Below are 55117 nucleotides of genomic sequence, written 5' to 3'. Positions count from 1 at the left end.
AAGTGCGCCGACTGCATGGTCCACTGCGGCTTCGAGGCCACGGCCGTGAGGGACGCCGTCAAGGCGCCCTGGAAGATGCTGACGCTGGGCCTGAAGGGCATCCGCACCGAAGGCAAGATGGCGCCCGACATCTCCCTGGCGAACCAGCGCCCGGCCGACTTCATGTTCTCGCGCCACGTGCAGAACAAGATGGAGGAGATCGACGCCTTCGAGAAGAAGACCGGCAAGTCCTTCAGCAAGGTCGCCAACGACCGCGTGAAGCCGATGGAAGCCGCCGAATAGGGCGATCCTCGCCCGCCGCGACGGATGGCGCGAAGCCCCCCGGAAGCCGATGCTTCCGGGGGGCTTCGCCGTTTTCGCGGCCGCCTGCCGCCGCGAGCCGGCCGTCCCCGACGGCGGGTCGTTCGGAGGTGGTCCGCTTTCTGCTAAGCTTCGCGGACGCGTCCGGCCCAGGTGCCGGCACGGGGGAGATCACGGGATGGACTACAAGGTCGGCTGCAGCCTATCGTATCGCGTGAAGACACCGACGCCCTTCGTGTTCAACATCGAGGCGGCGCGAACCGGCGGGCAGACGGTCAAGGCGGAAACCCTCGACCTGTCGCCGAACGTCGAGGTCGAGCGCTGGACCATGCCGGAATCCGGCAACCGCTACCTCCGCGTCACGGTCCAGCCCGGCCCCTTCAAGCTCGACTACACGGCTGAGGTCGCCATCGCGCCCGCCCTGCAGGCGCCGGAAAGCGTCACCGAGATCCTGGCGGCCGACCTGCCGCTGTCGGTGCTGCCCCACCTGTGGCCGAGCCGCTATTGCCAGTCCGACCAGCTGAACCGCCTGGCGCAGCGCACCTTCGGGGGCGAGATGCCCGGGTATGCCCGCGTCAACGCCGTGTGCAACTGGATCAACGACAACGTCGACTACATGGGCGGCATCTCGGACGCCATGACGTCGGCCTTCGACACCGCCACGCAGCGGGCAGGGGTGTGCCGCGATTTCGCGCATCTCGCCATCGCGCTGTGCCGCAGCCTCGGCATCCCGACCCGCTACGTCAGCGCCTACGCGCACCGCCTCCAGCCCCCCGACTTCCATGCCGTCATCGAGGCCTTCCTGCAGGGCCCCCAGGGGCCGGGCTGGTACCTCTTCGATCCCACGCGCAAGTCCGCGCCCGACGGCATCGTGCGGATCGGCATCGGCCGCGACGCCGCCGAAGTGGCCTTCGCGAGTCCGTTCGGCGACATCGAATACGACAAGCCCGAGGTGTGGATCGAGGCGCAAGGCGGCAGCGCGCCAGGGGTCACCACCCAGGCGGTGCGGGCCGAGCCATGACCGACACCGAATCGGCGCTCGACGCCGTGGCGGCGCGCCACGGCTTCACCCGTGGGGCCGTATCGGCCCTGTGGGACGCGATGCGGCGGGGCGGCGGCGCCATGGCGCAGTTCTCCCACCCCGAACTCGGCGGCATGGGGCAGTGGTCGGGCGGCGGCATGCTGCAGATCGGCGCCATGTTCGACCATGCCCTCAAGGCCCGCGTGGCCGCCGCCTGCGCCGACCTCGCCGAGCACGCTTCCCGGTCGCGGGACCGCGGTCCCGCCATTTCCGCTCCGGCCGGCGAGCGGCAGGGCGGCGGGCCGGCGGCGCGGTCGGACGACCCGACCGCAGGGTGGCCGACCGCCTTCGGGCGACCCTCCGCGTCGGGGTCGCAGGGCGCGACGCGCTACGCGTATTTCGCCGAAGCGCGGCGCCTCGCGGTCGACCGCGACGGCCGCGTCACCGTCTACGATACGGGGCGCCACCGCATCTTCGGCGTGTCGCAGAGCCAGAGCCGCGGGGAGCGCCTCGCCTTCACGGCCGACGACGGTACGGTGCACCTCGACGGCCTCGCGGTCGTCGAGGACCTCGGGGGTTAACCCAACTTTAACTGCCCCGGAGGGCGCGGCAAGGCGGGGTGATAGGGCTGGACGCGGGCGCGGCGATGGACGCCGCGATCCCCGCCACCCCGGATCGCCCGCATGCGCGCCCTCCTCGAACGGTCCCGCTCCGCCCGCACCGCCGTCGCCGTCCTGGCGCTCGGTGCCGTGTTCGGCCTCGCCCGCGCCGCCACGGCCGGGGACGACCTCGGCCTGCGGCGCGACACGCTCTGGCCCGAACCGCAGCCCGCCATCCGGCTCGTCGACGTGCCGGCCGCTTCCCCGGTCCGCCACCGCCACGCGCGCCGCATCTGGGCCGCATCGCCGTCGAGGCCGCTGCGGATCGCCGTCGGCCGCCATCGCCACCGGATCGCGGTCGCCGACGTGCCGCGCGCCCGGGCGCGCGGCACGGTCGCCCGCCACCCCGTCCTGGTGGAGCGGCAGGCCGTGTTCCCCCGGCTGATCGTCCTGCCGAAGCCGGCGCGGCCCGCCCTGGTGACGATCTACCAGGACCGCACGCTGCGCGACGGCGACGCCGTGATGATGGCGGACGGCATCCACGTGTTCCGCGGCATGGGGGCGTGGCCTCACCGGCCCCACGACTTCGTCCGTTTGACCTTCGCGGCGGCGCTCGACTGGCACCTCCGCCACACCCTCGACGTGCTCGACAGGAACCCGCCGACGCGCTGGTCCTCGATGGGGGCCGCGGCCGGCTGACCATCGCGGGCCGACGATGACGGCGGCCCCGCCCTCACAGCAGCTTGCGGATGGCCGATTTCTGCAGCTTGCCCGTGGCGGTGTGGGGCAGTTCGGGCAGGAGGCGCAGCTCCGTCGGCACCATCCAACGGGCCACCCGGCCCTCGAACAGCTCGGCCATCTCGGCCTCGTCGAAGCTCCCGTCCTCCGACGGGACGACGAAGAGCACGGGGCGCTCGCCCCAGCGCGGGTCCGCCCGCGCCACCACGGCGGCTTCGCGCACCCCGGGATGCTCGACCGCGATGTTCTCGAGCTCGATCGAGCTGATCCATTCGCCGCCCGACTTGATCACGTCCTTCGAGCGGTCGACGATCTCGACGAAGCCGTCCGGGTCCACCGTCACGACGTCGCCGGTCGCGAACCAGCCCTCGTCGGCGAAGGCCCCGTCGTTGTCCGAGCCGTGATAGCGCGACGCCACGCAGGGGCCCCGCACCAGCATGGCGCCGAACGCCACCCCGTCCCGCGCCACGTCGTCGCCGGACGGCCCCACGGCGCGCAGCTCCACGCCGAACAGCGGCCGCCCCTGCTTGCGCCCGAGCGCCAGCCGCGCTTCGGGCGACAGCGCCGCTTGGCTGCGCTTGGGGCGGTTGACCACCGCGACCGGGCTGGTTTCCGTCATGCCCCAGGCATGGATGACGTCGACGCCGAGCGCGGCGAAGCGCTCGATCATCACCGGCGGGCAGGCCGAGCCGCCGATCCCCACGCGTTCGAGCGGCGCCAGCGTTTCGCCCCGCGCTTCCACCCAGTCGAGCAGCCCCATCCACACCGTCGGCACGCCGGCCGTCATGGTGACGCCCTCGCCCCGCACCAGCCCGTGCAGGCTCGCGCCGTCCAGGCGCGGGCCCGGCATGACGAGCTTCGCCCCCGCCATGGCGGCGGCGTAGGGCAGGCCCCAGGCGTTGACGTGGAACATGGGCACGACCGGCATGACGGCATCCGCCGCCTTGAAGCCGAAGCAGTCCGGCACCGACACCGTGAGGGCGTGCAGCACGGTCGACCGATGGGAATACAGCACGCCCTTGGGCGGCCCCGTGGTGCCGGACGTGTAGCACAGCCCCGCGGCGTCCCGCTCGTTGAGGTCCGGCCAGGCGTAGACGTCGGGCTCGCCCGCGATCAGCGTCTCGTAGGCGAGGAGGCCGGGCAGCCGCTCCGAGCGCGGCAGGCCGTCCTCCGTGGACAGGACCACGATGGCCCTCACGGACGTCAGCCGGTCCGCGAGCGTTTCGACCAGCGGCACGAGCCCGGGGTCGACGAACAGGACGGCGTCGCCCGCGTGGGCCACGATGTCGACGATCTGTTCGGGGAACAGCCGTGGGTTGACGGTGTGGCACACGCGGCCGGAGCCGGACGCGGCGAAATAGATCTCGAGGTGCCGCTGGCTGTTCCACGCCAGCGTGCCCACCCGGTCCCCGGCGGCGAGGCCCAGGCGGTCCAGCGCCCGGGCGAGCTTCCGGCTCCGGGCGGCCAATTCCGCGTAGGTGGAACGGTGCAGGGCGCCGTCGGCCGCGCGCGACACGATCTCGGCGTCGCCGTGGCTCGTTTCCGCGTGCCGCAGGATCGAGGACACGAGCAGCGGGACGTCCATCATCAAGCCGCGCATCGGCCCTCCCCCCGGGCCGAGCCCGTCCGGCGGACCTTGGCGGCCCGTCCTCGGGGGAGATTGAAGCATGGTGCGGCGCGCCTGCCTACTCCCGGCGCGCCTGGACGTCAGCGGGCGTGGAACGCTTGGCGGATGCGCTCGCGCTGCAGGTCGAACTCGCTCGCCACGCCGGCCGGCACCACCGGTGCCGCTTCCGCGGGGAGGCGGATCGTGCGGTCGAGGTAGATGATGCGGTTCTGCAGGCGGAGCGAGCGCGCCGTCAGCTCCTGCAGCAGCGGCGGCAGCTGCGCGAAAAGGCCGGGGCCCGAGGCGACGTCCTGGGCGCACAGCCGCACCTTGTGCTTCTCGGCTTCGGCCTGCGAGGGCTCCATGTCGCCTTCGTTGACGGCGCGCTGCACCAGGAGCCAGGACGCCACCTGCATCAGCCGCGTGGTCAGCCTCATGCTTTCCGCCGCGTAAGCGATGGCGACCGGGCGCGGCAGGTTCTTCGCTTCCTCGCGGCCGGGCCCGTCGAGATAGGCGGCGACCTCCTCGACGAGGTCCATGCCGTCGCGGAACAGCGCCTTGAAGCGCGGCGAGCCGGCGAGCCGATGGGCGAAGCTGATGGTGTTGCCGCCGTCGACGCTGCTGTGAACGCTTGCCATGCCGGGTCCTCGATTCGGTGATCCCCGCGGGTGCCGGCGAACCTCGCCGTTTCACCCACGGGCCCGCGGACGCTGCCCACGTCCGCCGCCTTCTTCGCATCGCAGGTCTAACAGCGATCATTCGAGCCGGGCCTTTAACCTGTCATCAAGGTTAACATCGGGGCCGAGATGAAAAAAAGAGCCACCCGAAGGCGGCTCTGAGAGTTTTTACAGGGAGGCGTCAAACAAAGCGGACCGAAACGGAAACCCTTCAGTTCAGGGCCGGCAGAGCCGGACGACCGCAGTGGTAAACCGGAAACCTTAAGGCCGGATTGACGGGCAGCGGCGCGGGCCCGCGGCCCGGCGCGCCCCGAACCCGCGACCCCTGTCCGGAACTCGGTGCAGTTTCGCCCGCGCGGCATGGCAATTGCTGACGCTGGCCCACAGTCCGAACCGGAACTTCCCCTGCACACTGCAGATCCGGGCTGGACTCGGGTGGAACATTCGCATCAAATCCGCCGCGGCCTCGACGGCCGGCACGGCCGGGACACACGGCAAGGAGATTGCACACGTGAAGACTTTCGGATTGACGGGCTACGTGCTGGCGGCGGGTCTCGCCTTCTCCGGAGCCGCGCATGCGGCCGACTTCAAGCTCGGCGTCGCCGGGCCGATCACGGGGCCCAACGCCGCGTTCGGCGCCCAGCTCCAGCAGGGGACCCAGCAGGCCGTCGACGACCTGAACGCCAAGGGCGGCATCCTCGGCAACAAGATCACCCTCGAAGTCGGCGACGACCAGTCCGATCCGAAGCAGGGCGTCTCCGTCGCCAACAAGTTCGTCGGTGACGGCGTCAAATACGTCGTCGGCGACTTCAACTCCGGCGTCTCGATCCCGTCCTCGGCCGTTTACAACGAGAACGGCATCCTGCAGATCACCCCGGCCTCGACGAACGTGAAGTTCACCGAGCAGGGCTTCTGGAACACCTTCCGCACCTGCGGCCGCGACGACCAGCAGGGCGAAGTGGCGGCTAAGTACATCGCCGATCACTTCAAGGGCAAGAAGATCGCGATCCTCCACGACAAGACCACCTACGGCAAGGGCCTCGCCGACGCCACGATGGCCGACCTCGCCAAGGTCGGCATCAAGCCGGCGCTGTACGAGGGCGTGAACGCCGGCGAGAAGGACTATTCGGCCGTCGTGTCGAAGGTGAAGGCGGCCGGCGCCGACGTCGTCTACTGGGGCGGTCTGCATCCCGAGGGCGGTCTGATCCGCCGCCAGATGACCGACCAGGGCATCAAGGCCCCGATGATGTCGGGCGACGGCATCACCGACAACGAGTTCGCCTCGATCGCCGGCCCCGGCGCGGAAGGCACGCTGATGACCTTCGGCCCCGAGCCCCGCAAGAACGCCGCCGCCGCCACGGCCGTGAAGGAGCTGACCGCCAAGGGCTTCGATCCCCAGGCCTACACGCTCTACTCCTACGCCGCCGTGCAGGTGATGGCGCAGGCCGCCGAGGCGGCCAAGTCGGTCGACCCGCACAAGATGGCGGACAAGATGCACTCGGGCATGGTGTTCCACACGGTCGAGGGCGACCTGTCCTTCGACAAGAACGGCGACCTGTCCAAGGCTGGCTACGTCATGTACACCTGGAAGAAGATGCCGGACGGCAAGATCACCTACGTCGAGAACGACTGATCCTGCTTTCACCGACCGATCGAAGGAGGCTCGCCGCGAGGCGGGCCTTTTTCGTGCGGACGGCTCGGCGGCGGCCGGCGCCGACAGGCCTGGTTCCCGCTTGCGATGATCGCTTTTCGCGTCAACGGGCGTGTTCCCGCTATCGGACGATTCCACCGGGGCGCGATCTGCTCTAGCCTCGCCCGATGGCAGACGATCGAGACACGATGGCGCCGGAGCAGGCCGAACAGCTCCAGGAAACCCTGCAGACCGCCATCTCGGCCCCGCCCGAGCCGGTGATGATCCACGACATCATCCGTCAGGACGGCGAGCGGGAACTCGGGCGCAGCATCGAGGCGCTGGCCTGGTCGGGGCTCGGCGCCGGCCTGTCGATGGGCTTCTCGTTCCTGATGCTGGCCACCATCCGGGCCTACCTGCCCGATTCGCCCTGGCGCATCCTGGTTTCCGGTTTCGGTTACACGACCGGCTTCATGATCGTGGTGCTCGGCCGCCAGCAGCTGTTCACCGAGAGCACCCTGACGGCCGTGCTGCCGATATTGACCAAGCGGACGGCCACGTCGGTCCTGAAGATGCTGCGGCTGTGGGCCGTGGTGCTGCTCGCCAACATCTTCGGCACCTTCCTCTTCGCCTGGCTCATGTCGGCGCCGGACCTGTTCAACGACGAGATCACCCGGTCGCTGACGGCCGTCGGGCAGGAAGCACTGAAGGACCCCTTCTGGCCCATGGCGATCAAGGCGATGCTGGCGGGCTGGCTGATCGCCCTGATGGTGTGGCTGCTGCCGAGCGCCGGCCAGTCGCGCCTTCTGCTGATCCTCATCATCACCTACACGGTGGCGATCGCCCATTTCTCCCACCTCATCGCCGGTTCGGTCGAGGTGGCGTATCTGGTGATCACCGGCCAGATCAGCCTGTGGCACTATGCGGGGCATTTCTTCGTGCCGACCCTCCTCGGCAACACGATCGGCGGCACCTCGCTGGTCGCGCTGCTGAACCACGCGCCGGTGCGCGAGGAACTCGACGGGGAAACGCCGGGCCAGGACTGATCCTCCCCGGGCACCGGGCCGCGGGACGCCGAAGGCGTCGAGCGCGTGCCTGTGAGCCCCCGGAACGGCGGGGGATCGCCCGTCACGGCCGGGAAGCGGGGCGTGCTTCCGCGGCGTGTCGGGTTGGCGTCATCTGTCGAAAGCGGGATTGCCGGCGATCTCGCCCTTCTTCTCGGGCACGATCTTCCAAAGGTTGAACGTCTTTTCCGTCCAGCCGTGCGCATTGTAGCGCGGCGAATTCTGGATGGCCGAGTTCGTCACGTAGAGTTCGGCGTTCGGCCCTTCGGCGAAGGTGTCGGGCCAGACGAGGCGCGGGTCCTTGACGAGGACGTGCCGCTCCTTGGCGCCGGGCTCCTGCGTCTCGATGGCGTTCTTCTGCACGGCGGAGAAGTAGAGCTTGCCCGTCTTGTCCTGCCAAAGCCCGTCGTTGGGCTCGCTGGCCGACACGGTCTCGACCTTGGCCGCCACCTGGTCGGGTGCGAGGCCGGCGTCCTGCAGGGCCGAGGTGGGGATGCGGTAGAGCGTCTTGGCGGTGACGGGCTGGAAGTACAGGTACTCGCCCTTCGGATCGAGCGAGATCGAATCGGCCGCGAAGGCCACGCCCTTGCCGTCCGCCTCGTGCAGTTCCTTGCCGCCGATCACCACCTTGACGTCAGGGTCGACCTGCGTCGGCATGGCGCCGTCGAGCGTGCGATGGGCCTTGCCGGTCGCGATGTCGAGCACGACGAGAGCCCCTTGGGCGCCGCTGTCGGTCATGTAGGCGTACTTGCCGTCGGGCGAGATGCGGACGTCGTTGAGGTAGCTGCCCTGGGGGGCGACGTCGCCGCCGAACCGGTAGTTCCGGATGACCTTGTCGGTCTTCAGGTCGATCTCGACGAGCTTCGGGCCGCCCGGCACGATGAAGCCGGTGGCGGGGGCGGCGGGGTCGACGACCCACAGGTGCCCGTGTCCGTCCGCGGTCTCGGCCTGCACGCAGACGAACCGGTCGCCGGGGTCCTTGGGGTCCGCCGCCCGGAAGCTGTTCCACGCCTCGTCGGGGTAGGGGACGAGCTTGCCGTTCTTGATCTCGGCGACCGACACCGGCGAGTCCTCGAACCAGCGCGGGAAATTGACGAAGATGCGGCCGTCCTCCGACACGGCGACGCCCGTCACCTGACGGTCGAAGCTCATGACCTTCTCGATCTTGGCGGAAGGCGTTTCGGGCTTGGCCACGGGCGCGGCGGCGACCTGGGGGGCGGCCGCGGCCGCCGTGGCGAGGGCACCGATCATCGTGGTGGCGAGGAGGAATCGGGTCAGGGTCGAACGGGGCATGGCGATCTCGGCCGGAGGGCGTGTGCCCCGAGAACGTGGCGGACCGGACCGACGTTCCCCCGAACGGGAACCGCCGCGGGGATGCCCGCGGCGGCGGCCGTCGTCGCTGTCGCGCGGCCCGGGGTCAGGCCGTGACGGTCACGCCCGCGGCGTCGCCGGCCGAAGCGCGGCGCTGGGCCACGGCCTCGTCGTAGAGGGACTGCTCGTTCTGCTTGTGCACGATCGAGAAGCGGATCACGGCCGCCCCGCAGGCGCAGACCACGGCGGCGATGCCCAGGATGAGGAAGGTTTCCTGGATGTTGCCGGTGCCGCGGGCGAGGAAGCCGGCCGCCACGCCCCCGATGTTGCCGCCCGCGCCGATGATGCCCGCCACGCCGCCCAGCACCTTGCGGTCGATGAAGGGCACGAGGGCGTAGAGCGAACCGCAGGCCATGTGGGTGAACAGGCCGAAGGTGAGCAGGAACAGGATCGCGAGAACGGTCGAATCGGACTGCGAGAAGGCGATGAGGAACACGCCTTCGGCCATCATCGTGGCGAACAGGAGCCAGGTGCGGCCGTCCAGGCCCTTGGAGAAGGCGATCCGGTCGGACAGCAGGCCGCCGAGCGCGCGGGCGAACAGGGCCAGCAGGCCGAAGGCGCCGACCGCGTAGCCGGCGTTCTCCTGGGTCATTGAGAACTTCGTGAAGAAGTAGGTGACCGCGATGGAATGGACGAAGAGCTCGACGCCGAAGGAAGCGCCGTAGCAGGCCGCCAGCAGCCACACGCGGTAGTTCTTCGCCGCGACCTTCATCACGTCCCAGCCGCCCTTCTTGCCGCTGTCGACCGAGATGCCCTGGCGGCGGAGCTCGACGATGTTGCCGAGCGGCGTGTCCTGCGTGAACTTCCAGTACAGGGCCGACACGATCAGCATCAGCACGCCGGGGACGATCATGGCGTAGCGCCAGCTCAGCGACTGGCTGAAGCCGTAGGCGGCTATGGCGGCGAAGAGCAGGGGCATGACGGTCTGGGTCACGCCGCCGCCGGCGTTGCCCCAACCGCCCACCGTGGCGTTGGCGGTGCCGACCACGTTCGGGGCGAACATGACCGAGGTGTGGTACTGGGTGACCACGAAGGACGCGCCGATGATGCCGATGAAGAGGCGCGCCACCATGAACGACGTGTAGTCCTGGGCGAAGCCGACCAGGAACACCGGAACGGATCCCAGCGCGAGCAGGATCGTGTAGGTGATGCGGGGGCCGTACCGGTCGCACATGGGCCCGATGACCATGCGGGCCAGGATCGTGGCGAACACGCCCGCGATGGTGATGTTGTAGACCTGGTCCTTGGTGAGGGACAGGTCCTTGGCAATCGTCGGCATCAGCGGCGCCGTGGCGAACCAGGCGAAGAAACAGACGAAGAACGCGATCCAGGTCAGGTGGAAGGCGCGCATCTGCGGCGTCTTCAGGCTGAACAGGTCGATGCGGGTAGCCTTACCGGTGGGCGTTCCAACTGCCATTTTGCGCTCCAAGAGGCGTTGTCTCCACCCGCCTGGGGTGGGGTGGAGGCACGGATTGCCCACCGCGGTGTGGGCACGACTCGGCGTGCGAGGCGAAAGTCGGCCGCTCCGGTGCGACCGCGTATTGCGATGCACAACGCATGCCAAGCCGGCGGCGCGGCGCTTGCAGACACGGCCGGGGTCCCTCGTTCCCGGTCTGCAGATGACATCGGTCTCGTTCTTCTCCTCGGGCGGTCCCGGCGCCCCCGCGCTCCAGGCGGATCTCGAAGGCGTGGGGCTGACGGTGACGGGACCGCTGAAGCTCAGGACCATGGTGCAGGACGTGATCTGCACCGCCCCCGACGTGGTCGTCTGCTATGAAAGTCACCCCGGCGATGCCTTGTTCGCGGTCACGTCCACGCTGCAGGACACCGCACCCCGGCCGCTGGTGCTGTTCACCGGGGATCCCGATGCGGAGAAGATCGAGCGCGCCACGGCGGCCGGCATCCACGCCTACGTGGTGAACGGGTACGCTCCGGCGCGGCTGCGGTCGGTGATCCACGTCGCCCAGGCGCGGTTCAAGCGCGACCAGTCGCTCCGCGAGGAGCTGAGCGAGGTGCGCGACCGCTTCACCGAGCGCAAGCTCGTCGACCGCGCCAAGGGCATCCTGATGCGGGTGCGCGACGTCGCCGAGGAGGACGCCTTCAAGGTGCTGCGCTCGGCGGCGATGCAGTCGAAGCAGCGCATCGGCCAGGTGGCCCAGCAGGTGATCGACGCCACCCGCTACGCCGACGCCATCAACCGCGCCGGCCAGCTCCGCATGCTGTCGCAGCGGGTGGTGAAGCTTTACGCGCAGGGCTGCGCCGGCATCGCCCCCGAAACGGCCGCGGAGCTGTGCCGCGAGTCCATCGCCCAGGTGGAGGCCAACCTCGCCGTGCTGGGCCGCACGCTGTCCAAGCCGACCTTCGGCGACCTCCTCGACGGCGTGCTGACCCCCTGGACGGCGCTGAAGGCGGCGCTCCGCGGCCGGCCCGAGGCGGCGCGGCTGCGCGACATCGACGCCCTGGCGGAGCGCCTGCTCGCCCAGGCCGAAGCCTTGACGCGCAACCTCGAAACCGCGGGCTTCACGGCGGCGCTGCGCGTCATCAACGTGTCGGGGCGCCAGCGCATGCTGTCGCAGCGGATCGCCAAGGGGGCGATCCTGGCGACGCTGCCCGGCGCCGGCCCGCCGTCCGACGCCGAAGCCCGCAGGGCCGAAGCGGATTTCGAGCAGGGCATGGCCTTCCTGGCCGCGACGCCGCTCAGCACCGCCGAGATCCAGGCCGTGATGGCGGCGGCGACCTCGGCTTGGTCGGAGTTCCGGCGGGCCGCGGCGTCGCCCGCGACGGCGGGGCGCGACGTGGCGGCGCTGAGCGAAACGCTGCTGTCGCGGTTCGGCGAACTCACGGCGCTCTACGAGCAGGGCATCCAGACCCTGATGGCGTAGCGGGTCCGGGCCCGCGCCGGCGCGCCGTCAGCCCCCGGTGGTGCTCATCATCCGCCCGACGCGCGGCTTGGCGGCGAGGCGGTCCGCGACGAAATCGTGGCCCTTGGGCTTGCGCGAGATGGCTTCCGCGATGGCGGCGTCGAGCGCCGCGTCGGGGTCTCCCGAGCGCAGCGCCGCCCTCAGGTCGGCGGCGTCGTTCTGGCCGAGGCACATGTAGAGCGTGCCCGTGCAGGTGACGCGCACGCGGTTGCAGGATTCGCAGAAGTTGTGCGTCAGCGGGGTGATGAAGCCGACGCGCCCTCCCGTTTCCGCCACGCGCGCGTAGCGGGCCGGGCCACCGGTCGACACGGACAGCGGCTCCAGCGTGAAGCGCTCGGCCAACCGGTGGCGCACCTCCTCCAGCGACAGGAACTGGTCGGAGCGGTCCCCACCCTCTTCGCCGAGCGGCATGACCTCGATGAAGGTGATCTCCATGCCGCGATCGTGCGACCACGCCACCATGTCGGCGAGTTCGTCCTCGTTGACGCCCTTCAGCGCCACGGCGTTGACCTTCACCTTCAGCCCGGCGCGCCGCGCCGCCACCATGCCGTCGACCACGCGGTCGAAGCTTCCCCAGCGTGTGATGACGCCGAACTTGGCCGGGTCGAGCGTGTCGAGGGACACGTTCACCCGCTTCACCCCGCAGCCGGCGAGCTCGTCGGCGAAGCGGCCGAGCTGCGACCCGTTGGTGGTCAACGTCAGCTCGTGCAGGGCGCCCGAGCCCAAGTGGCGCGACAGCTTGCCGAAGAGCTGCATGATGTCGCGCCGCACCAGCGGCTCGCCGCCGGTGATGCGCAGCTTGCGGGTGCCGCGCTCCACGAAGGCGGTGCACAGCCTGTCGAGTTCCTCGAGGGTGAGGAGGTCGCGCTTCGGCAGGAACTGCATCTGTTCCGACATGCAGTACACGCAGCGGAAGTCGCAGCGGTCCGTCACCGAAACGCGGAGGTAGGTGATCGCCCGCCCGAAGGGGTCGACCAGCGGCGCGGGTTCGGCGGGGGCGAAGCCGGTGGCGGGCACTTGCAGCATGGGCGCTATATAGGTCTCCCGGCCGCCGAACGGTAGCCGTCACGCCCGCGTCGTCCACCCGCTTCGCCGCGCGGGCATGCATTTCGTGCGGACGCGAAGCCCGTCCGCGGTGCGGGGGGCCTCGCGGGCGCCGGAAGCTGCGTCACACGTAATCGGCCGCCACGGTGGCGTCGCGCCGCTCCGGCCGCGCCGCCATGTTGAAGACCAGCGTCAGCACGACCGCGACGGCGATGTTGGCGATCAGCGCGTAGACGGCGGCGAAGGCCGGCACCTGCGTGCCGAAGATCGACAGGGTGTATGTGGCGTTCTTGAAGCCCGTCTGCGCCACCGCGTAGGTGCCGAACCCCATGCCGACGGCCCAGCCGACCAGCAGGGCCCAGGAGTTGAACCAGCGGGTGTAGAGGCCGATCAGCACGGCGGGCAGGGTCTGGATGATCCACACGCCGCCGAGCAGCTGCAGCGTGATGACGAAGTCCTTCTCGAGGCCGACCACGAAATACAGCGCTCCGAGCTTCACCACCAGGGACACCAGCTTGGCCATCTTGGCTTCCTGCTGGGGCGTGGCGCGCGGGTTGATGAACTCGAGGTGGATGTTCCGCGTCCACAGGTTGGCGGCGGCGATGGACATGATGGCGGCGGGCACCAGCGCGCCGATGCCGATGGCCGCGAAGGCGAAGCCCGCGAACCAGGACGGGAAGATGTCCAGGAACAGCGCCGGCACCGCGAAGGTGTTCGAATAGCGCTTGAACAGGTCGGTGTAGAGCGGGTTCGAGCCCACCCCCATCTTGATCGCCATGAAGCCGAGCAGGGTGAGGAAGGCCAGCACCAGCGAATAGGCCGGCAGCAGCGCCGAGTTGCGGCGGATGACGTCGCGCGTCGAGGAGCTCAGGATGGCGGTCAGGGCGTGGGGGTACATGAACAGCGCCGCCGCGGAGCCGAAGGCCAGTGTGGCATAGGTGGTGTAGGCGCCGGTGGAGCCGGCCGGCGGCGTGGCCAGCACCAGCTTGGCGGCTGGCACGGCCTCGAAGATCGGCCCGAAGCCGCCGAAGCGGTAGATCACGACGCCGATCGCGGCGAAGATGACGATGTACACCATCACGTCCTTGACGACCGCGATAGAGGCGGGGGCGCGCAGGCCGGACGTGTAGGTGAAGGCCGCCAGGATCACGAAGGCGATCAGCAGCGGCAGCTCGCTGAGGACGCCCGTGGTGGGCAGGCCGAGGCCCGCGATGACCACTTCGAGGCCGACGAGCTGCAGCGCGATGTAGGGCATGGTGGCGACCAGGCCGGTCACCGCGACGGCCAGGGCCAGCCAGCGGTTGCCGAAGCGGCCGCGCACGAAATCGGCCGCGGTGATGTAGCCGTGTCGCCGGCACACCGACCACATGCGCGGGAACACCACGAAGGTGATGGGGTAGATCAGCGTCGTGTAGGGCACGGCGAAGAACGCGATGGCGCCGGCGCCGAAGGCCAGGGCCGGGATCGCGATGAACGTGTAGGCGGTGTAGATGTCGCCGCCGATGAGGAACCAGGTGATCAGCGTGCCGAAGGTGCCGCCGCCGAGCCCCCATTCGTGGATGAGGTCGAGATCGCCTTTGCGCCAGTTGGCCGAGGCGAAACCCAGGATGGTGACGCCTGCGAAGCAGATGACGAAGACCGTCAGGGCGATCCAGTTGACCGGCATGGTTTTCTCGAAGCGGGAAAGGGACGGCACGGCGGATCTGCGGAGCGCGCGTTCGGCGCGCCGCAGCATCAGTCCGTGATGAGGTACACGACAGCCGTGATGATCGCGGTCAGGACCACGAACGCCATCTGGTAAGTGTAGAAGAAGGGGAAGCCGAGGAAACGCGGCTCGACCGCGTTGTAGAACGGCACCCAGAGCAGGGCCGGGTAGGGGATGAGCAGCAGCCACCGCCAGGGCGAAGCGCGCTTGTGCCGTCGCGGGTCGTCGTCGATCCGATGGACCATGGGTTGCCTCCCTGAACGTGGCCCACCACGGCGACGGCCGGCCTCGGCCGCGACCCCTTTCGGGAACGACGCGGGACGGCCGGCCGTCGCCGTGCGAAGCCTTGACGGTCACGCTACAATGTCGAGCGTGAACGTGGCAATGGGTTTCGCCGGGACCATGGGGAACACGAGATGTCGACGCAGAACTGGCCGATCGAGCTTCGCCTCAAGGACGGAGGACGGGCGCTGAGCGTGGCCTACGACGACGCGACCTTCGACCTGCCCGCCGAATACCTGCGCGTCACGAGCCCCAGCGCCGAGGTGCAGGGCCACACGGCGGCGGAGAAGCGCACCGTCGGCGGCAAGCGCAACGTGGTCATCACGGCCGTGGAGCCGGTGGGCCACTATGCCGTGAAGCTCGTCTTCGACGACGGCCACGACAGCGGGCTCTTCACCTGGGATTACCTGCACGAGCTCGGGGCCGACCGCGAAGCCAAGTGGGCACACTACCTCGGCGAGCTCGACGCGAAGAAGATGTCGCGCGACTACCCGAGCCTGTGAGCGCGCCTCGAACGCCGAGGCCGGGCGGGTGTCCCGCCCGGCCGTCGCCCGTCAGGGCTGCACGATCACGCGGGTGCCCACCGCCACGTGGTCGTAAAGGTCGGTGACGTCCGCGTTGGTCATGCGGATGCAGCCCGACGACGTGGCCTGGCCGATCGTGTCGGGTTCGTTCGAGCCGTGGATTCGGTATTCGCTGCGGCAGAGATACAGCGCGCGGGCGCCGAGCGGGTTGTCGGGGCCGCCGGCCATGTGGTGCGGGATCTCGGGGTGGCGCTTCACCATGGCGGCGGGCGGCGTCCAGTCCGGCCATTCGCGCTTGGCCGTGACGGTCTGCCCGCCCGTCCAGCTGAAGCCGGGGCGCCCGACGCCGACGCCGTAGCGGATCGCCCGTCCGTCCAGCAGCACGAAGTACAGGCGGCGCTCGCGCGTCGACACAACCACCGTGCCGGCCGGCTGCCCGCCGTCGTAGGCGACGGTTTCGCGCGGGACGGCCTTGCCGTAGTCGCCGTCCACCATGTCCACGTCGGCGCCGGGCTGCCAATGGTCGGGGTTGTCGAGCACCGCGGGCGCGGGGCCGGCGGCCGGGGCCTTCGGCACGAGGTGCACCCCGTCGTCGCCGGCGCGGGGCGCGGCCTGGGCCGACAGGGAGATCGCGAGGCCCGCGACGGCCAGGGCGAAGGTTCGGGTCCGCATGGTCGGCCTCGATCGGTTGGATGGGAGCGGGGCCGCATTCTGCCGGGTTTCCGGGGCCCGGCAACGGGTGGAGCGGCCGCGGCCCGCATTGCGGCGCGGCGTGTCGCCCGGACCACAGGTCCGAGCGGCCGAGACCCGCTTGACAGCGACGGCGACGCTGGGTAATTCAGCGCCACGGTTCGGGCGCGTAGCTCAGCGGTAGAGCATTCGCTTCACACGCGAAGGGTCACAGGTTCAATCCCTGTCGCGCCCACCATATCTCCCCGAACCGCCTTCCCCCTTCTCAGAGCGTCCCGACCAGCGACCCCACGGCATCGGCCAGGGCGTCGAAGTGGCTGATCACCCGGTCCGGCTCGAACGTTGCCACGGGCCGGTCCGTGTAGCCGAAATCCACCGCCACGCAGGGGATCCGCGCCGCCTTCGCGGTGTCGATGTCGGTGCGGCTGTCCCCCACCATGACGCAGCGCGCGGGATCGCCGCCCGCGCGCGCGATGGTGCCGAGCAGGGCGCCCGGCTCCGGTTTGGACACCGCGAACGTGTCCTGCCCGCAGATGACCTTGAACCGATCCGCGACCCCCAGCGCGGCGAGAAGGCGCTTGGCGGTGCCTTCGAGCTTGTTGGTGCAGACCGCGAAGGCGAAGCCGTCGGCTTCGAGCCGGTCCATCGCGGCGACCACGCCGGGGTAGAGGTGGGAATGGTCGGCGATGTGGTCCTCGTAGAAGGCGAGGAAGCGGCGGAACAGGTCCTCCAGGCGGTTCTCGTCGAGCGGTCGCCCGGCAGACGCGAAGCCGCGGCGGATGAGCGCCCGGCCGCCGGCGCCGAGCAGGCTCCGCGCCTGATCGACGGGCAGGGGCGGAAGGCCGTCGAGCGACAGGACGTGGTTCAGCGCGCCCATGAGGTCGCCCGCCGTTTCGGCCAGCGTGCCGTCGAGGTCGAACACGACGAGGGGGAAGGGGTCGGTCATTTCGTCTCCGGTGCGCGGCAGGGGCGGCGGGTCGCCCGATCCGGAACGGGCGAAGCGGCGATTTGGGTCGGGCCGCCGGTCTCGCCCGGGCTGGAAACGCGCCGCCGCATGCGGGATACTCGCGACCCCATCCCGGGGCGCCGGAGACACAAGAGATGACACGGACCGCGAAGGCGGCGGGCTGCGCCGCGGCGCTGATCCTGGCCGCGACGGCCCAGGCCTGGGCGGCGAGCTACGAGTTCCTGGCCGCACCGGAAACGGACCTGAACCGGGTGTACCGGCTCGACAAGGCGACGGGCGAGATGGGGGCCTGCCAGTACGGGCTGTCGGAGAACACGGTGGGCGTCACCCTGTGCTATCCGCCCGGCGAGGGCGGTGGGGCGCAGTCGCAGAGCGAATACGCCCTGATCGCGTCGCGGCACGACCGCGAGGGCGGTGTGTTCCGCGTCGACGTCCGCACCGGGACGATGTCGATCTGCTACGTGCTGAACCAGACCGTGGTCTGCACGCCCCCGGGCAAGTAGGCCGCGATAGGGGGCAAGACGGAAAGAGCCGCCCCGGCGCTGGGCCGGGGCGGCTCTCGAAAGGCGAAGACCCCCCGGTGGGGCGCGAACCGGGGGGTCTCGCTGGCACGGCCCGCCCCTGGGGGCGAGCTGGCCGAGCTGGTCGCGGCGTCGGGCCGAAACGGGGAAGCGCGGGTCAGCGGGTGGGGGTCAGCACACGCGGACGGGGCGGTAGCCGGCGAAGTTGCCGTAGGCGTCGTAGACCGGGCGGCGGCGGACGCAGGAATAGGGTCCCGGGCCGTAGCCATAGCCGTAGGGCCGGGCCGCGCCGCCGATGATGGCGCCGGCCGCGAGGCCGCCGAGCACGCCGGCCGCCACGGGGGCGCCCCAGCCGTAGCGCCACCAGGCTTCCGCCGGCGTGGAGGACGCGATCGTGGCCGTGCCGAGGGTCAGGGCAGCGAGCCCGGCCGCGACGGTCGTCTTGACTGCGGACATGGTGAGCTCCTTGAGCTGAAGGGAGGGATGGCCGGGCCGAAGCCCTGGCCGCGACGCCGGCATCGCAGCGTCGACGCCACGAAACATAGGGCGCGCTTGCTGAACACGAGGTGAAGCCCTCCGGTTGCGCGGTCCCCGGCGCCGAATCCCGTGCCGTCATTTGCTTTTCGATGCCCCCCACGATAGGTGTCCGGCCGTCCGGCGCTCCTCGCCGCACCACCGTTTCCCGCCCCACGACGAGCCAGCATGGCCGACCAGCCGGACGAGTCATCGAAACGCCGCGTCGCCGCCCGCGCGCTCGCCTTCGTCGAGGACGGCATGCGGCTCGGCCTCGGCACGGGGTCGACGGCCCAGCATTTCGTCGAACTCCTGGCCGAGCGCGTGCGCGGCGGCCTCGACGTCGTGGGCGTGCCCACCTCGGAGCGGACGCGGCTGCAGGCGGAAAGCCTCGGCATCCGGCTGGCGACCCTCGACGACCTCCCCGAGCTCGACCTCACGGTCGACGGCGCCGACGAGTTCGACCCCGAGCTCCGCCTCATCAAGGGCGGCGGCGGCGCTCTTCTGCGCGAAAAGATCGTGGCGTCGGCGTCCGCCCGCATGATCGTCATCGCCGATTCGTCGAAGCGCGTCGCGCGCCTGGGCGGGTTCCCGCTGCCCGTGGAGGTCAACGCCTTCGGCCTCGCGTCGACCCGGCGCAAGGTCGAGCGCGCCGGCGAAGCAGCCGGGGCGCGGGGCTCGGTCTCGCTGCGCCATGGGCCGGACGGCTCTCCCTACCTCACCGACGGCGGCCACCTCATCCTGGACTGCCGATTCGACCCCATTCCCGACCCCGAAGCCCTGGCTGAGCGCCTCGTCGCGATCCCGGGGGTGGTGGAGCACGGGCTTTTCATCGGGCTGGCCTCGGCCGTCGTCACGGACGGCGACGCGGGCACGCTGGTCGTCGAACGGCCGAGCCCCCAACCCTCGAGGACCTGAAGTCGATGACGCCCAAGACCCGCCTCGCCGCCGCCGTCGCGCTGCTGGCCTTCGCCGCAGCCCCGGCGTCCGCGCAGACGCCCCCGGCCCCCGCGCCGGCCGCCCCCGCGGCGCCCGTGGCGCCCGCGCTGCCGACCCCCGTGCCGGCGCTGCCGCAGCCCGACGTTCCGCCCGAAAAGCTCGCCGCCGCCCGCCAGGTCATCGTGTCGTCCGGCATGGCGCGATCCTTCGAGCCCATGGTGCCCCAGCTGGAGGAGCAGATCCCCATCGTGGTCACGCGCACCCGTCCCGACCTGTCGAAGGACCTGACCGTCGTGCTGGCCCAGCTCCAGCCCGAGTTCACGGCGAAGTCCGGCGAAATGCTCGACATCGCGGCGCGCATCTACGCCCGCACGATGAGCGAGCAGGACCTCAAGGCGACGGCGGCCTTCTTCGACAGCCCCGCCGGCAAGCAATACGTCGCGGCCCAGCCCAAGATGCTCGACGAGCTCGTCGTGTCCATGCAGGCCTGGACCCAGGAAGTGTCCGGCTTCATGATGAAGCGCGTCCAGCAGGAGATGGAGAAGAAGGGCGACAAGTTCTGACGCCACGCTCCGCCCGCCGCGCCGCTTCCGAGGACCTCTAGGATGAGCACGCCCGACAGGGTCGATTATTTCGTCATCGGCGCGGGCTCCGGCGGCGTCCGCTCCGGGCGGATCGCGGCGTCCCACGGCGCCAAGGTGATCGTCGCCGAGGATTTCCGCATCGGCGGAACCTGCGTGATCCGCGGCTGCGTGCCCAAGAAGCTCTACGTCTACGCCAGCCGCTTCGCCGACGAGTTCGCCGACGCGGCCGGTTTCGGCTGGACGGTGGGGGCCACCTCCTTCGACTGGCCGGACCTCGTCCGCGCCAAGGAGGGCGAGATCACCCGCCTGTCCGGCCTCTACCGCCAGAACCTGGAGAAGGCCGGCGCGTCCTTCGTCGAGTCCCGCGTCAGGGTCGACGGCCCCAACGCCGTGGTGACGGCCGACGGACGGCGCATCGAGGCCGAACACATCCTGGTGGCGACCGGCGGCCGGCCCACGATGCACCCGGACATCCCCGGCCTCGAACACGCCATCACGTCGAACGAGATCTTCGACCTGAAGGTCTTCCCCCGCCGCCTCGTCGTGGTCGGGGCGGGCTATATCGGGCTGGAGTTCGCCTCGGCCTTCGCCCGCCTCGGCGCCGACGTGACGGTGATGTTCCGCGGCGACCAGATCCTGTCGGGCTTCGACGACGACATGCGCGACGGGCTCGCCGACGCGCTGCGCGAGGCCGGCATCACGCTGCTGCCGCGCACGCTGCCGCAGGCGCTGACGCGCTCCGACGGCTGCGTCGAGGTCCTGATGCCGGACGGCTCCACCCTCGTCGCCGACCAGGTCCTGATGGCGACGGGGCGGGCGCCCAACACGCGCAACCTCGGCCTGGCCGAGGCCGGCGTGGCGCTCGACGATCACGGCGCCGTCAAGGTCGACGCCTTCTCGCACAGCTCCGTGGCCTCCATCCACGCGGTCGGCGACGTGACGGACCGCGTCAACCTCACCCCCGTGGCGGTGCGCGAGGGCCACGCCCTGGCCGACACGCTGTTCGGCGGCCGGCCGACCAGCGTCGACCACGAGCACATCGCGTCCGCGGTGTTCTGCACCCCGGAGATCGGCTCCCTCGGCCTCACCGAACGCCAGGCGCGCGAGCGCTACGACGTCGTCGACGTGTTCAAGGCCGGGTTCCGGCCCCTGAAGGCGACGCTGTCGGGCCGGGTGGAGAAGGTGGTGTTCAAGCTGGTGGTGGACGGCGTCACCGACCGCGTGCTCGGCGTCCACATCCTCGGGCCCGAGGCCGGCGAGATGATCCAGATGATCGCGGTTGCGGTGCGGATGGGCGCCACCAAGCGGGACTTCGACGCCACCATGGCGGTGCACCCCACCATGGCGGAGGAGATCGTCACCCTGCGGACCCGCTCGGCGCGCCACGTCCGCACCGTGTCGCAGGGGATCGGGATCAACGACGCCCTGCACGACAGCGCGCGCGCGCGCCAGCGCACCGGCATGGCCGGGGCCTGACGCGTCCGGTCCTCGCCGCGTGCCGATCGACCCGCAAGCGGCGAGGCTCATGGCGATGCTCGGTGCCAGCCGCCCGACGGATTGGCCGAGCGTGTCGGCCGTCGAGCGTCGGGCCGGCTTCGCCGCGCTGATGCGGATGGCGGGGGCGCCGCCCGCCTTGCCGTCCGTCCGCCCCGTCGCGGTGGCGGGAGCGGAAGGACCTCTCGAAGCCCGCCTCTACGCCCCATCCCGGGATCCGGGGCCGGGCCTGGTCTATTTCCACGGGGGAGGGTTCGTCGCCGGCGACCTCGACACCCACGACGCCCTGTGCCGCAGCTTGGCTCTGGGAGCCGGATGCCGCGTGGTGTCCGTCGCCTACCGGCTGGCGCCCGAACATCCGTTCCCCGCCGCGGTCGACGACGCCGAGGCGGCCACCGCCGACGTGATCGCCCGCGCGGCCGCCTTCGACATCGATCCCGCGCGGGTGGCGGTGGGGGGCGATTCGGCGGGCGGCACGCTCGCCACGCTGGCGGCCGGCGCCCTCGGCCCGCGCCTCGCGCTGCAACTTCTGCTGTGCCCCGTGCTGGACGCGGCGCCCGCCACGGCATCGCGCCGGTCCTTCGCGCGGGGGCACCTGCTCGACGCCGCCATGATGGCGCGCGACCTCGCCGACTACGCGCCCGGCGCGCCGGACCCCGCAGACCCACGGCTGTCGCCGCTGCATCGCCCCGGCCTCGCCGCCATGCCCCGCGCCCTGATCCACACGGCGGAGTTCGACCCGCTTCGCGACGAGGGCGCGCTCTACGCCGAACGGCTCGCCGCGGCCGGCGTCGCGGTCGAACACCGCTGCCACCCCGGCATGATCCATCACTTCTACGGTCTCACAGGGCTCGTCCCCGCCGCCCGCGCCGCGCTGGGCGCCATCGCGGCCGGACTCGGCGCGGCGCTGGCCGGGTCGGACGCGCCGGGTCGCCCCGGCGCCGGTGCCGCCCTATAGTGGGGCGCGGCATCCCGCCGACGAGGACATCATGGTCGCGATCCGTTCGACGAGGCTCGCCCACGACGGCTGGCTGAAGATCCGCGTCGCGACGCTGTCGGGCGACGACGGCGTGGCGTTCACCCGGGAGGTCGAGGACCATGGGCCGGCCGTCGCGGTGCTGCCCTACGATCCCGACCGGCGCGTGGCGCTGCTCGTGACGCTGCCCCGCGCGCCCGTGCTGTTGATGGGCGGGGCGACGGACGTCCTCGAAGCGCCGGCCGGCCTGCGCGAGGACGGCGAGGACCCGGCCGATTGCGCCCGCCGCGAAGCGCTGGAGGAGGTCGGCGTGGCCCTCGGCGGCCTGGAGGAAGCGGGCCACACCTGGTCGATGTGCGGCGTGTCGACCGAGCGCATGCACCTGTTCCTCGCGCCCTACGCCGCCCGGGACCGTACGGGCTCGGGCGGCGGGCTCGCCGAGGAGCACGAGAACATCACGGTGGTCGAGGTGCCGCTTGCCGAGCTTCGCGACCGGGCCGACGCCAACGCGCTCGACGACATGAAGACGCTCTGCCTCGTGCAGACGCTGAGGCTGCGACGGCCGGAGCTGTTCGCGTGAGGGCGCCGCGGGCGACCCGGATTTCCGCCCGGCCCAGGGTGGACGGGGTCGCGGCGGGCGTCGCGCCGCGCCGCGCATGATCCCGCTCCTCGTCGTCCTGGCGATCGTCGTCACCTTCGCCGTCTCGGTCCTCACCGCCTGCGCGGTGGCGGTGCGGAGCTTCACCGGCGCGTCGCGCGCCGCCGTGGGCCCGCCGCCGGCCGGGTTCGGCGCCGGCCCGGTGTCGATCGCCTGCCGCGGCTACGTGCTCGCGGGCTGGTTCGCGCCCGGCAGCCCCGGCCGCGGCGCCGTGGTGCTGATGCACGGCCTGCGCTCGGACCGCCGGGCGCTGGCGTCCCGCATGGCGATGCTGGCCCGCCGCGGCACGGCCGTGCTGGCGGTCGACCTGCGCGCCCACGGGGAAAGCGGCGGCGCTTCCGTGACGCTCGGCCGGCGCGAGGCCGAGGACGCCGCCGCGGTTCTGGCCTGGCTGCGCGCCGCCGCGCCGGGCGAGCGGGTCGGCGCCATCGGCATCTCGCTCGGCGGCGCCGCGCTGGCGCTCGCGAGCCGGGTCGCGCCGCCTGACGCCCTGGTGCTCGAATCGGTATTCCCCGACATCGACGCCGCGATCCGCAACCGGGTGGGGCTCGTCGCGGGCGCGGCGGCCCGCTGGCTGACGCCCCTGCTCACCGCCGTGGGCGTGGGGATGACGGGCCTGCGCGCCGCGGATCTGCGGCCGATCGAAGCCGTCGCGCGCTATCCCGGCCCCGTGCTGGTCATCGGCGGCGGCTCCGATCCCCTCACGACGCCCTCGGAAACCCGCTCCCTGTTCGACGCCGCGCCGGGCGACAAGCGGCTCTGGATCGTCGAGGGCGCCGGGCACGTCGACATGGCGTCGGCGGCGGGATCGGATTACGAAGCGCGGGTCACGGCCTTTCTCGGCCTCCACCTGGACCGGACGGTTCCATGCGCCTGATCCTGGTCGGCGGCGGCCTCGCCAACAGCCTCATCGCGCATCGCCTTTCGGCGATGCGGCCCGACGTCGACTGGACCATCCTCGAAGCGGGCGACGAGCTCGGCGGCAACCACACCTGGTCGTTCCACGCCGGGGACCTGACGCCCGACCAGCAGGGCTGGATGGACCCCTTCGTGTCGGCGCGCTGGCCCGGCTACGCGGTGGCGTTCCCCGGACTCGACCGCAGCCTGCCGCTGGGCTACCGCTCCGCCTCGGCCGAGCGCATGCGCGCCGTGATGGCCGTCCACGCCGACCGCGTCCGCACCGGTGCCGCGGTGTCGGCCCTGCGTCCCGACGGCGTGACGCTGGCGTCGGGCGAGGAGATCCGCGCCGACGCGGTGATCGACGGGCGCGGATACCGGCCGTCGCCGCACCTGCAGGTCGCCTTCCAGAAGTTCTACGGCATCGAGGTGCGGACGGCCGTGCCGCACGGGCAGGCCGACCCCATCATCATGGACGCCACCGTGCCGCAGCGCGACGGCTTCCGCTTCGTCTACACGCTGCCCTTCGCCGCCGATCGCGTGCTGATCGAGGACACCTATTATTCGGACGGGCTCGACGTCGACCAGGGCGCGCTGCGGGCGCTGACGCTGGATTACGCCCGCCGCCGCGGTTGGGACGTCGCCGAAGTGCTGCGCGACGAGGCCGGCGTGCTGCCGATCGCGCTCGGGGGCGACATCGAGCGGTTCTGGGACGACGGCCCCGGCGTGGCCCGCTCCGGCCTGCGCGCCGCGCTGTTCCACCCCACCACGGGCTATTCGCTGCCCGACGCGGTGCGGCTCGCCGACCGGGTCGCCGCGCTGTCCGACCTCGGCGCCGCGAACCTGCACCGCGAAACGCGCGCCCATTCCGTGCAGTGCTGGAAGGATGCCGGCTTCTACCGGCTGCTCGACCGGCTGCTGTTCAAGGCGGCCGAGCCCGACCGGCGCTACAGCCTGATCGAGCGCTTCTACCACTTCTCCCCGGACCTCGTGTCACGCTTCTACGCGGGCCGCTCCACCCTCTATGACAAGGCGCGGGTGCTCACCGGAAAGCCGCCCGTGCCGATCTTCCGCGCGCTGCGCTGCCTGCGCGAGCCCACAACACTGGCGACCGCCCCATGAACGCTCCCTTCACGCCTGCCCCCGCGCGCGACGGCACCCGGCCGAAGGCGGTGGTGGTCGGTTCCGGCTTCGGCGGCCTCGCCCTGGCGATCCGCCTCCAGGCCGGCGGCTTCGACGTCACCGTGCTGGAGAAGCGCGACAAGCCGGGCGGGCGGGCCTACGTCTACGAGGACGAGGGCTTCACCTTCGACGGCGGCCCCACCGTCATCACCGACCCGTCCTGCCTCGAGGAGCTGTGGACGGCGGCGGGCCAGCGCATGAGCGACGACGTCGAGCTGCTGCCGGTGAACCCCTTCTACCGGCTGTGCTGGGAAGACGGCGTGACCTTCGACTACGCCAACGACCAGGCCGAGATGGACCGGCAGATCGCCAAGCTGTCGCCCGCCGACGTCGCGGGCTACAAGAAGTTCCTGGCCTTCTCGGAAGCGGTCTTCGACAAGGGCTACATCGGGCTCGGCGCCGTGCCGTTCCTCGACTTCCGCTCCATGCTGAAGGTCGCGCCCGCGCTGGTGAAGCTCGAGTCCTACCGCAACGTCTACGACCTCGTGGCGCGCTTCATCAAGGACGACCACCTCCGGCAGGCCTTCTCGTTCCACACGCTGCTGGTCGGCGGCAGCCCGTTCCGCACCTCCGCCATCTATGCGCTGATCCACGCCCTGGAGCGCAAATGGGGCGTGTGGTTCCCCAAGGGCGGCACCGGCGCGCTGATCCGGGGCATGATCGCGCTGTTCGAGCGCTGCGGCGGCACCATCCGGCTGAACGCGGCCGTGCGCGACATCCGCACCGAAGGCGGCCGCGTCACCGGCGTCGCGCTGGAAGACGGCTCGCGCCTCGAGGCCGACTACGTCGCCTCCAACGCCGACGTCATGCACACCTACCGCGACCTCCTGCGCCACGACCCGCGCGGGCAGGACGAGGCCAAGCGCCTCGCCAAGAAGCGCTATTCCATGTCGCTCTTCGTGGTCTATTTCGGCCTCAAGGGCGACCACCGCGGCCTGGCCCACCACACGGTCTGCTTCGGCCCGCGCTACCGCGAGCTGATCGCCGAGATCTTCGGGGCCGACAAGCTGGCCGACGACTTCTCGCTCTACCTCCATGCCCCCAACGCCACCGATCCCTCGCTCGCGCCCCCCGGCCACAGCGCCTATTACGTGCTGTCGCCTGTGCCCCACCTCGGCACCGCCGACATCGACTGGGCGGTCGAGGGGCCGAAGTACCGCGACCGCATCTTCGACTACCTCGAGGAGCGCTACATCCCGAACCTGAAGCGCGACCTCGTCACCTCGCGCATGCTGACGCCCTTCGAGTTCCGCGACGAGCTGAACAGCCACCACGGCTCCGCCTTCTCGCTGGAGCCGATCCTGACGCAGAGCGCCTGGTTCCGGCCGCACAACCGCGATGGGAAGATCGAGGGCCTCTACTTCACCGGCGCCGGCACGCATCCCGGCGCGGGCGTGCCGGGCGTGGTGGGATCCGCCAAGGCCACCGCCTCGCTGATGCTGGCCGACGCCGGCTTCGCCGCGCCCGTCGGGCCCGCCGAGGCCATGGCGGCGGCGGGGATCGCTCCCGCATGAGCGACGCCGTTTCCGAGGCGAGCCGGCAGTCGATCGAGGCCGGCTCGAAGAGCTTCGCCGCGGCGGCGCGCCTGTTCGCTCCCGGCACGCGCGACAGCGCCCGCCTGTTCTACGCCTGGTGCCGCCACTGCGACGACGTCATCGACGGGCAGGCGGGCGGCATGGGCCGCGTCGAACAGGAGGGCACGCCGGCCGAGCGCCTGGCGATGCTCGAACGGCGCACCCGCGACGCGATGGCCGGCGTGCCGCAGGACGACCCCGCCTTCGCGGCCTTCGCCCGCGTGGCCGCCAAGCACCGCATCCCCGAGCGGCTGCCGCTCGACATCCTGAACGGCTTCCGCATGGACGTCGAGGACCGCCGATACGGCACGCTAGACGACCTGCTGGGCTATTGTTACGGCGTCGCCGGCGCGGTGGGGGTCACCATGGCGGTGATCATGGGGGTCGACCCCGACGACCGGGCGGTGCTCGACCGCGCCTGCGACCTGGGCCTCGCGTTCCAGCTCACCAACATCGCCCGCGACGTGATGGACGACGCCCGCATCGGCCGGGTGTACCTGCCCGCCGAGCTCTTCGGCCGGGACGCCGTCGGGGCCGATTTCGTGCTCGACCCGGCCAACCGGCGCGCCGTGATCGAAGCCACGCACGCTCTGCTCGAACTCGCGGAACGCTACTACGCGTCGGCGCGGGTCGGCATCGCGCGGCTGCCGTGGCGCTCGGCCTGGGCGGTCGCGACCGCGCTGCGCGTTTATCGCGAGATCGGCCGCCGCGTCCGGTTCTCACCCGACCCGTGGGCGGCGCGGCTGTCCGTCCCGGGCTGGCGCAAGCTGTGGCACGTCGGCATCGGGACGGCCCAGCCGGCGCTGTACCGCGTGGTGGGCACGCCGCCCCGCCGCGGCCTGTGGACCCGGTCGGACATCGCCTGACGCCGCGCCGCCGGCGCGCCTTCCGCGGGATCAGCCGCCGAGCGTGAGGGTGCTGAGGGCGGCCTGCACGCCGGCCGAACTCATCGCCGCCGCGGATTTCGGCGCTGCATCCTGGTCGGCGCGCTTGGCGGCGTAATTGCCGTCCTTCTGCCTGATCAGGCCGAGGGCGTCGGCGTCCTTCTGGTCGGCCGCCACCGAGGCGGCGGTGTATTCGCCGCTGCCCGTCTGGACCAGCCCGCCCGTCGCCGCGGCGGCCGGCGACGATCCGCTCCCCGCGGCCTTTCCGGCCGGGGCGCCGCCTTTGGGCGCCGCGCCGGACGTCGCGGCGGTGCCGGTCTGATCGGCGACGCCGCCCGTGCTCGAACCGTCCGACGCCGGGGTGCCCGTCGCGCCAGTGTCGGCGCCGGTGACGGCCGCCACGGGGGCGACGGCGCCGACGGGCGTGGCACCCGTGATGGCGGCCGGGCCCGCGGACGTCGCCGTGCTCGCCGCCGCGGTGGCCGCCGTCGGCACCGCCCTTGTGGCGGCCGATGCCCTGGCGGCCGCAGCCGAAACGTTGGCGCTGGAAACCGACGAGACGTTCATCATCATACCCTGAGCTTCATCTTGCGCGAAGCGTAGTCGAAAGCCGTTAAAGCAGTGTAACGACGATTGTTTCGGGTTCGTTTCTGCGATGTTTGCGGTGCTCGACAGTATCGCTCGGCCGGGGGCGGGGGGAGGGCGGGCGGTGCGCGCCGCCGCCCCGCCGCTCGATGGAACTCCGCCATCCCGGCCCCCGTTCGTTCCCGTGCGGGCCCATGCCCGCTTCGGGAGCGACCGCCATGGCCTACGACGACCTGTCCGACACCACGCCGCTGGATGCGGGGCGGGACGCGTCCGCCCGATCCGTGACGGCGTTCTTCGACACCCAGGAGGCGGCGGACCACGCGCGCGACGACCTCGTGTCGGCCGGCGTGCCGCCGACCGCGGTTCGGGTCGCGGGGGGCCAGGCCGTGACGGCCGAGGCGCCGCACCCGCACGGCTTCTGGGAATCGCTGAAGGACTTCTTCGTCCCCGACGAGGACCGGCACATGTATGCCGAGGGCCTGCGCCGCGGCGGGGTGGCGGTGACGGTCGAGACCGACACCGCCGCCTACGAGCGCGTGCTGGAGATCCTCGACCGCGACGGCGCCGTCGACATGGACGAGCGCTCGGCCGACTGGCGGGACGAGGGCTGGGGCGGCCTCGCCGGCTCGGCCCTCATCGGCGAGCGCGAGATGGCCTACACACCCTCGGGCAGCGGCACCGGCGGCTTCGCGGCCAGCCGGGCCGACCAGCCGCTCTTCGACGGGCCGATGGACAATGCCGCGATCGAGCCCGGTTCCGTCGTGCCGCCCGACCCCGACGGCTATCGTCCGGCCGGGACCGGCTTTGCCGCCGCGGCTCCCGACACCGCCTATGCGGCGGCGGCGCCCGGCCTCGGCGACACGGCGCGCGAATCGAGCCCCATGCCGGGCACGTCGCAGGTCGCGCCCACCCTGTCGTCCCCGACGCGCGACACGAGCCACGGCCGCGCCCGCGTGCGGTCCTATCTCCCGGGCGAGCCGTCGGACGGCGGTTCCGCGCGCGACTGAAGCCGCCGCCGCGTCATCGCGCCGGCGCCGGCCGGTCCGCCGCATCGGCGACCAGCTCGAAGATGTGCACGCTGCCCGTGGCGCCGCGCACCTCGGCCTCGCCCAGGTGACGGAACAGGGCGGCGTCACCGGCGGCGTCGCGGACCGCCGCGGTGACGAGGACGCGGGTCCCGAAGCGCTTGTTCAGCTGCTCGACCCGCGACGCCACGTTCACGGCGTGGCCGAGCACCGTGTAGTTGAGGCGATGGGCCGTGCCGACGCTGCCCACCATGGCCTCGCCGGCGTGGAGGCCGAAGCGGGTCGGCAGGACGGGGCGCCCCTCCGCCGCGAAGGTCACGTTCAGCGCGTCGATCCTCCGGCCGGCCCGCAGAACCGCGCGGCACACCTCCGCGGCCCGGTCCGGCACGTCGGCCGGCAGCGTCCAGAACGCCATGACGCCGTCGCCCATGAACTTGTCGAGCGTCCCTTCCGAAAGCCTGATCTCGTCGCTGATCTCGCCGAAATAACGCGACAGCTGCGGGAGGATCTCGTCCGGCGGCAGCGTTTCCGAGATGCGCGTGAAGCCGTCGATGTCGGAGAACATCACGATCACGGTTTCGCGCTTGCCGCCGACCGTGGGGATCTCGCCCCGGTCCACGATGCCGCGCACGAAGGGGGCCGGCAGGTACGTCGAGAACGAGCGCAGCGTCAGCGCGAGGGTGTCGACGGCGCCGAGGAGCCGGCGGATCTCGCGGATGTGGCTGTGGCGGGCCATGCGCTCCGGCGTGCGGAAGCGGATGATCGCCTCGACGTCCGCCGCCAGCGCGTGGATCGGGTGCGAGATCGAGCGCGATGCGGCATGGACCAGCACGAAGGCGACGCCGACGATGGCGGCCTGGATCACCAGCGACCAGACCAGCAGGCGGGTGACCGGGGCCTCGAACACCGCGACCGGCACGGTGCTGGCGATGACCAGCTGCGCGCCGTTGATGGCCAGCGGGGCGAGTTCGGCATAGACCGGGCCGTCCGCGGCCTGGAGTTCCACGCTGTGCCCGGACGGGTCGCGGCGGTAGGCCGCCAGGATGGCGTCGTCGAGCTTCGGAGACGCCGACACGCCGGACGCCGACGGGGCCGGACCCGCGGAATCTCCGACCAGGGCACCGTCGGGCGTGAAGACGACGACGCGCTCCCCGTCGAACACGAGCCCGCGCTTGAGCGCGCCCGACAGCGCCGCCAGGCTGACGTCGGCGCCGAACACGAGGTCGGCATCGTCCTGGGCGCGCCGGCTCAGCGTGAAGCCGAACCCGTTGTCGTCCTTGAACCTGTAGGCCGGCGTGGCCACGGCCCGCTCGGTCGCGACCGCCATGCGGTACCAGGGCCGCCGTCGCGCATCCATCCCCATCGCGGCCGGCACCGCCGCCGGCATCGCGGCCGTCGTGGTGTGGAACGTGGCGTCGAGGAACACGTAGCGGTCCCGGGCCGCGGGATCGGGACCGCCGATCTGCACCACGTAGGCGGCGGGGCGGGCCACGTCCCCGTCGCCTGCCTGGGGCGGCATCCCGATCACGCGCCGAGCGATGACGTAGCGGCCATCGGCGCTGGCCGTGACGAGCGACTGCACGGACGGCGACGTCGCCACGAGGTTGGCGAGCACGCGGACCAGCAGCCGCCCCTGCGTTTCGGGATCGGACGGCGGCGGCGGGTCGACCGACAGCGTGTTCAGCACCGCATCGGCGCCGTCGAGCTGCAGGGCGACCTGCGACGTGACGCCGGAGATGAGGATGTCGAACTGCTGGTCGACCTGCTTGCGCAGCAGGCGCGCGGAGGCTTCGCCGTTCAACCACACGAGCGCGCCGCTCGACAGCAGCAGGATCAGCGTGAACGCGAGGCCGATGGCGGTGCGCAGGCTGATCGTGACGTCGGCGGTGCGGGCGCGTGATCTGCCGGACAAGGGTGATCGCCTCAGCGGCATCGGGAGCCCCATCCCCTCGACCGCCGGAGGCGACGCGTCAAGCGGCGGAGCGCATCGCGTCCTGCATGGTGTGCAGCACGTCGGCGGGGTGCCAGGGCTTCGGCACGTAGCGGACATGCGGCCCGAGATGGGTGGGCTTGGTGCGGTGGTTGCCGGACGTGACCAGCACGGCGATGTCGGGGCACACCGCCGTGACGATCGCGGCCAGCTCCAGCCCGTCGGTGTCGCCCGGCAGGTAGACGTCGGTGAAGATCGCCGCGACGTCGGCCTTGTGGTCGCGCACGTAGTCGATGGCGGCGCCGCCGTCGGCGAATTCCACGACGACGATGCCGGCCTCCTCGAAGAGGCTGGTGGCGGTCAGGCGGACGAGGGGTTCGTCCTCGACGACGACGACGGTGTTGCGGCTCATGGCGGTCTCCGGAAGGCTCGCGCCGCGGGGTTACGGTGCCGCCGGGGCCCGCGCGCCCGAAGGCTCGGCGAACGACCCGGCGGAGCGCGGCCCCATCGGCCGTCCTCGATCCTGCGCGGGACTTGCCGCGCCTTTGCGGCGCCGGGGCGGGCGCCGCAGGGCGTTTATGTTGCAGTGCACCCAAACCTGGGATGAACGGCGGCGCCCGCGCGATCAGGCGGCCGGCCAGGCCGGATGGAAACCGCGCGCCCGCTCGTAGAAGGCCGCGAGCCGCAGCACCGCCAGGTCGGCGAAGCGGGGGCCGACGATCTGCAGCCCGATGGGCGGCCCGGAGGACGCGCGGCCGCAGGGCAGCGACACGGCCGGCTGTTCGCCCATGTTCCACGGCACCGTGAAGCCGATGTGTTCGAAGGGCCGGGCCGGGTCGTCGAGCGGCGATGCCCACTCGGCCGGGTAGGACAGGACGGGGATCGTCGGCGACAGCAGGGCGTCGACCCCTTCGAACAGCCGGCCGCATCGGGTCCGCATCTCGTTGGTGGCGTCGTAGCCCTTCACGGCGGCGACCCCCGACACGGCGGAGCCCCCCTCGGCCCAGGTCCGGATGTAGGGCAGCACGGACGCCCGCTCGTCCGCCGTCATGGCGCCGATCTCCGCCCAGGCGCGGGCGCGCCAGAAGTCGTCGAGCCCGCCGAGCAGGGCGGGCGTCATCACGGGATCGACGGCGACGATCTCGGCGCCGGCATCGGCGAAGACCCGCGCCGCCGCCGCGACGGCCGCCGCCACCTCGGGGTCCACCGGCAGCCCGCAGCCGGCGTCGCGCATCAGGCCGATGCGCAGGCCGCGCGGGTCGCCGTCCAGCGCCCCCCAGGCGACGTCCGAGGGCGGCAGGGCCGTGTCGTCGCGCGGATCCGGCCGCGACAGGGCCGCCATGGCGAGCGCGGCATCCGCCACGCTGCGGGTCATCGGGCCGGCGCAGCGGCCCAGGTAGTAGGGGGAGACGGGCACGCGGCCGTGGCTCGGCTTGAAGCCGACGGTGCCGGTCAGCGCCGCGGGCAGGCGGATCGAGCCGCCGATGTCGGTGCCGAGGTGGATCGGCCCGTAGCCGGCCGCCGCCGCCGCGCCCGCGCCCGCGCTCGACCCGCCCGGGTTCGTCGCGAGGTCCCACGGGTTGCGAGTCAGCGGGTGGAAGGACGACAGGCCCGAGGTGAGCATGCCGTGGTCGGGGCAGGTGGTCTTGGCGAAGATCACCGCGCCCGCTTCGCGCAGCCGCGCCGCCGGGGGCGCGTCGCGCTCCGCCGGCACCAGCGGAGTCGCGGCGCATCCCCGCGGCACCGGCACGCCGCGCGTGGCGATCAGTTCCTTCACGGTGGCGGGCACGCCGTCGAGCGGCCCCAGGGGAGCTCCCCGCGCCCATCGCTCCGTCGACGCCGCCGCGTCGCGTCGCGCGCCTTCGGGATCGTAGGCGTAGAGGGCCGCGATCCGCGGTTCCCAGGCGTCCACGCGCCGTTCCACCGCCGCCCAGGCCTCGGAGGGCGACAGGGTGCGGGCGGCGAAGCCGGCCGCGAGTTCGGCGGCGCCCATGTCGGCGGGGTCGGTCATCGGCGGCTCCTGTGGGCGAGGTCGCAGGGCGGGGGCGGTCCCACGCCGTCGTGCCGTCGGGCCGTCACGGGGCGGGTCCGCGCCGGTCGACGCGGTCGCGCAACCCGTCGCCCAGCATGTTGAAGCCCAGCACGGCCAGCGCCACGGCGGCGCCGGGCACGATCGCCAGCCAGGGCGCCGGGCCGAGAAACGTCTGCGCGTCGGCCAGCATGCGGCCCCAACTCGGGGTCGGGGGCGGCGCGCCGAGCCCGATGTAGCCGAGGCCGGCTTCGGTCAGGACGGCGAGGCCCAGCTGGATGGACGCCTGCACGACGAGCAGCCCGGCGATGTTGGGCAGCACGTTGCGCCAAGCGATGCCGAACGCGCCGCGACCCATGGCGCGCGCCGCCAGGACGTAGTCGGCGGTCCACACGCGCCGGGCCCCGCCCCGCGCCACCCGGGCGAAGACCGGCACGAGGAACAGCGCGATGGCGGCCACCGCCGTGCCGCGGCCCGGGCCGAGCAGGGTGCCGAGCAGCAGGGCGGACAGGATCGGCGGCACGGCGAAGACGACGTCGCAGGCCCGCATGGCGGCCGCGTCGAACCAGCCGCCCCGCGCCGCGGCGGCGAGCCCGAGCGCCGTGCCGGCCGCGCCGCCGAGCGCCACGGAGGGCAGGGCGACGAGCAGCGAGGTCCAGGCGCCCGCCATGGTCATCGACAGCACGTCGCGGCCGAAATTGTCCGTGCCGAGCAGGCCGAGGCCCGCCGGGAGCCCACCGGCCAGCGGCGGCCGGAGCTTGAAGGGGATGTGGAGGCGCGTCGGCGGCTCCGGCGTCCAGGCGAGCGACAGCAGCGCCACGGCGACGAGCGCCCCCGTGACGGCGAGGCCGATGGCCAGCCGGCGGTTCACGCGGCGTCCCGCTGGCGCGGGTCGAGCGCCAGGCCGGCGAGGTCGACGGCGAAGTTCACCAGGATGACGAAGGCGGCGAGGAGCAGGACGACGTCCTGCACCACGACCGCGTCGCGCTGGGCGAAGGCCTGCACGGCGAGCCGCCCCAGGCCCGGCAGGGCGAAGACCGTCTCGACCAGCACCGCGCCGGCCACCAGGAAGGACAGCTGCAGGCCCAGAACGGTGAGGATCGCCGGCAGGGCGTTGCGCAGGGCGTGCCGCCACAGGACGGTGCGGGGACGCAGCCCTTTCGCGCGGGCGGTGCGGATGAAGTCCTCGCCCAACGCGTCGAGCATGGCGCCGCGCGCCACCCGCGTCAGCACGCCGGCCTGGGGCAGCGCCAAGGCTATGGCGGGTAGCAGGAGGGCCCGGAGCGCAGGCGTTGCGCCGCCCGCCCAGCCCGGGAAGCCGCCGGCCGGCATCCAGCCGAGCCGCACGGCGAAGAGCAGCACCAGCAGGAGCCCGATCCAGAAGCCCGGCACGGCGGTCGTGCCCTGCGCGAACACCGCCGCCGCGGCGTCGAGCGCGCCGCCGCGCCGGGCCGCGGCGGCGACGCCCAACGGCAGGGCGGCGCCGACCGCCAGCGCCAGCGCCACCAGGGCGAGCGGGAGCGTGACGGCGAGCCGGTCCGCGACCAGCCCCGCCACCGGCACGCCGTAGGTGGTGGAGGTGCCGAGGTGGCCCGTGACGGCCCCGCCGAGCCAGGCCGCGTAGCGCAGTGGCGCCGGCCGATCGAGGCCCATCTCGGCGCGCAGCGCCGCCAGCGTGTCGGGGCGCGCCGCGGTGCCGAGCATCACGGCGGCGGGGTCGCCCGGCAGCACGTCGAGCGCGGCGAAGATCGCCGCCGACGTCAGGAGCAGCGTCACGACCAGGCCGGCGAAGCGCCGGAGGAGCAGCGCCGCCACGGCGCGGGCCGCGTCACTCGTCCCAGCGCACCTCCGTGAGGTCGTTGGACGGGATCGGCTCGTCGGTCCACAGGCCCCGGAGCCCGGCGGTCCACACGCCGAGCTTGGGGATGGCGTAGAGGTAGAGGGCCGGCACGTCCGCGGCGAGGATGCGCTGGGCCGTCCCGTAGGCGGCGTTTCGCGCCGCAGGGTCGGGCGCGCGCTCGGCCGCCGCGACCGCGGCGTCGAAGGCCGAGTTCCGGAAACCGAAGTAATAGTCCGGCCGGGCGTAGATGGCGATGTCGAGCGGTTCGGCATGGGCCACGATCGTCATGTCGAAGTCGTGCTTCTTGAAGACGTCGGCGATCCAGGCCGCGGGAAACTCCGTGGGTAGGATCGTCATCGTCACGCCGACATCGGCGAACATGGCCTGCAGGATCTCCGCCGAGCGGGTGGCGTAGCCCATCTGCGGCACCCTGATGGCGAAGCTCAGGCCGTCCGGGTGGCTGGCCTCGGCGAGCAGCGCCCGGGCCTTGGCGGGATCGTAGGGCAGGGCCCCGGTGAGGTCGAGGAAGCCGGGGTCGTCCGGCGCGTAATGGCTGCCGATGGGCGTGCCGAAGCCCGACGACACGGCGTCGACCAGGGCGCGGCGGTCCACGGCCATCATCAGCGCCCGGCGCACCCGCACGTCGTCGAAGGGGGGCTTCGCCCCGTTCATGCCCGCCACGACCTTGAGCTCCGTGTCGCCCGCCACGGCTTCGAAGCGCGGATCGGCCTTGAAGTCGGCGAAGAGTTCCGGGGCCGACAGCTCGGGCACGGCGTCGAGGCCGCCCGCGCGGAGCGCCGTCGCCTGGGCCTGGGCGTCGCCCACGAAGCGGAAGGTCGCGGCTTCCAGCGCCGGGGCATGCGCGGCGTCCCAGTAGCCGGGATCTCGGACCAGCTCGACGCGGTCGCCCTTCACCCAGCGCGCGACCTTGAACGGGCCGGTGCCGACGGGGTCGGTGCGGTCGGCGTCGGCGCTGTTCGGCGCCAGCATCACCGATGCCGGCCAGCCGAGCCAATACAGCAGGTTGGCCGACGGCTGCTTCAGCCGCACCACCAGCGTTGCGGGATCGGGCGCCTCGACGGCGTCGATGACGGAGAAGAACTGCTTCTGCGGGTTGGTGGAGGCGGGGCCCCGCGCGCGGTCGAGCGTGAACTTGGCGGACGCCGCGTCGAAGACCTCGCCGTCGTGGAACCTGACGCCGGTCCGCAGCGAGAACGTGTAGGCGAGCCCGTCCGGCGACACGGTCCAGCCCGTCGCCAGCTGCGGCTGCACGGCGCCGCGGCGGTCGAGCCGCACGAGGCCCTGGTACACGTTCTGCCAGGTGACCTGGCCGATGGCCACCGGCGCCGCCACGGTGGGATCGAGGCCCGTCGGCTCCACGCTCATCCCGATCACGGCGGACGTCCTCGGGGAAGCGGCGGCCGGGCTCGCGAGGAGCAGGGCGGCCAGGACGACGGCGCGACGGGCCATGGCGGGCGACCTCGGTTCGGGCGCGGGGAGCGCCGGTTCGGGCGCGCCGGCCGGCGCCCCCCGCCAGTCTAGGCAGGCTCGCGTCGTGTGTCACACGCTTCGCGCGCTCGACGGTCCGGGTCGGCGCGGGCTTCGCCCGGAGCGGCGCGGGCCGCCGCCCCGGCATCCGCTCCTCAGGTCAGCGCCGGGGTGTTGACCCAGAACACGCTGGCGCGTGTCGGCCCCACGTTGCGATAGCTGTGGGGCTGGTCGGACCGGAACGCGAAGGCATCCCCGGCGCTCAAGCGGTGCGCGCGCCCATCGATCAGCAGCTCGATCTGCCCGTTGAGCAGGAACCCCGCCTCTTCCCCGGCGTGCTGCTGCTCCCCGGGGCTCGACGCCCCCGCTTCCACGTGGACGATGTTGCAGCGGAGCGTATGGCCTTCGGCGTCGGGGATCACCCGCTCCACCGCGATGGCGCGGTCGAGCAACGGCACGGGAGGACGATGGCCCGCGCGGAAGATGATCGGTGCCCGGCTGTCGCGGTCGTCGAACATCCACCCCATGCTCATGTCGAGCGCCTTGACCAGCCGGTTCAGCATGGGCAGCGACGGATAGGCCTTGCCGTTCTCGATCTTGGACAGCAGGCTTTCCGAACAGCCCGCGGCATCGGCCAGGACCTTCAGCGTCATCCCCCGCATCTGGCGGGCCTGGCGCAATCGCGCGCTCAACCTTTCCGACGTCCGCGCGTCGAGAACGTCCTTGTCGTCCCTGCCCTTGATGTCGTGCATCGGATGATCCGTCAACCTGAGGTCATGTTCAACGTATGATATGTGAGCTAAAAAAGGTCAATATCTAGCTGTGCGGCACCGTCGACAGGGTGAATGCCCCTCGATTGCACTCACACGCGTCCCGGGAGGCGCGGTCCCCCTCGGGGCCGCAGGCGAAATGGCGGCCGAGGCGCGGCCGTGTGGGCGGCGCGGGCGCCATTGCAAAGCCGCGGGGGCCGTGTTTGTGACCGGGGGAGAGACATCGCGCCGCGGCGCGTTCCGACGAAAACCAACGAGGTCACCACCACGATGCCGCCCCTCGCCATGCCGGCCGACATCCTCGGCTCCGCCACCGCCTGGCCGTTCGAGGAAGCCCGCAAGCTCGTGAAGCGCGTCGAGCGCACCGGGCAAGGGAGCGTGCTGTTCGAGACGGGCTACGGCCCCTCGGGCCTGCCCCACATCGGCACCTTCGGCGAGGTCGCCCGCACCTCCATGGTGCGCCACGCCTTCCGGGCGCTCACGGGCGACCGCATCCCGACGCGCCTCGTGTGCTTCTCCGACGACATGGACGGGCTCCGCAAGGTGCCCGACAACGTGCCGAACCAGGAGATGCTGCGCCAGCACCTCGGCCGGCCGCTGACCGAGGTGCCCGACCCGATCGAGCCCGGCATCAGCTTCGGCCACGCCAACAACGCGCGGCTGCGCGCTTTCCTGGACCGCTTCGGCTTCGACTACGAGTTCGTGTCGTCGACCGAACTGTACCGCGCCGGCCGCTTCGACGCGGCGCTGCTGCTGATGCTCCAGCGGCTCGACGCCGTGATGAGGATCATGGTGCCGAGCCTCGGGGCCGAGCGGGCCGCCACCTACTGCCCGTTCCTGCCCATCCACCCCGAAAGCGGCGTCGTGATGCAGGTGCCGCTGGTGTCGCACGACGTCGCGGCCGGCACGATCTCCTGGCGCGATCCCGTCTCCGGCACCCTGTTCGAGACGCCGGTGACGGGCGGCCGGTGCAAGCTGCAGTGGAAGCCCGATTGGGCGATGCGCTGGCACGCGCTCGGCGTCGACTACGAGATGGCCGGCAAGGACCTGATCGACTCGGTGAAGCTGTCCGGGCAGATCGTGCGCGCGCTCGGCTCCGAGCCGCCCGAGGGATTCAACTACGAGCTCTTCCTCGACGAGAACGGCCAGAAGATCTCCAAGTCGAAGGGCAACGGCCTGTCGATCGACGACTGGCTCACCTACGCGTCGCCCGAAAGCCTGTCGCTCTTCATGTTCCAGAAGCCGTCGGCGGCGAAGCGGTTGTTCTTCGACGTCATCCCGCGGGCGGTGGACGAGTATCTCGGGTTCCTCGACGCTTTCGGGCGGCAGGGCGACAAGGAACGGCTCGGCAACCCGGCCTGGCACATCCATGCCGGCGCGCCGCCGGAGCCGGAGCGGCTCTCGCCCGAGGGCGGCAGCGGCACCACGGTGTCCTTCGTCATGCTGCTGAACCTCGCCGCCGTGGCCAACAGCGAGGATCCGGCGGTGTTGTGGGGCTTTCTCCGCCGCTATGCCCCGGGCGTGTCGCCCGACACGCATCCGCGGCTCGACGGGCTGGTCGGCTACGCGGTGCGCTTCTTCCGCGACTTCGTGCGTCCCGCAAAGCGCTACCGCGCGCCCGACGACGTCGAGCGCGGCGCCCTGCTGGCGCTCGATGCCGCGCTGGCGGCGCTGCCCGAGGGCGCGTCTGCCGAGGACGTGCAGGCGGCGCTCTACGACGTGGCGCGGCCGATCCCCCGCTATCAGGACTTCAAGGCCAAGACCGCCACGCCGGAGCGGCCGGGCGTGTCGAACGAGTGGTTCAACACGCTCTACCAGGTGCTGCTCGGCGAGGAGCGGGGGCCGCGCTTCGGCTCCTTCGCGGTGCTCTACGGCATCCCCGAAACGCGGGCCCTCGTCGCCAAGGCGCTCGACGGCGGGCTCATCGCCGAACAGGTCGCGTTTCTGGCGGGGCGGGGGACGCCGCCCGCCGCGGCCTGACGGTCAGCCGGCGCGCTCGATCGCGCGCGCCAGCACCTCGAAGATGCGCGGCTCGGCGCAGGCGGCGGCGTTGAAGCGCAGGAACCCCGTCGACGAGCGGGACGCGCTGAACACGTCGCCCGGGGCGAGCAGCACGTCCTCCTCCAGCGCGAAGCGCGCCACCGCGGCGGCGTCGAGGCCGCCGGGAAGCTCCGCCCACAGGTAGGGACCCGACCGCGGCTCCAGCATCGGGGCGAGCCCGCAGGCGCGAAGCCGGGCCAGCGTCAGCGCGCGGTCCCGCGCGAGCTTGCCGCGCAGCGCTTCGACGTGGCGCTTGTAGGTGCCGCTCGACAGCACGCGGTGGGCCACCTGCGCCGACAGGTTGCTGCCGCTGTGGCAGGTCGACAGCTTGAGGTCGATCAGCCCTTCGATCCAGTCCGGCCGCGCCACGACGAAGCCGTTGCGCATCGCGCCCGACACCGTCTTCGAGAAGCCGCCGACCAGCACCACGCGGCGGAGGCCGTCCGCGGCGGCGAGGCGCGGGGAAGGCTCCGGCTCGAAATCGGCGAAGCAGTCGTCCTCGACGACGATCATGTCGTGGCGCTCGGCGAGGGTCAGCACGCGATGGGCCGTGGCGGCCGACAGGGTGGCGCCCGTGGGGTTCTGCGGCCCGGCCGTGGTCAGGTAGATGCGGGGCCGCTCGGCGGCGATCACGCGTGCCAGCGCCTCGACGTCGACGCCGTCGGCGCCGAACGGCACCGACACCACGCGGGCGCGGTGGCTGAGCAGCAGGGCGAGAAAGTTGAAGTAGCAGGGGTCGTCGACCAGCACGGTTTCGCCGGGTTCGATGAGGTAGCGCAGCACGAGGTCGAGCCCGTGGCTGACCGAATCGGCCAGCATCACCCGGTCCGGCTCGGCCGCGACGCCGCGGGCGCCCAGGTGCAGGGCGATCTGCTCGCGGAGCGGCGCCAGGCCGAGCGGGCTGGCGTAGCGCAGGCGGCCGGCCGGGTCCGGGTCGCGCGCGATGTCGCGCAGCGCCCGCTGCACCGCCTCATCGGGCATATAGCTGTCCGGCAGCAGGCCCCAGCCGGGTTTCAGCACGTCCGGCCCGCAGGACAGGTTCTGGCGCGTCATCCACAGCGGGTCGATGGCGCGGTCGAGGTCGGGGCGCAGGCTCTGCAGCGACAACGGGCGCGTGGTGCCCTCCACGTAGAAACCCGAGCCGCGGCGGGACGCGATGGCGCCCTCGGCGACCAGCCGCTCGTAGGCGTCCACCACGGTCGACTTCGACACGCCCAGCGCCTGGGCGAACTCCCGGACGGAGGGCAGGCGGGCGCCGGGGGCGAGGCGGCGCGACGCGATCCGCCCCCGGATGTCCGCCATGACGGCGCCGACGCGGGTGCCGGAGGCGATCGGCTGGGAAACGAGATCGTGCATCTGTGCTGGTCTTCGGGCCGGACAGTTTCGCCGAAGTGTACCTGAGTGTCCCTGTTTGCACCAGCGCTCGACCCTCATTCTGGCCGGCATCGGAAGGGAAACACCATGACGGATTCAGCCAGGAGCCTCGGGACGACGCGGAGCGACGCCACGGTGGCCGTGTGGGCCGCGCTGCGGTCGGCGGCGGGATGGCCGGTGCGGGTCTACCGGGCGCGGGCGCTCATGCACCAGTTGGCCGGGCTCGACGCCCACGAGTTGCGCGACATCGGGCTGACGCCGGGCGACCTACGGGACGCTTCGGCGCTCGCCTTCGACGCCGACCCGTCGCTGGCGCTGCGGCGGCGCGCGGAGGAGCGCCGACGGTGGCGCTGAGCCCTCCACGGCGGCGTCCCGGGCGGAGCGGAGATCGGGGATCCCGTCGCTTCGACGGGGCGCGGCCGGCCGGGATCCGCCGCGGCCGTCCCGACGGGGTCCGGGGCCGGCCCCGGAACGGCGCCCGCGAGCCGGTATCAGCGCCCGCGAGGCTTCGCCGCGCAGCCCGCCCCAGACCTCGTCGGGCCGGCGCTCACCACACCGGTTTCAGGTGGCTCGACGCGGGACGGGCGTTGGGCTTGGCCGGCAGCGTGTAGAGGCGCAGGAACGTCCAAGCGTTGGCGGCGATGCCGGCGTAGCGCTTCAGCGTCCCGATCGCACCGCCCCGGCGGCGGGCTTCGGCGATCCGCACGGACGACAGGCGGATGCGCTCCAGGCCGGCGCGAAAGCGCGCGTCGTGGGTGTCGAGCACCAGCGGGAACACCTGCCTGGTGATCTCGGAGGTGATGTCGAAGACGCGGTGGTCGTAGTCGGTCGGGTCGATGCCGAGCGCCTCGTGGAAGGCCGGGCGCTGGTGGTCGCGCACGTACATCGTGGCGTAGACGGCGAGCAGGAAGAAGCGGATCCACAGCTTGTTGACGCCGGACAACAGCTTCGGGTCGCTGCGCATCAGGATCGCGAAGGCTTCGCCGTGGCGGAACTCGTCGTTGCACCACTTCTCGAACCACTTGAAGATCGGGTGGAAGCGCCGCTCCGGGTGCCGCTCGAGGAGGCGGAAGATGGTGATGTAGCGGGCGTAGCCGATCTTCTCGCTGAGGTAGGTCGCATAGAAGATGAACTTCGGCTGGAAGAACGTGTATTTCTTCGCCTTGGTGAGGAAGCCGAGGTTGACGCCGATGCCGAACTCCTTCAGCGCGTCGTTGATGAAGCCCGCGTGGCGGGCCTCGTCGCGGCTCATGTAGGTGAACAGTTCCTTGATGTCGGCGTTCTTGCCGCGCCGCTTCATCTCCTTGTAGAGGATGCAGCCCGAGAACTCGGCCGTGAGCGAGCTGACGAGGAAGTCGACGAATTCCTTGCGCAGCCCTTCGGGCAGCGCCGCGAGGTCGATCCTGTCCCACTCCTCCGTGCGCTTGAAGTGGTGGCGGTTGGGGTCGGACTTCAGCTCGGCGATCAGCGCGTCCCATTCGCCCCGCACGCTCGACACGTCGGTGCGGTCGAGCTTCACGAAATCCGTGGTGTAGAAGCGCGGCGCGAGGAGCGTGTCCTCGCGGGCGAGCTGGTCGGTGTCGGCGACGGGAGCCGCCGCGGCGGCCGGGACCCCGTCGCGGAGCGGCGCGCGTTCGGAAACGATGGCGCTCATCGGAGCTGTTCCCCTGAGAAGCTGAACTCGCACAGTTCCATGAATTCGAAGTCGCCGGTCAACCGCGTCCACAGCCGCTCCACCGCGCCGGCGCGCCGGATGGTGGCACGGCGGCGCAGGATGCGGGTTTCGCCGAACGGCACCTGCACGGGATCGCCGTGGACCAGCACCTCGTCGCCGGGCTCGATCACCACGCCGCCGTCGAGGCGGACGTGGGCGTGAAGCGCTTCGAAGGTGTTCTCCACCTCCAGCGTGCAGGTGACCTCGACGCTTCTGCCGCCGAAGGGCGATCTCCACCTCATCGCGCCACCTCCTCCGGCCTCACGAACTGCGCGAAGGCCTGCACCTGGGTGGGGCCGAAGGCGCGCAGGTCGACGTTCTGGTGCGTGCCGAGGTCCTGCAGCCACACGCCGCCGTCGCGGGCCAGCGACACCCGGAAGGCGCCCACGGCCGGCTCGCCGTAGCGGGTGCGGTTGCGCAGCATGCCGCGCACCAGGGCGCGGATGAAGCCGGCGTCCTCGGGGTCGAAGTCCTTCACGACCTGCCCGCCCCGGTCCGCGTCCCGCACCGTGAGGGTCTTGTCGTCGTTTTCGGTGAAGACGAGGTCGCGGCTCACCACCGCCACGGGGGCGGGCTCGACCGTGCGGCCGATGCCGGTGGCGTGGCCGAAGGCGCAGAACGCCACGGTCGCCACCATCAGGGCCGCGCCGCCGGCCACGATCGGCTTGGGCAGCGGGTGGTTCGGGTCCGGATAGGGGCTGGCCGCGAGGGCCTTGAGGGCGTCGACGCTCATCGGCTCAGGCCGCCGCGCCGGCGGGCTGCGCCGCGCCGTGCGGGCCGTAGCCGCCCGGCTGGGCCACGGGCGCCGGCTGCACCGCCGGGGCGTCGATCGTGCGGCCGAGGCGGAGCGCTTCGCGCTCGGCGGCGACCCTGAGGGCTCCGGCCACGATCACCTTGACCTCCTCGATCCTGGGCACGGCCCGCATCATCGGCGAAGCGGGGAACAGGTGCCAAGGCCGAGCGTAGGGCCAAAGCTGGTGAAAGGCCAAGCGGCCTTTCCGCGGCAGTGTGAAGGCGAGGTCGCCCCGGCCCGCGAAGCCGCGGCGCACCCGCATGGCCTCGATGGTGTCGAGCGGCAGGTTGATCAGCGCCGGCAGCGCCACCCCGTAGCACATGACGAGCCGGCGGTCGGTCACGGTGAACACCGTGGCGCGGGCGGACAGCCAGGCCAGCAGGCACACCAGCGACAGGGCGAGCGCCATCGGCATGAGCACGACGGAGAAGTCGGCCAGCGCCTGGGCGCGGGTGCCGCCGTCATGCAGGGTCGTGGCGAGGTGCCACACGCCGATGCCGACGAAGTAGAACAGCACCCAGGGCGCCCCGAAGGCTTCGAGCGCCAGGTGGCGCCAGTCCGGCTTGCCGCGCCACAGCACGGTTTCGCCGGCGGGGAGGTCGGCGGCGCCGATCTCGCGCGGGATGTCGCTGAACTCGCTCATGCCTTGTCCTCCCTCTCCATCGGCTTGCTGTAAAGGTGGCCGCCCGCGTAGTAGGCGTTGATGCGGTCTTCCTCGCGCAGGTTGATGATGTCCGGCACGGCGAGGCGCGGCACCTTGGCGAACTGCGTCGCCGTCAGCATGCCCACCACCGCCATCTTGTCGCGCGGGCGGATGTCCGCGAAGGCGACCGGGAGGATCACGCGGTCGTTGCCGAACTGCGGCATGACCTGCACCTCGAAGTAGCGCCCGAACAGCTCGGACACGTTGATCCACAGGTCGGCGATCGTGCCCACCTTCACGCCGTCGCGCGTCACCACGTCCATGCCGATCGGGCTCGTCTCGGTGCCCTCGAGCGCGTGCTCGGGCATCTTGCGCAGCGGCCTGATGTTGGGCTCGCCGTGCCAGGTCAGGTCCGGCACCTCTTCCTTCAAGGCGTAGGACGCAGGGCCCACGCCGTCGACCAGCGGGTCGCCGGTCGGCACGTAGGGGGACCCGGGAAAGTCGTGCAGCGGGACCAAGATGCCGGTGAGGTCGCGCTCCTCGCGGGGGCCGGGCGCCAGGATGGGTTCGCCGAACTTGCGCAGGAACACCTTGGGCTTCGGCATGGGGGGGAACCCCACCACCTGCACGCGGCCGCCGGTGCGGTCCGTGCGGTCGGACTCGAGCGGGTAGCCTTCGCGCTTGTCCTCCATGCGCAGATGGTACACCAGCCCGAGGAAGAACAGCAGGAAGAGGATGAACAGCACTTCGGGGATGTCGATCTGCTGCGTGAAGTTGACGTGCGGCATGGGGGGCTCCGCGGTTCAGTTTCGGGTCTGGACGAGGGCAGCGGCGGCCCGCGCCCGGCGCGCTGCGGCGAGGCGTCCCTGGGCGGCGTCGGCGCCGGGCAGGCGCACCATCGGGCCGAGCACGGCCAAGCCGGCGAACAGCAGGGCGAGCTCGACGTGGTACACCACCCCGTAGCCCGCGGACGCGTCGGCGAGGGCCGGGCCGAACAGCGCGGCGACGCCGGGCGATTCGACGAGGTCGCGCAGGCCGCCGCCGGCCGCGATGGCGACGCCCGCGGCCGTCGCCTGCACGGCGCCCCACAGGCCGAGCGCCAGTCCGTTGCGCGAAGAGCCCCCGAGCGCCATGGCGGCCGTCAGCGTGCCCACCGCGAAAAGGCCGCCGCCGAAGCCGATGGCGGCCGTGCCGGTCCCGAACAGCCACAAGGAATGGAGGGCGCCGGCGAAGATCATCGCCACCACGGCGGGGATGCCGGCCGCGAGGCCGAGCGCCCCGATGAGGTGGGCGTCGGCGCCGCGGCCGAGCATGCGCGCCGCCAGGGCGAACGCGAGGAGCGTGCCTGCGGCCAGGAGCGCGGTCAGCAGCGTGGTGCCGGACACCGACAGGCCGAAGACCGCCCCGCCGTAGGGCTCCAGCAGCACGTCCTGCATGCCGAAGGCGGCGGTGCCGAGCGCCAGGGCGCCGAGCAGCCGCACCGGGCGGCGCGTCCGGTCGAGCGCCCGCCACGACTGGCCGAGCGTGGGCACGGGCTCGGGCGAGCCGGGCTTGTGCGCCGTGCGGCGCTCCTGGTTCCAAACCCCGATCGTGTTGAGCAGGAAGGTGGCGAGCGCGGCGGCGTGGATGCAGCGGATGAGGCGCGTGGCGTCGAAGTCGCGCAGGAGCCAGCCGAACAGCAGCGCGCTGACCACCATGCCGACGAGCAGCATGGAATACAGCATGGCGACGACCCGGGGGCGCGACGCCGGCGGGGCGAGGTCGGTGGCGAGCGCGAGGCCGGCGGTCTGCACGGTGTGGAGGCCGGCGCCCACCAGGATGAAAGCCAGCGACAGGCCGACGTGCCCGACCGCCGTGGTGCGGGAGTCGTGGTCGCTCAGCACCAGCAGGCCGAAGGGCATCAGGGCGAAGCCGCCGAACTGCAGCAGCGTCCCCATCCACACGTAGGGCACGCGGCGCCAGCCGATGATCGAGCGGTGGTGGTCCGACTTCTGCCCGATCAGGGCGCGGAACGGCGCCACGATCAGCGGCAGCGCGATCAGAAAGGCCACGAAGGACACCGGCAGGCCGAGCTCGATCACCATGACGCGGTTCAGCGTGCCGTTGAGCAGCACCAGCGCCATGCCGACCGACACCTGGAACAGCGACAGCCGCAGCAGGCGGCCGAGCGGCAGCTCGGCCGTGCCGGCGTCGCCGAACGGCACCGTGCGGGCGACGGATCGCAGCAGCGCGAAGGGCGTGGGGGCGCGGAGCTTCATCGGCGCACCGCTTCGATGGCCTGGCTGGTGTAGAAGCCGCTGGCGACCCGCTCGCTCCACCCCGCTTCCCAGCCCGACAGGCCGGGGGCCGCGGCGAGGCGGCGGCGCAGCGCGGCCTCGCCGACGGGCACGAGCGACGGCGAGCGCTCGCCGCGCGGGAACAGCCGGCCGACCGCGTGCATGGCCGCGAGAAGCTTCGTGCGCGGCGCGAAGGTGAAGAGCAGCGTGCCGTCGCAGGCGGCAGCCAGCCGCTCCGCCATGCGGACGATGTCGGCGAGGTCGTAGTGGATCAGCGAGTCCATGGCGACGACGTGGTCGAAGCGGCCGTGGCCGCCGCCCAGCATGTCGCCGGCCTCGAAGCGCACGGAGCCACGCAGGCCCGCCGGCACCCGCTCGCGGGCGAAGCCCACCAGCGTCGGCGAGATGTCGACCGCCACGACGTCGGCGCCGCGCCGCGCCGCCTCGATGGCGAGCGCCCCCGTGCCGCAGCCGGCGTCGAACAGGCGGCGGCCGGCGAGGTCGGCCGGCAGGCGGGACAGCAGGGTCGTGCGCATGCGGTCGCGCCCGGCACGCACGGTGGCGCGGATGCCCGACACCGGCGCGTCGGAGGTGAGGCGCCGCCAGGTTTCGGCCGCGGTGCGGTCGAAATAGGTCTCGATCTGCGACCGGCGGGTCTCGTAGGCGTCGTTCTCGGCCGTCATGGCGCTCATCAGTCGAACCCCAGGAAGTCGAAGATGTCGCGGTCGCGCATGGCGCGGCCCTCGCACGGCACGGTGCCGGCCCACAGCGTCGCGGCGAGGCGGAGGTATTCCTCCTTCACGGCGTCGAGCTCGGGGGTGGCGGGCATCTCGAACAGCGTCGACTTCTTCAGCCGCGAGCGGCGGATGGCGTCGAGGTCGGGGAAATGGGCAAGGCGGGTCAGGCCCGTGGCGGCGTTGAACCGGTCGATCTCGTCGGTGCCGGCCGAGCGGTTGGCGATGACGCCCGCGAGCCGCACGTCGTAGTTCTTCGACTTGGCCGCGATGGCCGCCACGATGCGGTTCATCGCGAAGATGGAGTCGAAGTCGTTGGCGGTGACCACCACGGCGCGCTCGGCGTGCTGGAGCGGGGCCGCGAAGCCGCCGCACACCACGTCGCCCAGCACGTCGAAGATCACCACGTCGGTGTCTTCGAGCAGGTGGTGCTCCTTCAGCAGCTTCACGGTCTGGCCCACCACGTAGCCGCCGCAGCCCGTGCCGGCCGGCGGCCCGCCGGCTTCGACGCACATGACGCCGTTGTAGCCCTCGACCACGAAGTCCTCGGGGCGCAGCTCCTCGGCGTGGAACTCCACCGATTCCAGCACGTCGATGACGGTGGGGATCAGGCTCTTCGTCAGGGTGAAGGTGGAATCGTGCTTCGGGTCGCAGCCGATCTGCAGCACGCGCTTGCCGAGCTTGGAGAAGGCCACCGACAGGTTCGACGAGGTCGTGGACTTGCCGATGCCGCCCTTGCCGTAGACGGCGAACACCTTGGCGCCCTCGATCTTCGCGTCCATCCGCACCTGGACGCTGCCGTCCCCGTCCGGGCGCCCCGGCGAGCGGGGCGGGGGCGGGCGGCGGACCGCGGGGGACGTCACGCCGGCGCGGGCCGTGATGTCGAGCCGCGACGCCGCGGCGCTGGCGAGCGCCGCCCTGTCGTGAGCGGTCATGCGGCGACTCCCATGTTGACGGCGCGGCCGGGGACGATGCCCTCGAGCCGGTCCTCGAGTTCGTCCCCGGCGGCCCGAAGCGCGTCGAGCTCGGCGTCGGTCGGGGTCCAGTAGCGGCGTTCCTGCGCCTCGATCAGCCGGTTGGCGACGCGGGCGGAGGCCACCGGGTTGAGGCTGGCCAGGCGTTCGCGCATGGCGCCGTCGAGCACGAAGGTTTCGGCGAGGCGGCGGTACACCCAGGGGTCGACCTGCCCGGTGGTGGCCGACCAGCCCATGGTGTTGGTGACCTGGCTCTCGATCTGGCGGACGCCTTCGGAGCCGTGCTCCAGCATGGCCTCGTACCATTTCGGGTTCAGCGAGCGGCTGCGCGTTTCCAGCGCCACCTGCTCGCCGAGCGAGCGCACCTTGGCGGCCCCGCGCGTGGCGTCGGCGATGTAGACGGGCACCGGCGCGCCGCCCCGGGCGGACGCGGCGGCGCGCGACACGCCGCCGAGCGAGTCGAAATAGTGGTCGATGGTGGTGACGCCGAGTTCCACCGATTCGAGGTTCTGGTAGGCGAGGTCGACGTCGGCGAGCGCGGCCTGCATGAGCTTGGACTGCTGCGCCGACCGGCCGCGGCGGTCGTAGGCGAAGCTTTTGCGCGCCGCGAAGGCTTGCCCGAGCTCGCCCTCGCCCTGCCACGCGCCCGCGTCGACCAAGTGGTTGACGTTGGATCCGTAGGTGCCGTCGGCGTTGGAGAAGACGCGCAGCGCCGCCGTCTCCATGTCGCAGCCCGCTTCGCGCTGGTAGCGCAGCGCGTGCTTGCGGACGAAGTTCGCTTCCGTGGGCTCGTCCGCCGTGGCGGCGAGCCAGGCCGCCTCGGCGAGCAGCGTCGTTTGCAGGGGCAGCAGGTCGCGGAAGATGCCGGACAGCGTCATCAGCACGTCGATGCGCGGGCGCGCCATCTCGGCGAGCGGGACCAGGGCCGCGCCGCACAGGCGGCCGAAGCTGTCGAAGCGGGGCACCGCGCCCAGCAGCGCCAGCGCTTGGGCGATGGGGCCGCCCTCGCTTTTCAGATTGTCGGTGCCCCACAGCACCAGCGCCACCGTTTCGGGCACGCGGTGGCTTTCGGCGAGGTAGCGCGCCAGCACCTGCTCGGCTTGGCGCCGGCCCTGGTCGACCGCGAAGGCGGACGGGATGCGGAACGGGTCGAAGCCGTGGAGGTTGCGGCCCGTGGGCAGGACGGCCGGGTTGCGGACGAGGTCGCCGCCCGGCGCCGGACGGACGAACCGACCGTCGAGCGCGCGCATCAGCGCTGGCAGCTCGTGGTCCACCCGCAGCAGCGCGTCGATGCGGGCGAGCTCGCGCAGCTCCGCCGGCGCGTCGGGGGCCGGGGGCACCCGGGCGACCGTGATGGCCTCGATGGCGTCGCGGCTCGGGGCGTCGCCGCCCGCCATCTCGGCCATGGTGGCGAGGAGGTCGGCCCGCTCGGCCGCCGTCGGGGGCTCGCCCACGGCGTGGAGGCCGTGGGGGATCAGCGTCTGTTCGAGTTCCTCCACGGCGCGGCGCAGGGTTTCCACCTCGCCGAGCGAGGCGTCGGTCCAGGCCGGCTCCTCCGGGGCGAGGTCGAGCGCGGCCGCGGCGGCCTGGATGGCGGGCGCCAGCTCGGCACGCTCGCCGGACGCATCGCCCGGCAGGCCGCGCCAGCGCTCGACGAGGCCCTTCACGTCGACGAGGCCGCGGTACAGGCCGGCCTGCGTCACGGGCGGGGTGAGGTAGCTCACCAGCGTGGCGGCCGAGCGCCGCTTGGCGATGGCGCCCTCGGACGGGTTGTTGGCGGCGTAAAGGTACAGGTTGGGCAGATCGCCGATCAGCCGCTCGGGCCAGCAGGCGTCCGACAAGCCGACCTGCTTGCCGGGCATGAACTCCAGCGCGCCGTGGGTGCCGAAATGCAGCACCGCGTGGGCGGCGAAATCGTCGCGGATGTAGCGGTAGAAGGCCGAGAAGGCGTGGGTCGGGGCGAAGCCGCGCTCGAACAGCAGCCGCATCGGGTCGCCCTCGTAGCCGAAGGCGGGCTGCAGCCCGACGAAAACGTTGCCGAACGCGGCGCCGAGCACGAACAGGTGGCGGCCGTCGGCCTGGGCGCGGCCCGGTGCCGGCCCCCATTGCGCCTCGATCTCGGCGAGGTGGGGCTCGCGGGCGACGTGGTCCTCGGCGGGGACGAATGCCGCCACGTTGGCCGGCATGCCGTGGCGGGCGGCGTTGCCCTCCAGCACGCGGGCGCGCAGCGCGTCCACGCTGTCCGGCACGTCGACCGCGTAGCCCTCGGCCTTCATGGCCCGCAGCACGTTCAGCAGCGAGCGGAACACCGACAGGAAGGCGGCCGTGCCGGCCGCGCCGGCGTTGGGCGGGAAGTTGAACAGCACGATCGCGACGCGGCGCTCGGCGAGGGCCGAGCGGCGCAGCGCCACCTGCTTCGCCACGCGGCGCGCCAGGGCGGAGCAGCGCTCGGCGTCGGCGCGCATCGGGGCCGAAACGCCGGGGGCGGACGCCCGCCCCCGCCCGCCGAACACGATCGGCGCCGTCGAGCCGTCGATCTCGGGGATCGCCACCATCATGGTGGCCTCGACCGGCGACAGGCCGGTATCGGAGGCGCGCCAGTCCTCGACGGTCTGGAACTCCACCGCCTGGGCCTGGATGCAGGGCACGTCGAGCTCTGCCAGCATGGCTTCGGCGGCGGCGGCGTCGTTGTAGGCGGGCCCGCCGACCAGCGAGAAGCCGGTGAGGCACACGAGCGCGTCCACGGTGGCGCGGCCTTCGGCCATGAAGAAGGTGCGGATCGCGGCGCGGCTGTCCAGCCCGCTGGCGAAGGCGGGCACGACCGTCAGGCCGCGCGCCTCCATGGCGGCGATGACGCCGTCGTAATGGCCGGTGTCGCCGGACAGCACGTAGGAGCGCATGACGAGGAGGCCGACCGTCCCCGCCCCCGCACGGCCGCGTGCGGGGAGGGCCAGGAGGTCCGTGGCGATGCGGGCCGGCAGCTTCGGGTGGTACAGGCCGACGTCCGGATAGTCGACCGGCGCCGCCGGGGCGAGGCGGCCGACGAGGTGGGCGCGCGGGCCCGACGCGTAGCGGCCGACCAGCAGCCGCACCATGCCGGCGAAGTTCTCGTCCGAGCCGGCGAGCCAGAACTGCATGGCGAGGAAATAGGCCCGCACGTCCTGGGCGGTGCCGGGGACGAACTTCAGGATCTTCGGCAGGCGGCGCAGCATCGCCATCTGCTTCGCGCCGGCATCGGGGCTGCCGGGCGCGCCGCCCTTGCCGGACTTGCCGCGCAACCGCTTCAGGAAGGACAGCATGCCGGAGCTGTTCGACCCGTCCATGGAGAACTTGCCGACGCGGGTGAGCCGCACGATCTCGCCGGCCGACATGAAGCACAGCATGGCGTCGCAGTGCGGGCGCCGCGCCACCAGGGCCGGCATCACCGCCCGGATGTGCGGCTCGAGGAACATCATGTTGACGAGCACGATGTCGCCGGCGCCGATGTCGGCGACGCAGCGCTCGAGCGAGGCGGGGTCGCGGTCCCAGTCGGTGGCGGCGTGGAACGCCATGGACAGGCCGGGGATCTCGGGGCGGAGCTGCCGCTCGGCGGCCGCGACCGCCTGGGCGACGTGGCCGTTGAGCGTGAGGACGACGACGCGGACGGGGACCATCTCAACGGCCCCCGAAATGCGCTTTGGCGTCATACAGCGTCTCCAGCGTGATCTCGGCGAGGCCGCCGAGTTCGGCGAAGGCTTCGGTGTTGCGGCGCGCCTTGCCCCGCACGAAAAACGGGACCTTCCTCAGCTCGCGCTCGGCGTCGGGCGTCCAGATGGGCGGAGCGTCCCCCGTTTCCCCCGGATGCAGGGAAAGGTCGGCGCGCGGCGGCGACGGATGCGGGGGGAGGTCGGGACCGTTCGGGGCCTTCCCCTCGCCCGTCCGCTGCGCCGACCCCGCGTCCCCGCCGGGGAGGCGGGCGGACCCGCCCGCGTGAGCCGCGCCCAGATGCGACGCCGGCGCGCCGTCGTGGAACTCGCCGTCGTCGCGGAACATGCCGAGGAGGTGTTCTTCCAGCCCCATCATCAGCGGGTGCACCCAGGAGTCCCAGAGCACGTTGGCGCCCTCGAACCCCATCTGCGGTGAGTAGCGGGCCGGGAAGTCCTGCACGTGGACGGGCGCCGAGATCACCGCGCAGGCGATGCGCAGCCGCTTGGCGACGTGGCGCTCCATCTGGGTGCCGAGCAGCAGTTCGGGCGCCGCCGCCACGATGGCGGCCTCCACCTCGAGGGAATCGTCGGAGATCAGCGCCGTGAGGCCGAACTCGGCCGCGGCGGCGCGGACCTCGCGGGCCTGTTCGCGGGAATAGGACCCGAGGCCGACCACCTCGAAGCCGAACTCGTCGCGCGCCACGCGGGCCGCCGCGACCGCGTGCGTGGCGTCGCCGAACACGAACACGCGCTTGCCGGTGAGGTAGTTGGAATCCACCGACCGCGAGAACCACGGCAGCCGCGACGATGCCGCGTCGAGCGCCGGCGCGGGGTCGAGGCCGGCCAGCGCCGCCACCTCGGCGACGAAGCGCCGCGTCGCGCCCACGCCGATCGGCACCGTGTCGACGATCGGCTGGCCGAAGGTCTTCTGCAGCCAGCGCGCCGCCGTGCCGGCGATCTCGGGGTAGAGCACGACGTTGAAGTCGGCGTCGCCGAGGCGCGCGAGGTCGGCCGGCGAGGCGCCGAGCGGCGCCACGACGTTGACGGCGACGCCGAGGCTTTCGACGAGCCGGGTCACCTCCACGACGTCGTCGCGGTGCCGGAAGCCGAGCGCCGTCGGCCCGAGGATGTTGCAGCGGGGGCGGCTATCCCCGCGGGGGCCGTCCGGCGCTGCCGCGGCGCCCTTGCCGGCGCCCTTGCCGGCGAGCGTGCGGACGAGCGCGTAGAAGGTTTCCGCCGCGCCCCAGTTCTCCTTGCGCTGGTAGGAGTGCAGCTCCAGCGGGATGACGGGCACCGGCAGGGCGAGCGCGCGGGCGAGGCCGCTGGGGTCGTCCTGGATCAGCTCGGCCGTGCAGGACGAGCCGACCAGCATCGCCTGGGGGGCGAAGCGCGCGTAGGCGTCGGCGAGCGTCGTTTGGAACAGCCCGGCCGTGTCGCCGCCGAGGTCGCGCGCCTGGAACGTCGTGTAGGTCACGGGCGGCCGGGCGTCGCGGCGCTCGATCATGGTGAAGAGCAGGTCGGCGTAGGTGTCGCCCTGGGGGGCGTGCAGCACGAAATGCACGCCCGACATCGCGGTGGCGACCCGCATGGCGCCGACGTGCGGGGGGCCCTCGTAGGTCCAGACGGACAACTGCATGGCGCTCACACCTTCAAGGCTTGGCGCCGCAGGAGCGGCCGGGCGAAGAGGGCGGCGAGGTCGCCGGCCTGTTCGAAACCCTGGATGGGGGTGAACAGGAGCTCGATCGACCACTTGGTGGCGAAGCCCTCGGCTTCGAGCGGGTTGGCGAGGCCGAGCCCGCAGACCACGAGGTCGGGCGCGGCGTCCCGGCACCGGTCGAGCTGCCTGTCGACGTCCTGGCCTTCGCTCAGCATCGTGCCGGCGGGCAGCAGCGCCAGGTCGGCCGCGAGGTGCTGGCGGTGGAGGAACGGCGTGCCGACCTCGACCGGCCGCATGCCGAGTTCGCGTGCCAGGGTGCGGGCGAGCGGGACTTCGAGCTGGCTGTCGGGGAAGAAGAAGATCGACCGGCCGCCGAGCTGCTCGCGGTACGGGGCCAGCGCGGTCGCGGCCCGCTCCCGCGGGGCGGCCGTGACGGCCTCGACGACGTGTCGGGGGATCCCGAAATGCTCGGCCGCGGCGGACAGCCACAGCAGCGTGCCTTCGGCGCCGAGCGGCATGGGGGCGGCGAGCCGGGTGGCGCCGCGTTCCTCCAGCCGTCGCGCCGTTTCGGCCAGGAACGGCTGGGCCAGCAGCATCGCCGTGCCGGGCCCGACGGCCGGCAGCTCGCCCGAGCGGCGTGGCGGCAGGAAGTCGACCTCCGCGATGCCCATCGCGGCGAAGAGGCGGCGGAACTGGTCCTCGACCACGTCGGCCAGCGTGCCGACGACGAGGAGGCGCCGGGGCGCGCCGGGGACGGGCGCGAGCATCTCCGGCACGAGCGAAGCCAGGCAGGCGTCCTCGCCCTCGGTGAAGGTCGTCTCGATGCCCGAGCCGGAATAGTTCAGCACGCGCAGGTCGGGGCCGAAGGCGCGGTTGAGGCGCAGCGCCGCGCGGGACAGGTCGAGCTTGATGACCTCGGACGGGCAGGAGCCCACGAGGAACAGCAGCTTGATATCGGGCCGGCGGTCCAGCAGGCGCGCGACGACGCGGTCGAGCTCCTCGTTGGCGTCGGCGAGGCCGGCGAGGTCGCGCTCTTCCAGGATCGCGGTGGCGAAGCGCGGCTCGGCGAAGATCATCACCCCGGCGGCCGACTGCATGAGGTGGGCGCAGGTGCGCGAGCCGACGACGAGGAAGAAGGCGTCCTGGATCTTGCGATGCAGCCACACGATGCCGGTGAGGCCGCAGAACACTTCGCGCTGGCCGCGCTCGCGCAGCACCGGCGCGTCCGTGCAGCCGGCCGCCGCCAGGGGGGCGAGCGCGTTCATCGGGCGGCTTCCGCGGCGCGCAGGAGCGGGGCAGGCGGCTCCGGCGGCCGGGCCTGCAGCCGCGCGGTCCGCAGCTTCAGCACGAACTGCGCGGCGTTGACCGCGTAGGCGGCGTAGCCCGCGAGGGCCACGGCGAACCGGGCCGCGGGGCTGCCCCAGTGCAGCACCAGCATGGCCACGGACGCGGTGTGCAGGGCCAGCACCAGCATGCTGACCATGTCTTCCCAGTAGAAGGCCGGGGCGAACAGGTAGCGGCCGAACACGGCCTTCTCCCAGATCGAGCCCGTGACCATGATGGCGTAGAGCGCCGCGGTCTTGGCCAGCACGGAAGCCGTCGCGGCCCACAGCCCTTCGCCGGTGGCGAGGTAGCGGCCGACGAGGGCGAGGCTGACGAGGAGGACGGCGAACTGCAGCGGCGCCAGCACGCCCTGCACCAGGGTCCAGCGCGTCGCATCGCGGCGTCGGCGCTCGTCGGCGGTGTAGAGGGGCTTCGTCGTGCCGCCGCGCTGCATCCCGCCCCTCCCTGGTCCGTCGCCGTCGAGGGTGAGATTGAGCGCCGGCTCATCACCTGTCAAGCTAGCTTGACACTTTCGCGCCGCCGCCGTCGCTGCCGGCTTGACAGTCCCGGGCTCCATCGCGTCCTATGGTCGAGGTCGGAAGCGAAAAAGTTCCGGCCTGCCCGCCCCTGCGACACCGGGGCTGCGGCGCGGTCTTTCCAGGCCGCATCCCGCCTTCTAACGTGACGCTAAGAGACGCCTCGTTCCGGAAAGGGGGCCGGTGATGGAACAGCAAGGCTACGGGAAGTCTTCGGGCCCGCCGCAACAGTCGTTCCGGGGCAAGGACCACGACCTCCCCATCGTCGGACACGCTGACTGGCGGCGCGAATTGCGCAAGACCATCCTCAGCCGCGTGGTGCCGCGCTTGTCCGAG

54 protein-coding genes and 1 tRNA gene (2 of these 55 cut by a window edge) are annotated in these 55117 nt (G+C 72.2%); 24 read left to right on the top strand and 31 right to left on the bottom strand.

What is annotated here, in order from left to right; genetic code table 11:
* The 4 genes from hpnH to D3273_RS00510 all read left to right on the top strand — a co-directional run.
* On the top strand, nt 1-282 hold the end of the coding sequence (gene hpnH / locus D3273_RS00525; protein WP_129222634.1) for an adenosyl-hopene transferase HpnH. It extends 903 nt beyond the left edge of the window; 282 of the gene's 1185 nt are visible here — the last part of the coding sequence; the start codon falls outside the window, past its left edge; its stop codon occupies nt 280-282.
* A gap of 196 nt (nt 283-478) precedes the next feature.
* Nucleotides 479-1321 carry a transglutaminase-like domain-containing protein gene (locus D3273_RS00520; protein WP_129222633.1) on the top strand — a complete coding sequence of 281 codons (843 nt, stop codon included), beginning with the start codon at nt 479-481 and terminating at the stop codon, nt 1319-1321.
* Nucleotides 1318-1902 carry a hypothetical protein gene (locus D3273_RS00515; protein ID WP_129222632.1) on the top strand — a complete coding sequence of 195 codons (585 nt, stop codon included), beginning with the start codon at nt 1318-1320 and terminating at the stop codon, nt 1900-1902. The genes D3273_RS00520 and D3273_RS00515 overlap by 4 nt, the downstream gene beginning before the upstream one ends.
* A 102-nt stretch (nt 1903-2004) precedes the next feature.
* A complete protein-coding gene (locus D3273_RS00510) occupies nt 2005-2619 on the top strand; it encodes a hypothetical protein (protein ID WP_129222631.1) in 615 nt (204 codons plus the stop codon).
* 34 nt (nt 2620-2653) lie between these two features.
* Here D3273_RS00510 and D3273_RS00505 read toward each other — a convergent pair whose 3' ends face one another.
* Nucleotides 2654-4258: a long-chain fatty acid--CoA ligase gene (locus D3273_RS00505; RefSeq protein ID WP_129222630.1), complete on the bottom strand. Its 1605-nt coding sequence runs from the start codon at nt 4256-4258 to the stop codon at nt 2654-2656.
* A 107-nt stretch (nt 4259-4365) separates the two neighbouring features.
* The gene (rcdA, locus tag D3273_RS00500) at nt 4366-4902 is read right to left on the bottom strand and encodes a protease adaptor protein RcdA (RefSeq protein WP_129222629.1); all 537 of its coding nucleotides are present in this window, start codon (nt 4900-4902) and stop codon (nt 4366-4368) included.
* Between the two features lie 550 nt (nt 4903-5452).
* Between rcdA and D3273_RS00495 the strand changes: the two genes are divergently transcribed.
* The gene (locus D3273_RS00495) at nt 5453-6574 is read left to right on the top strand and encodes a branched-chain amino acid ABC transporter substrate-binding protein (RefSeq protein ID WP_129222628.1); all 1122 of its coding nucleotides are present in this window, start codon (nt 5453-5455) and stop codon (nt 6572-6574) included.
* A gap of 206 nt (nt 6575-6780) precedes the next feature.
* A complete protein-coding gene (locus D3273_RS00490) occupies nt 6781-7617 on the top strand; it encodes a formate/nitrite transporter family protein (protein WP_165359326.1) in 837 nt (278 codons plus the stop codon).
* Nucleotides 7618-7746: 129 nt separating this feature from the next.
* Here D3273_RS00490 and D3273_RS00485 read toward each other — a convergent pair whose 3' ends face one another.
* Both D3273_RS00485 and D3273_RS00480 read right to left on the bottom strand, forming a co-directional pair.
* The gene (locus D3273_RS00485; protein WP_129222626.1) at nt 7747-8928 is read right to left on the bottom strand and encodes an L-dopachrome tautomerase-related protein; all 1182 of its coding nucleotides are present in this window, start codon (nt 8926-8928) and stop codon (nt 7747-7749) included.
* A 124-nt stretch (nt 8929-9052) separates the two neighbouring features.
* Nucleotides 9053-10423 (bottom strand): NarK family nitrate/nitrite MFS transporter, encoded by a 1371-nt coding sequence (locus D3273_RS00480; RefSeq protein WP_129222625.1) that lies wholly within the window; start codon nt 10421-10423, stop codon nt 9053-9055.
* A gap of 202 nt (nt 10424-10625) precedes the next feature.
* Between D3273_RS00480 and D3273_RS00475 the strand changes: the two genes are divergently transcribed.
* Nucleotides 10626-11888, top strand: coding sequence for a type IV pili methyl-accepting chemotaxis transducer N-terminal domain-containing protein (locus D3273_RS00475; protein ID WP_165359325.1), 1263 nt, complete (start codon nt 10626-10628; stop codon nt 11886-11888).
* Between the two features lie 27 nt (nt 11889-11915).
* On the opposite strand, the gene moaA is transcribed toward D3273_RS00475, so the two are convergent.
* From moaA to D3273_RS00460, 3 genes are all read right to left on the bottom strand, one after another.
* The gene (gene moaA / locus D3273_RS00470) at nt 11916-12953 is read right to left on the bottom strand and encodes a GTP 3',8-cyclase MoaA (protein WP_129222623.1); all 1038 of its coding nucleotides are present in this window, start codon (nt 12951-12953) and stop codon (nt 11916-11918) included.
* 142 nt (nt 12954-13095) lie between these two features.
* A complete protein-coding gene (gene mctP, locus D3273_RS00465) occupies nt 13096-14667 on the bottom strand; it encodes a monocarboxylate uptake permease MctP (protein WP_129222622.1) in 1572 nt (523 codons plus the stop codon).
* Between the two features lie 38 nt (nt 14668-14705).
* Nucleotides 14706-14921 carry a DUF3311 domain-containing protein gene (locus D3273_RS00460; RefSeq protein WP_129222621.1) on the bottom strand — a complete coding sequence of 72 codons (216 nt, stop codon included), beginning with the start codon at nt 14919-14921 and terminating at the stop codon, nt 14706-14708.
* A 171-nt stretch (nt 14922-15092) separates the two neighbouring features.
* Between D3273_RS00460 and D3273_RS00455 the strand changes: the two genes are divergently transcribed.
* Nucleotides 15093-15461 carry a gamma-butyrobetaine hydroxylase family protein gene (locus D3273_RS00455; protein ID WP_129222620.1) on the top strand — a complete coding sequence of 123 codons (369 nt, stop codon included), beginning with the start codon at nt 15093-15095 and terminating at the stop codon, nt 15459-15461.
* A gap of 51 nt (nt 15462-15512) precedes the next feature.
* On the opposite strand, the gene D3273_RS00450 is transcribed toward D3273_RS00455, so the two are convergent.
* Nucleotides 15513-16154: a L,D-transpeptidase gene (locus D3273_RS00450; RefSeq protein ID WP_129222619.1), complete on the bottom strand. Its 642-nt coding sequence runs from the start codon at nt 16152-16154 to the stop codon at nt 15513-15515.
* Between the two features lie 181 nt (nt 16155-16335).
* On the opposite strand from D3273_RS00450, the gene D3273_RS00445 reads away from it, so the two are divergent.
* A tRNA-Val gene (locus tag D3273_RS00445) sits at nt 16336-16410 on the top strand.
* Between the two features lie 27 nt (nt 16411-16437).
* Here the strand turns inward: D3273_RS00445 and D3273_RS00440 are convergent.
* Nucleotides 16438-17118, bottom strand: coding sequence for an HAD family hydrolase (locus D3273_RS00440; RefSeq protein ID WP_129222618.1), 681 nt, complete (start codon nt 17116-17118; stop codon nt 16438-16440).
* 155 nt (nt 17119-17273) lie between these two features.
* On the opposite strand from D3273_RS00440, the gene D3273_RS00435 reads away from it, so the two are divergent.
* Nucleotides 17274-17642, top strand: coding sequence for a hypothetical protein (locus tag D3273_RS00435; protein ID WP_129222617.1), 369 nt, complete (start codon nt 17274-17276; stop codon nt 17640-17642).
* Between the two features lie 189 nt (nt 17643-17831).
* Here the strand turns inward: D3273_RS00435 and D3273_RS00430 are convergent, their stop codons facing one another.
* The gene (locus D3273_RS00430; RefSeq protein WP_129222616.1) at nt 17832-18116 is read right to left on the bottom strand and encodes a hypothetical protein; all 285 of its coding nucleotides are present in this window, start codon (nt 18114-18116) and stop codon (nt 17832-17834) included.
* A gap of 246 nt (nt 18117-18362) precedes the next feature.
* Between D3273_RS00430 and rpiA the strand changes: the two genes are divergently transcribed.
* The 9 genes from rpiA (at nt 18363) to D3273_RS00385 (ending at nt 27343) form a co-directional block, all read left to right on the top strand.
* The gene (rpiA, locus tag D3273_RS00425; protein ID WP_129222615.1) at nt 18363-19091 is read left to right on the top strand and encodes a ribose-5-phosphate isomerase RpiA; all 729 of its coding nucleotides are present in this window, start codon (nt 18363-18365) and stop codon (nt 19089-19091) included.
* A gap of 5 nt (nt 19092-19096) precedes the next feature.
* On the top strand, nt 19097-19675 hold the full coding sequence (locus tag D3273_RS00420) for a DUF2059 domain-containing protein (protein ID WP_129222614.1): 579 nt from the start codon (nt 19097-19099) through the stop codon (nt 19673-19675).
* Between the two features lie 42 nt (nt 19676-19717).
* On the top strand, nt 19718-21172 hold the full coding sequence (gene gor / locus D3273_RS00415; protein WP_129222613.1) for a glutathione-disulfide reductase: 1455 nt from the start codon (nt 19718-19720) through the stop codon (nt 21170-21172).
* Nucleotides 21173-21191: 19 nt separating this feature from the next.
* On the top strand, nt 21192-22148 hold the full coding sequence (locus D3273_RS00410) for an alpha/beta hydrolase (protein WP_129222612.1): 957 nt from the start codon (nt 21192-21194) through the stop codon (nt 22146-22148).
* 31 nt (nt 22149-22179) lie between these two features.
* On the top strand, nt 22180-22746 hold the full coding sequence (locus D3273_RS00405; protein ID WP_129222611.1) for an NUDIX domain-containing protein: 567 nt from the start codon (nt 22180-22182) through the stop codon (nt 22744-22746).
* 76 nt (nt 22747-22822) lie between these two features.
* Complete coding sequence (locus tag D3273_RS00400; protein ID WP_129222610.1) at nt 22823-23701, top strand: alpha/beta hydrolase; 879 nt, start codon at nt 22823-22825, stop codon at nt 23699-23701.
* Nucleotides 23692-24843 (top strand): lycopene beta-cyclase CrtY, encoded by a 1152-nt coding sequence (gene crtY / locus D3273_RS00395; RefSeq protein WP_129222609.1) that lies wholly within the window; start codon nt 23692-23694, stop codon nt 24841-24843. Before D3273_RS00400 ends, crtY begins: the two co-directional genes overlap by 10 nt.
* A complete protein-coding gene (locus D3273_RS00390) occupies nt 24840-26417 on the top strand; it encodes a phytoene desaturase (protein ID WP_129222608.1) in 1578 nt (525 codons plus the stop codon). Before crtY ends, D3273_RS00390 begins: the two co-directional genes overlap by 4 nt.
* Nucleotides 26414-27343 carry a phytoene/squalene synthase family protein gene (locus D3273_RS00385; RefSeq protein WP_129222607.1) on the top strand — a complete coding sequence of 310 codons (930 nt, stop codon included), beginning with the start codon at nt 26414-26416 and terminating at the stop codon, nt 27341-27343. Before D3273_RS00390 ends, D3273_RS00385 begins: the two co-directional genes overlap by 4 nt.
* Nucleotides 27344-27373: 30 nt before the next feature.
* Here the strand turns inward: D3273_RS00385 and D3273_RS00380 are convergent, their stop codons facing one another.
* Entirely contained in the window at nt 27374-27763 is a 390-nt protein-coding gene (locus D3273_RS00380) for a hypothetical protein (RefSeq protein ID WP_129222606.1), read from the bottom strand.
* On the opposite strand from D3273_RS00380, the gene D3273_RS00375 reads away from it, so the two are divergent.
* Nucleotides 27750-27941, top strand: coding sequence for a hypothetical protein (locus D3273_RS00375; RefSeq protein WP_129222605.1), 192 nt, complete (start codon nt 27750-27752; stop codon nt 27939-27941). The two genes, D3273_RS00380 and D3273_RS00375, sit on opposite strands and share 14 nt — an antisense overlap.
* Nucleotides 27942-28164: 223 nt before the next feature.
* Nucleotides 28165-28956 carry a hypothetical protein gene (locus D3273_RS00370; RefSeq protein WP_129222604.1) on the top strand — a complete coding sequence of 264 codons (792 nt, stop codon included), beginning with the start codon at nt 28165-28167 and terminating at the stop codon, nt 28954-28956.
* Between the two features lie 13 nt (nt 28957-28969).
* On the opposite strand, the gene D3273_RS00365 is transcribed toward D3273_RS00370, so the two are convergent.
* The 7 genes from D3273_RS00365 to D3273_RS00335 form a co-directional block, all read right to left on the bottom strand.
* A complete protein-coding gene (locus D3273_RS00365) occupies nt 28970-30886 on the bottom strand; it encodes an adenylate/guanylate cyclase domain-containing protein (RefSeq protein WP_165359324.1) in 1917 nt (638 codons plus the stop codon).
* A gap of 58 nt (nt 30887-30944) precedes the next feature.
* Nucleotides 30945-31316 (bottom strand): response regulator, encoded by a 372-nt coding sequence (locus D3273_RS00360; RefSeq protein ID WP_129222602.1) that lies wholly within the window; start codon nt 31314-31316, stop codon nt 30945-30947.
* 213 nt (nt 31317-31529) lie between these two features.
* Nucleotides 31530-32915: an amidase gene (locus tag D3273_RS00355; RefSeq protein ID WP_129222601.1), complete on the bottom strand. Its 1386-nt coding sequence runs from the start codon at nt 32913-32915 to the stop codon at nt 31530-31532.
* 64 nt (nt 32916-32979) lie between these two features.
* Nucleotides 32980-33804, bottom strand: a complete 825-nt coding sequence (locus D3273_RS00350) for an ABC transporter permease (RefSeq protein ID WP_129222600.1) — start codon at nt 33802-33804, stop codon at nt 32980-32982.
* A complete protein-coding gene (locus D3273_RS00345; RefSeq protein ID WP_129222599.1) occupies nt 33801-34748 on the bottom strand; it encodes an ABC transporter permease in 948 nt (315 codons plus the stop codon). The genes D3273_RS00350 and D3273_RS00345 overlap by 4 nt, the downstream gene beginning before the upstream one ends.
* A gap of 13 nt (nt 34749-34761) precedes the next feature.
* The gene (locus D3273_RS00340) at nt 34762-36243 is read right to left on the bottom strand and encodes an ABC transporter substrate-binding protein (RefSeq protein ID WP_129222598.1); all 1482 of its coding nucleotides are present in this window, start codon (nt 36241-36243) and stop codon (nt 34762-34764) included.
* A gap of 173 nt (nt 36244-36416) precedes the next feature.
* Complete coding sequence (locus D3273_RS00335) at nt 36417-37013, bottom strand: helix-turn-helix domain-containing protein (RefSeq protein WP_129222597.1); 597 nt, start codon at nt 37011-37013, stop codon at nt 36417-36419.
* Nucleotides 37014-37301: 288 nt separating this feature from the next.
* On the opposite strand from D3273_RS00335, the gene D3273_RS00330 reads away from it, so the two are divergent.
* Nucleotides 37302-39011 carry a lysine--tRNA ligase gene (locus D3273_RS00330; RefSeq protein ID WP_129222596.1) on the top strand — a complete coding sequence of 570 codons (1710 nt, stop codon included), beginning with the start codon at nt 37302-37304 and terminating at the stop codon, nt 39009-39011.
* A gap of 3 nt (nt 39012-39014) precedes the next feature.
* On the opposite strand, the gene D3273_RS00325 is transcribed toward D3273_RS00330, so the two are convergent.
* The gene (locus D3273_RS00325) at nt 39015-40427 is read right to left on the bottom strand and encodes an aminotransferase-like domain-containing protein (protein ID WP_129222595.1); all 1413 of its coding nucleotides are present in this window, start codon (nt 40425-40427) and stop codon (nt 39015-39017) included.
* Between the two features lie 105 nt (nt 40428-40532).
* On the opposite strand from D3273_RS00325, the gene D3273_RS00320 reads away from it, so the two are divergent.
* Complete coding sequence (locus D3273_RS00320; protein WP_129222594.1) at nt 40533-40799, top strand: YjiS-like domain-containing protein; 267 nt, start codon at nt 40533-40535, stop codon at nt 40797-40799.
* Nucleotides 40800-40992: 193 nt separating this feature from the next.
* On the opposite strand, the gene acsF is transcribed toward D3273_RS00320, so the two are convergent.
* From acsF to bchF, 12 genes are all read right to left on the bottom strand, one after another.
* Entirely contained in the window at nt 40993-42099 is a 1107-nt protein-coding gene (gene acsF / locus D3273_RS00315; protein WP_129222593.1) for a magnesium-protoporphyrin IX monomethyl ester (oxidative) cyclase, read from the bottom strand.
* A complete protein-coding gene (locus D3273_RS00310; RefSeq protein ID WP_129222592.1) occupies nt 42096-42401 on the bottom strand; it encodes a hypothetical protein in 306 nt (101 codons plus the stop codon). The genes acsF and D3273_RS00310 overlap by 4 nt, the downstream gene beginning before the upstream one ends.
* Nucleotides 42398-42892, bottom strand: coding sequence for a photosynthetic complex assembly protein PuhC (gene puhC, locus D3273_RS00305; protein WP_129222591.1), 495 nt, complete (start codon nt 42890-42892; stop codon nt 42398-42400). Before puhC ends, D3273_RS00310 begins: the two co-directional genes overlap by 4 nt.
* 4 nt (nt 42893-42896) lie before the next feature.
* Nucleotides 42897-43595 (bottom strand): photosynthetic complex putative assembly protein PuhB, encoded by a 699-nt coding sequence (puhB, locus tag D3273_RS00300; protein WP_129222590.1) that lies wholly within the window; start codon nt 43593-43595, stop codon nt 42897-42899.
* Nucleotides 43592-44383 (bottom strand): photosynthetic reaction center subunit H, encoded by a 792-nt coding sequence (gene puhA, locus D3273_RS00295; protein WP_129222589.1) that lies wholly within the window; start codon nt 44381-44383, stop codon nt 43592-43594. The genes puhB and puhA overlap by 4 nt, the downstream gene beginning before the upstream one ends.
* A 15-nt stretch (nt 44384-44398) precedes the next feature.
* Nucleotides 44399-45853, bottom strand: coding sequence for a BCD family MFS transporter (locus D3273_RS00290; RefSeq protein WP_129222588.1), 1455 nt, complete (start codon nt 45851-45853; stop codon nt 44399-44401).
* Nucleotides 45850-46563 carry a magnesium protoporphyrin IX methyltransferase gene (gene bchM, locus D3273_RS00285; RefSeq protein ID WP_245500912.1) on the bottom strand — a complete coding sequence of 238 codons (714 nt, stop codon included), beginning with the start codon at nt 46561-46563 and terminating at the stop codon, nt 45850-45852. The genes D3273_RS00290 and bchM overlap by 4 nt, the downstream gene beginning before the upstream one ends.
* Nucleotides 46563-47387 carry a ferredoxin:protochlorophyllide reductase (ATP-dependent) iron-sulfur ATP-binding protein gene (gene bchL / locus D3273_RS00280; RefSeq protein WP_245500938.1) on the bottom strand — a complete coding sequence of 275 codons (825 nt, stop codon included), beginning with the start codon at nt 47385-47387 and terminating at the stop codon, nt 46563-46565. Before bchL ends, bchM begins: the two co-directional genes overlap by 1 nt.
* Before the next feature lie 149 nt (nt 47388-47536).
* Complete coding sequence (locus D3273_RS00275) at nt 47537-51265, bottom strand: magnesium chelatase subunit H (protein WP_129222586.1); 3729 nt, start codon at nt 51263-51265, stop codon at nt 47537-47539.
* Nucleotides 51234-52901, bottom strand: a complete 1668-nt coding sequence (gene bchB, locus D3273_RS00270; RefSeq protein ID WP_129222585.1) for a ferredoxin:protochlorophyllide reductase (ATP-dependent) subunit B — start codon at nt 52899-52901, stop codon at nt 51234-51236. The genes D3273_RS00275 and bchB overlap by 32 nt, the downstream gene beginning before the upstream one ends.
* 5 nt (nt 52902-52906) lie before the next feature.
* The gene (locus D3273_RS00265) at nt 52907-54187 is read right to left on the bottom strand and encodes a ferredoxin:protochlorophyllide reductase (ATP-dependent) subunit N (RefSeq protein ID WP_129222584.1); all 1281 of its coding nucleotides are present in this window, start codon (nt 54185-54187) and stop codon (nt 52907-52909) included.
* Complete coding sequence (gene bchF / locus D3273_RS00260; protein ID WP_129222583.1) at nt 54184-54699, bottom strand: 2-vinyl bacteriochlorophyllide hydratase; 516 nt, start codon at nt 54697-54699, stop codon at nt 54184-54186. The genes D3273_RS00265 and bchF overlap by 4 nt, the downstream gene beginning before the upstream one ends.
* Before the next feature lie 268 nt (nt 54700-54967).
* On the opposite strand from bchF, the gene D3273_RS00255 reads away from it, so the two are divergent.
* On the top strand, nt 54968-55117 hold the start of the coding sequence (locus tag D3273_RS00255; RefSeq protein ID WP_129222582.1) for a cobalamin B12-binding domain-containing protein. The gene runs 723 nt beyond the window's last position; the window shows 150 of its 873 coding nt (coding positions 1-150); its start codon is at nt 54968-54970; its stop codon lies off the right edge, out of view.

Origin of the sequence: Lichenibacterium minor (assembly GCF_004137685.1) — a bacterium.
GTDB lineage: Bacteria > Pseudomonadota > Alphaproteobacteria > Rhizobiales > Beijerinckiaceae > Lichenihabitans > Lichenihabitans minor.
The sequence above is the reverse complement of the archived record's forward strand: the minus strand, read 5'-3'. Positions and strand labels throughout refer to the sequence as shown.

What these genes read in the sequence shown, in the direction of transcription:
- moaA (WP_129222623.1), bottom strand. Translation starts at nt 12,953, where the DNA reads ATGCTGCAAGTGCCCGCCACCGGCTTCGCCCCCGCCGAACCCGCGCCG.
- D3273_RS00455 (WP_129222620.1), top strand. Translation starts at nt 15,093, where the DNA reads ATGTCGACGCAGAACTGGCCGATCGAGCTTCGCCTCAAGGACGGAGGA.
- D3273_RS00370 (WP_129222604.1), top strand. Translation starts at nt 28,165, where the DNA reads ATGGCCTACGACGACCTGTCCGACACCACGCCGCTGGATGCGGGGCGG.
- D3273_RS00330 (WP_129222596.1), top strand. Translation starts at nt 37,302, where the DNA reads ATGCCGCCCCTCGCCATGCCGGCCGACATCCTCGGCTCCGCCACCGCC.
- D3273_RS00485 (WP_129222626.1), bottom strand. Translation starts at nt 8,928, where the DNA reads ATGCCCCGTTCGACCCTGACCCGATTCCTCCTCGCCACCACGATGATC.
- D3273_RS00440 (WP_129222618.1), bottom strand. Translation starts at nt 17,118, where the DNA reads ATGACCGACCCCTTCCCCCTCGTCGTGTTCGACCTCGACGGCACGCTG.
- D3273_RS00475 (WP_165359325.1), top strand. Translation starts at nt 10,626, where the DNA reads ATGACATCGGTCTCGTTCTTCTCCTCGGGCGGTCCCGGCGCCCCCGCG.
- D3273_RS00510 (WP_129222631.1), top strand. Translation starts at nt 2,005, where the DNA reads ATGCGCGCCCTCCTCGAACGGTCCCGCTCCGCCCGCACCGCCGTCGCC.
- bchM (WP_245500912.1), bottom strand. Translation starts at nt 46,563, where the DNA reads ATGAGCGCCATGACGGCCGAGAACGACGCCTACGAGACCCGCCGGTCG.
- bchL (WP_245500938.1), bottom strand. Translation starts at nt 47,387, where the DNA reads ATGGACGCGAAGATCGAGGGCGCCAAGGTGTTCGCCGTCTACGGCAAG.
- D3273_RS00320 (WP_129222594.1), top strand. Translation starts at nt 40,533, where the DNA reads ATGACGGATTCAGCCAGGAGCCTCGGGACGACGCGGAGCGACGCCACG.
- D3273_RS00265 (WP_129222584.1), bottom strand. Translation starts at nt 54,187, where the DNA reads ATGAACGCGCTCGCCCCCCTGGCGGCGGCCGGCTGCACGGACGCGCCG.
- D3273_RS00405 (WP_129222611.1), top strand. Translation starts at nt 22,180, where the DNA reads ATGGTCGCGATCCGTTCGACGAGGCTCGCCCACGACGGCTGGCTGAAG.
- puhC (WP_129222591.1), bottom strand. Translation starts at nt 42,892, where the DNA reads ATGAGCGTCGACGCCCTCAAGGCCCTCGCGGCCAGCCCCTATCCGGAC.
- D3273_RS00435 (WP_129222617.1), top strand. Translation starts at nt 17,274, where the DNA reads ATGACACGGACCGCGAAGGCGGCGGGCTGCGCCGCGGCGCTGATCCTG.
- D3273_RS00400 (WP_129222610.1), top strand. Translation starts at nt 22,823, where the DNA reads ATGATCCCGCTCCTCGTCGTCCTGGCGATCGTCGTCACCTTCGCCGTC.
- D3273_RS00420 (WP_129222614.1), top strand. Translation starts at nt 19,097, where the DNA reads ATGACGCCCAAGACCCGCCTCGCCGCCGCCGTCGCGCTGCTGGCCTTC.
- bchB (WP_129222585.1), bottom strand. Translation starts at nt 52,901, where the DNA reads ATGCAGTTGTCCGTCTGGACCTACGAGGGCCCCCCGCACGTCGGCGCC.
- D3273_RS00310 (WP_129222592.1), bottom strand. Translation starts at nt 42,401, where the DNA reads ATGAGGTGGAGATCGCCCTTCGGCGGCAGAAGCGTCGAGGTCACCTGC.
- rpiA (WP_129222615.1), top strand. Translation starts at nt 18,363, where the DNA reads ATGGCCGACCAGCCGGACGAGTCATCGAAACGCCGCGTCGCCGCCCGC.
- D3273_RS00390 (WP_129222608.1), top strand. Translation starts at nt 24,840, where the DNA reads ATGAACGCTCCCTTCACGCCTGCCCCCGCGCGCGACGGCACCCGGCCG.
- bchF (WP_129222583.1), bottom strand. Translation starts at nt 54,699, where the DNA reads ATGCAGCGCGGCGGCACGACGAAGCCCCTCTACACCGCCGACGAGCGC.
- D3273_RS00325 (WP_129222595.1), bottom strand. Translation starts at nt 40,427, where the DNA reads ATGCACGATCTCGTTTCCCAGCCGATCGCCTCCGGCACCCGCGTCGGC.
- D3273_RS00335 (WP_129222597.1), bottom strand. Translation starts at nt 37,013, where the DNA reads ATGCACGACATCAAGGGCAGGGACGACAAGGACGTTCTCGACGCGCGG.
- D3273_RS00480 (WP_129222625.1), bottom strand. Translation starts at nt 10,423, where the DNA reads ATGGCAGTTGGAACGCCCACCGGTAAGGCTACCCGCATCGACCTGTTC.
- D3273_RS00340 (WP_129222598.1), bottom strand. Translation starts at nt 36,243, where the DNA reads ATGGCCCGTCGCGCCGTCGTCCTGGCCGCCCTGCTCCTCGCGAGCCCG.
- crtY (WP_129222609.1), top strand. Translation starts at nt 23,692, where the DNA reads ATGCGCCTGATCCTGGTCGGCGGCGGCCTCGCCAACAGCCTCATCGCG.
- rcdA (WP_129222629.1), bottom strand. Translation starts at nt 4,902, where the DNA reads ATGGCAAGCGTTCACAGCAGCGTCGACGGCGGCAACACCATCAGCTTC.
- D3273_RS00490 (WP_165359326.1), top strand. Translation starts at nt 6,781, where the DNA reads ATGGCGCCGGAGCAGGCCGAACAGCTCCAGGAAACCCTGCAGACCGCC.
- D3273_RS00355 (WP_129222601.1), bottom strand. Translation starts at nt 32,915, where the DNA reads ATGACCGACCCCGCCGACATGGGCGCCGCCGAACTCGCGGCCGGCTTC.
- D3273_RS00460 (WP_129222621.1), bottom strand. Translation starts at nt 14,921, where the DNA reads ATGGTCCATCGGATCGACGACGACCCGCGACGGCACAAGCGCGCTTCG.
- puhA (WP_129222589.1), bottom strand. Translation starts at nt 44,383, where the DNA reads ATGCCGCACGTCAACTTCACGCAGCAGATCGACATCCCCGAAGTGCTG.
- D3273_RS00385 (WP_129222607.1), top strand. Translation starts at nt 26,414, where the DNA reads ATGAGCGACGCCGTTTCCGAGGCGAGCCGGCAGTCGATCGAGGCCGGC.
- D3273_RS00430 (WP_129222616.1), bottom strand. Translation starts at nt 18,116, where the DNA reads ATGTCCGCAGTCAAGACGACCGTCGCGGCCGGGCTCGCTGCCCTGACC.
- D3273_RS00360 (WP_129222602.1), bottom strand. Translation starts at nt 31,316, where the DNA reads ATGAGCCGCAACACCGTCGTCGTCGTCGAGGACGAACCCCTCGTCCGC.
- puhB (WP_129222590.1), bottom strand. Translation starts at nt 43,595, where the DNA reads ATGAGCGAGTTCAGCGACATCCCGCGCGAGATCGGCGCCGCCGACCTC.
- D3273_RS00450 (WP_129222619.1), bottom strand. Translation starts at nt 16,154, where the DNA reads ATGCGGACCCGAACCTTCGCCCTGGCCGTCGCGGGCCTCGCGATCTCC.
- D3273_RS00290 (WP_129222588.1), bottom strand. Translation starts at nt 45,853, where the DNA reads ATGAAGCTCCGCGCCCCCACGCCCTTCGCGCTGCTGCGATCCGTCGCC.
- D3273_RS00515 (WP_129222632.1), top strand. Translation starts at nt 1,318, where the DNA reads ATGACCGACACCGAATCGGCGCTCGACGCCGTGGCGGCGCGCCACGGC.
- acsF (WP_129222593.1), bottom strand. Translation starts at nt 42,099, where the DNA reads ATGAGCGCCATCGTTTCCGAACGCGCGCCGCTCCGCGACGGGGTCCCG.
- D3273_RS00275 (WP_129222586.1), bottom strand. Translation starts at nt 51,265, where the DNA reads ATGACGCCAAAGCGCATTTCGGGGGCCGTTGAGATGGTCCCCGTCCGC.
- D3273_RS00520 (WP_129222633.1), top strand. Translation starts at nt 479, where the DNA reads ATGGACTACAAGGTCGGCTGCAGCCTATCGTATCGCGTGAAGACACCG.
- D3273_RS00505 (WP_129222630.1), bottom strand. Translation starts at nt 4,258, where the DNA reads ATGCGCGGCTTGATGATGGACGTCCCGCTGCTCGTGTCCTCGATCCTG.
- gor (WP_129222613.1), top strand. Translation starts at nt 19,718, where the DNA reads ATGAGCACGCCCGACAGGGTCGATTATTTCGTCATCGGCGCGGGCTCC.